Source organism: Bacteroides sp. An19 (assembly GCF_002160215.1).
Lineage (GTDB): Bacteria > Bacteroidota > Bacteroidia > Bacteroidales > Bacteroidaceae > Phocaeicola > Phocaeicola intestinalis.
This window is the reverse complement of the sequence record NZ_NFKD01000025.1, coordinates 1-57,333: the sequence shown is the minus strand read 5'-3', so window position 1 is coordinate 57,333 and position 57,333 is coordinate 1. Positions and strand designations below refer to the sequence as shown.

Below are 57,333 nucleotides of genomic sequence, written 5' to 3'. Positions count from 1 at the left end.
GCAGGCTCAGGGCAAACAACTTTGTAGAAAACATCTTTTCCACATGTATGGCACTGCATAATCTCAGAATTAAAATCAACCCTTGGAACTATCATAACTAATTTACATAAACTCTATTTTATTGTCTCTTGTTTTATACTTTCAAATCCATCCGTTCTTGAATTTCCCCGTTTACAAGTCCCTGTCATGCCCCAACTAAAAAACTTACCAACTAAAAAACTCAAAAACTTACAAACTCATATACATTGGCGGATGAACTCGCGCACCTCCTTGCGACTGATGAAGAGATGATTCTCCACCGTACGCTTCGACAGGTTCAACTCCTCCGCTATATCGTCTGCCGGCTTATCCTGAAAACGGCTCATTATATATACCTTGCGGCGCTGTTCCGGAAGCGCGGACACCCGTCGGCTTTCCAGCCTCCGAAGTTCGTCCGCTACCATCCGGCTTTCAGGCTCCACGGTCGTGACCGGGAGCGTATCATATAAATACCTATCGATTTCCTGCCTTTTATAATAACGACGCAGGTAGTCGTTCAAAAGATTACGCACAATAGTAAAAAGAAAATACTTCAGCGTGTCACGGCGGATCATCATCCGATATTCAAGCAATCGTAGAAAAGCATCCTGAATCAGGTCTTCCGCATCGCTCCTGTTCTCGATGCGCCGGCAAATATAGAAGAAGACGGATTGGCGGTATTCTTCATAATATTCGGTTATCAACCGGTCAGATAGTTTAATACGGTTTTCCATGCCATTAGTGTTTTGGTTTTATGATTACGCTGCAAATGTAAAGAGGAGATAAGAAATACAAAACTTTTTACCAATCAAAGCTATCTCATGCAATGGATACAGACCAATAAGCAAATAACAAACTCATAATCAATATAATATGAAATAACAGTAGAAAGTCTCAAATAATTGTGTGACACTCTAAATCGAAGTTTTTTCCAAAAAAAACCGATTTTCACTAAGTGTTATCCCCTACTTGTCCGTATATATACCCAAAGTCTAACATTTATAAATAACATTCATGATGAAACGAAAACACATTTTTCTGGCAGCACTTGCCTTGTTGTTGGTATCAGGAAATCCAACAATATGCCGGGGACAAGAACTGGTCACCTATCCGGCTCCCGCATCCGAAGAAGTTACAATGAAACAAGACTTCACTGTCCAGGTAAGAACACCGGAAGGCGAATGGAAAAACGTAGATACGTATGCCGTCAAGGTAAAAGCTCCCGACAACGTAGAACTCGCCTCTTTGGCTTATTTCGACTTTTCCGGTACGGTAGAAGTGAAAGTCACGGCAAACGCACCGATTGAACAGGCACGTATCCGCCCCCTCTCTTACAACATCCTGCCTGATGTAGACGGGCGCAGCATCACGTTCCGACTGGACAGGCCGCGCAATCTCTCGGTAGAGGTAAACGGCGATATCTTCCATAATCTGCACCTCTTTGCCAACCCCATCGACACAAACCGTCCGGCAAATCCCCGGACGACGAAAGACTTTATCTACTTTGCACCCGGCGTGCACCAATTGCCGGGCGATACGCTCAACGTCCCATCAGGAACCACTGTTTATGTAGCCGGAGGTGCGGTAGTAAAAGGATGCATTCACGTCAAGGATGCACACGATGTGAAAATAGCAGGCCGAGGCATTGTGCATCCCGACAAAAGAGGAGAAGGAATCAGGGTAAGCTGCTCGCGCAACGTAGAGATAGAGGGACTGATTACCACCCAATGCCCCACCGGTGAGTCGGAACATGTCACCATCCGCAACGTCAAGGCTATCAGCTCATACGGTTGGGGAGACGGCATGAATGTCTTTGCCAGCAGCCATGTCCTGTTCGACGGAGTGTTCTGCCGGAACTCAGACGACTGCACCACCGTCTATGCCACCCGTTTAGGATATAAAGGCGGATGCCGCCACATCACCATGCAAAACTCCACGCTTTGGGCAGACGTATCACATCCCATTTTCATCGGCCTGCATGGCGATTCGGGCAAATTCGAAATCATGGAAGACCTGAACTATGTGAACATAGACATCCTTGACCATCATGAAAAACAAATAGATTACCAAGGCTGCCTGGCAATCAATGCAGGCGACAACAACCTGGTGCGTAACGTACGTTTCGAGAATATCCGCATCGAGGATTTCCGCCGGGGACAACTGGTCAACCTCCGCATCTTCTATAATAAGAAGTATTGTACCGCTCCCGGAAGAGGCATCGAGAACGTCCTGTTCAAGGATATCACTTACAACGGCACACATGCCGAACTGTCGCACATCATCGGCTACGACCGCGACCGCTTGGTAAGAAACATCCGCTTCGAGAACCTCCGCATCAACGGTACGGTTATCTCCGACGACATGCCCGGCAAACCTGCATGGTACAAAACAGGCGATATGGCACGGATTTTCATCGGCGAACATGTAGAAAATGTGACATTCAGCAAATAAGGTGATGCGGATCGGGATTCACCACAGAAGACACAGGTACACAGAATCTTTTAAATTTTTATGAATGTCCGCATCTTGCCAATTAACTTGTAGGGGCAGGGTTTGCCTGCCCGAATACATCCACGCAGGCGAATACGGACGGGCGAACCCCGCCCTTACATTGGCTCATTGCGGAATTCAATAAATAATATCTCTACCGGCCAAAACATTATAAGCTAATTGACTTATAAAACGGGGAAATAAGTGATTTGGCTTATTATGATGCGTTATAAGTCCTTAGTCTTATCTCGTCTAACTATCTATTTTGAAAAGTATCTATCGAAATCAGGAAAAGACACGCAACCAAGAGCCCCCGTAAACGAACATAAGTGATACGCCTGACTCACTTATGTAAATCGCCCGACTTACTTATGTTAAACGGGCAACTCACTTATGTTCGTCAAAACACATGCTTTCCTTTTTCGATTGACCATAAATGCTACGGAAAGTAATATATACTGCATCCGCAGTTTCAGTGCACTGAAACTGCCGGAGAAGATAACTTCATCGGCAGATGCAGTATATATTACTTTTCAAGTGACATAAAAGCACTGCATTACAGGAAAATTTCGTATATTTGTCGAGGAAGAATCTAAAATCCGAAAATATGAAACAGAAGATGATTGCTTTAAGCTTGGCAACCCTTGTCCTATGCGGATGCGGAAGCGCATATCAGACTACTTCCACCCTGGCTGGAGCTTCGATAGGAGGAAACGTAGGAGGAGCCATAGGAGGACTGGTAGGAAGCAACCGGCACTGGGACGGAGGTTATCGGGGTTCGGCTATCGGCACACTGGTAGGCACCTTGGCAGGAGCCGCTATCGGAGGAGCCATCAGCTCGGCACAAGAACGCAAAGCGCAGCAGGGTTACGTGGTAGAAGAGAACCATGACTATGCCCCACACCCGCAAGACGCACCGTCAAGCGTAAGCTATCTGCAAATACGTAACATCCGTTTCATTGATGAAAACCGTGACCACATCATCCAGGCGGAAGAGGGAAGCAAAGTCATCTTCGAAATTATCAATACCAGCCAAGAAACGGTATACAATGCCGTACCGATTGTACAGACCGACAACAAGCGCATATACATATCACCATCGGTCATGATAGAACAGATTGCCCCACACGACGGCATCAAATATACCGCCCACCTGAAAGGAGGGAAACGCTTGAAAGACGGCAAAGTGCTTATTCACATTGCTATAGCCGACTACGAAGGTAATGAATACGACTGGCAGGAATTTTCGCTCCCCACCAGCCGATGAATCAGTTGACGCGGTGACGAGTTAACAAGGTAACAAGGCTCTGAATAGTTTTGCCAACAATATCCGACATTCCACCAATTCGTTAGCTTGTCACCTAAAAACCTTGTCAACTCGTCAACTTGTCAACTCGTTACCTAAATCCTTGTCAACTATTTCAAATTATCGATGAACAGCAGCAAACGGTTGATGATGTTTACATCGCTTACACCACTATCGAAATCGAGCGATAACAGATTCAAATCGGGGAAGAAACGCTTCATCCGTTTTTCGATACCTTTCGATACGATGTGATTGGCAATACAGCCGAAAGGTTGCAGACTGATGACATTGTCCACTCCTCTACGGGCGCACGACATCACTTCGGCTGGAAGCAACCAGCCTTCACCAAACTGCGCACTGAGCGTTATCACCCGGCGTGCCTCTTCCGCCTCGGCAAATATATCTTCGAAAGGTGTATAATAACGGAACTTGGCAGCCGTACGGTTAACCTTTTCTATCTGCTTGCGGATATGTGCATACGCCAGTCCATGTATGAACCGGAACAAAGACTTGCGCGTCAGATGTTCTTCTTCGTCTGACCTGCTGTTGACAAAACTCTGCATAAAGAAATCAAGCAACAGTGGAGGGACAACTTCAATACGGCGTTCGATCAGCCAATCGACAATATGCCTTTGTGCAAAAGGATTAAACTTCAGGAAAATCTCTCCCACCACACCCACTTTCGGGCGTTCTTCATCGCTGCAAATCTGATTGAAATCATTGGCAGCCAACGAAAGATAACACAGCAAATCCTCTGCCTTACCGTCTAAAATGAACTGTGTCCCGGCATTCAAATACAATGTGCGCAGACGTGCAGCTTCGCCCGGCTTCCGCTCACGCACCACCGAAGCATAATAAAACTTGGCAATGCAGTCGGTATAAAGAATAGCATACATTGCCACAGGCAATAACTTGAACCAGTTGATTTTGAATCCGGGCTGACGGTTCTCTATGGCATTGCCAAAAGTGAACGACACCACCGGTACGTCTGTATATCCAGCCTCTACCAATGCTTTCCTGATAAGCCCGACATAATTGCTTGCCCGGCACTGCCCTCCTGTCTGTGTCATGGCAATCGCCGTGTGATGTGGGTCGTATTTTCCACTTTTGAATGCCTTGATTACATCACCTACTATCAGTGTAGCCGGATAACACACCTCATTATTGGCATATTTCAATCCCCATTCGCATGACTCGGTATCGCTCAACGGCAAATTTTCGACATCGTATCCAGCCACCTTCATTACTGCCGGAATCAAGGGAGAAAGGAAAGGCGTAAAGAAAGGAATCAGTATCTTACGTTTCCGGCACTCGTCTGTAAACACAGGAGTCGTTTGAAAAGGTTCTTCCGGAAGTTTCTTTCCGGTCTCATTTCCAGCCAGCTTCAGACTTTCTATCAACGAACGGATGCGCAGCTTCATCGAACCGACATTATTGATATCATCCAGTTTGAGCAATGTCAATACCTTATGATGACGTGCCAACAGGTTTCGCACTTCATCGGTAAGGAAAGCGTCAGGACCACATCCAAATGAAGTGAACTGCACGAATTGTACATCTGTATGTGCAGAAGCCCATTCGGCAGCAGCCAATATCCGGTTGGGGAAAGACCATTGCGCCAAAAAATGTACATCGCAAACCTTTATGTTACTGTGTCTCACTATATCATCGGTAATGACATAGATACCCATGCCGGCAAGCATTCCGGAAACTTTATGTTGTATCAATTCGTCCGTATGATAAGGACGGCCGGCAAGCAGAATGGTCAAAGCATGTTTCTCCTTTGCCTGACGGTAAACCTCCTCATTGTAGGCAACCAACTGACGGATATAGGCATCTTGTGCCTGTACAGCAGCCTCGAAAGCCTGTCTGATAGTACGGTCGTCTACTTGAAGACTACGGAGGTAATTCTGGCACTGTATAAACAACAGCTTCCGGTCCTTGAAACCGATAACGGGAGAATCTACCGGCACAGAAGTATCCTGTACACTATGTATTACTGCCGAATAGCCGGTCACAATCGGGCAATTGTAACTATTTTGCCCATCTTCTTGTCCTTCGTATACCACAAACGGCATGAAAATCCGGTCGACCTGCTTGTCTATCAGGTTCTGGATATGGCTGTGTACCAGTTTGGCAGGAAAACAAATATTATCGGACATCACCATACAGGCACTTGCTTCGTACCGGGAATAATTGGAAACATCGGACAAACAGACCTGCATCCCAAAAACTGCAAACAAAGCATGCCAAAACGGATATTCTTCGTACATGTTCAGGCAGCGGGGAATTCCTATTTTCAGCCTGGGACAAACCACATCGGATGTACGATTGAAAAGCAAAGCACTCTTATACTCGTAAGCATCCATCCCCTTCCCGACCGCATCGGTTCCCTGATTGATAAAAACTTTTTCACACCGGTTTCCAGAATAATACTGTGCCCCATTGTCAAACTGATACCGAATGACCAGACACTGATTGTCGCATCCTTTGCAATGCAACAGACGAGATGTATAGGAAGCCTTCGCAAGCATATCTTCCAACGTAACAGATGATACTGCCGGATGCCGTGAAGCGTACCAGGCACACCCCAAAGCTCCCATCAATTCGGGCATGTCGCAGCGGGTCACCTCGGCATCTGTCAGCAATTCCAGGGCACGCACTATAGCATCATTCCGCATCGTGCCCCCCTGTACCACAATGTGCCCCCCCAATGCTGAAGTATCTTTCAATTTCAGCACTTTATAAAGACAATTCTTCACGACCGAATAGGCAAGACCAGCAGCTATATCACCCACCGTTGCTCCTTCACGGAGTGCCTGTTTCACTTTAGAATTCATAAATACCGTACATCGGGTTCCCAAATCACAAGGAGAACCAGACAGACAAGCAGCATCAGAAAAGTCCTCCAAAGAATATCCCAGTGTACAAGCAAATGTCTCGATAAACGAGCCACACCCCGACGAACAGGCTTCATTGATTTCAATACGGTCAATAACACCATTATTCACAAAGATGGCTTTCATATCCTGTCCGCCTATATCAAGAATAAACGATACATCCGGATTCAGGTAATGTGCTGCCAAATAATGGGCAATGGTCTCCACAATGCCATGCTCCAGGTTAAAGGCAGCTTTGATAAGATCTTCTCCATAGCCTGTAGAACATCCGCCTTTGATATGTAACACGGTATGCCGTTCGGCGCACATACGCTGCAATTCTTTCAATCCGTTTTCTACAGCTTGTATCGGATTGCCTTTATTAGGAGAATAGTAGGAATATAAAACCCGGAAATCCGAATCGGTCACAACAATCTTCGTAGTAGTAGATCCGGAATCAATACCCATAAAAACATCCAAATTTCCTACAGGCAATTCGGAACGCCTCACAGCATGGCTGGAAATACGCGCTTTCCATCGAATATATGCCTCGTTATCGGCAAAAACAGGCACCAGATGCGAATGAGCAGATGCCTCATCCGGCAGTTTTTTGTCCAAGCGGGCTATCAACGAAGATAGCATGTAAAGTGTTTCCTGCTCCCCGCACGCCAATGCAGCCCCCAATGCCGGCAATAGTGTTCCATTTTCGGGCAATATTACATCGCTTTCAGAAAGTGAAAGGTATTCTGTGAAAGCTTTCCGAAGAGCCGGAATAAAGGTAAGCGGTCCTCCACAAAACAAAACCGGAGCAGCAATGGTACATCCATGTGCCAATGTAACGACCGTCTGTACCGCCACCGCATGAAAAATAGATGCAGCTATATCGGCACGATTCACATTCTTAGCTATCAGATTCTGAATATCGGTCTTACAAAACACTCCACAACGTGAGGCTATGGGATAAATACGTACAGCCTGCAAAGCCAGTTCGTTCAACTCATCGATGCTTACTCCCAACAATACAGCCATCTGGTCGATAAAAGCTCCTGTACCTCCGGCACAATTGCCGTTCATACGTAAATCTGCAGCTTTCCCTTCCTTAAAAAACACCACTTTCGCGTCTTCACCTCCTATATCAACCATCGAAGCAGTCTGGGAATAATCGTGGTGAATGGCTTTGGTGGCCGCTACAACTTCCTGAATGAAATCAAAAGCATAGCGTTCTGCAAATCCCATGCCTACCGAACCTGTTATCTTTAGCCTGATTTCCCTATCCCCGACCTTTGCCTGCAATTCCTGCAAAAGGATGATTAAAATTTCTTTTGCACGGGCATGATGTCTTTCATATTTCGAAAACAATATCCGATCCGTTTCATCCAAAGCCACAACTTTGACCGTAGTAGAACCTATATCAATTCCTATTCTAATCATAAACCATCTTCCTTTTTACAATGCAAATATCGCACATTATCCGTTGACAACGCTTATCCTCCACGAATGAAAAATGTTCAATATTTCACATTCAGCCTCCTTACACTTACTTTGGCATACGGCATTTCCTTTCCTCGTGGTCTAATATTCAGAAGCTGTTTTGAATTTATCGTGCGATGATTTGGGATGAGTTTTTGAGGCATTTTCGCTTCTGTGATGAGGAAGATAGCGGGCTATCTGACGAAGAACAGGGGCGAAAAAGACCAAAAAATCGCCCAAAGCACACACGAAAACGGATACATCAAGACAAGAAAAACTTTTTGGAGAAATTCAAAACAGCTTCTCATATAAAAAGGAACCATGACAAATGTTCCGTCATGATTCCTTCCTCATATTTCCGCACATTGTCCGATAACGGACCTACAACTATCAATTAGCCATTTCTGAAATGAACTTGATGCGCACCAACCGGATTTCTTCTTCCGTATAATCACCTCCCAGCTCACTCATGGCATCGTCTATCTTGTCTGTAGTAGACTCTTTGAAATAATCATAAATATCAAGCATGTGGTCTTCATCCATGACTTCTTCCAAAAAGTAATCGATATTCAGTTTTGTGCCAGAATAGACTATAGCCTCGATTTCATCAAGCAATTCATTAAATTCGATTCCTTTTGCTACAGCTATGTCATCAAGCGCTACTTTACGGTCAATACTTTGAATAATAGAGACTTTCAGTTTCGACTTATTGGCAACTGTACGCACACGCAAATCTTCCGGACGGTCGATTTCATTCTCCTCGCAATGCTTCTTGATCAAATCGCAGAACTCCTGTCCGTAACGTTTAGCCTTACCGGCACCCACTCCCGGAATATTCTGCAGTTCCTCCAATGTTATCGGATAGATGGTAGCCATTGCTTCCAACGACGGATCCTGAAATATGACATAAGGCGGTACATCCAGTTTCTTTGACATCTTCTTGCGCAAATCTTTCAGCATAGAGAACAGCACCGGATCAACGGCACACGAAGCACCGCCGCGCATCGGCACGTCTTCGATTTCTTCTTCATCGAAATCTGTATCTTCTACAATCTTGAACGATTTAGGCTTCTTCAAGAACTTGCGTCCCTCAGCCGTCACTTTCAGCAAGCCATAGTTTTCTACATCTTTACTTAAATATCCGGCAATCAGCGCCTGGCGAATCACGGCATTCCACAACCTTTCTTCTTCGCCCATACCCGAACCAAACACTTCCAGTTCTTCGTGTTTGTGCGCCAATACCTCGCTTGTCTCTTTTCCCAAAAGGATATCAACAATATAATCTTGTTTAAAGTTTTCTTTAACTGCAATGATTGTTTCAATCACTGCACACAATGAATCCTGAGCCTCCACTTGTTTCTTCGGATTTAAACAGTTATCACAATTACCACAATTATCTTCTGTATATTCTTCACCGAAGTAATGCAACAACACCTTTCTACGGCACACTGATGATTCGGCATAAGCTGCAGTTTCCAACAGTAATTGCTTTCCAATTTCCTGTTCGGAAACAGGCTTTCCCTGCATAAATTTTTCCAACTTCTGCAAGTCTTTGTTCGAATAGAACGTTATACATTGGCCTTCCCCTCCGTCACGTCCAGCACGCCCAGTTTCCTGATAATACCCTTCCAGGCTTTTCGGCATATCATAATGAATTACAAACCGGACATCCGGCTTGTCTATTCCCATACCGAAAGCAATGGTGGCAACAATCACATCAACGTCTTCTTTCAAAAAAGCATCCTGATTGGCATTCCGTGTAGCCGAATCCATACCGGCATGATAAGGACGCGCCTTAATGCCATTTGCCTGAAGGATTTCGGCAAGCTCCTCCACTTTCTTCCGGCTCAAACAATAAATGATACCTGATTTTTCCGGATTCTGCTTAATGAAACGGATAATATCCTTGTCTATATTATTGGTCTTAGGACGTACCTCATAATACAAGTTCGGACGATTGAAAGAAGACTTGAACTCAGTTGCATCCACCATCCCTAAATTTTTCTGGATATCCATTTTTACTTTAGGTGTAGCCGTTGCCGTCAATGCTATCACCGGAGCTTTTCCGATTTCATTGATAATCGGCCGAATACGGCGGTATTCCGGACGGAAATCATGTCCCCATTCAGAAATGCAGTGCGCCTCATCAATTGCATAAAAAGAGATTTTTACATGCTTCAGGAAATCAACATTTTCTTCTTTCGTCAATGATTCGGGAGCCACATACAACAACTTGGTTTTTCCAGCCAAGATGTCCGACTTCACCTGATCAATCGCTGATTTCGTGAGTGAAGAATTAATGAAATGCGCTACTCCATCTTCTTCGCTGTAGTTGCGCATCGCATCTACCTGATTTTTCATCAGAGCAATGAGCGGAGATATCACGATAGCCGTACCTTCCATCAATAAGGAAGGCAACTGATAACACAAAGATTTCCCTCCACCGGTAGGCATTAACACAAATGTATCTTTGCCTGCCAGCAGGTTACGAATAATAGCTTCCTGGTTTCCCTTAAATGTATCGAAACCGAAATACTTTTTCAATTGTGCTGCTAAATTGATGTTTTCCGCCATTGTCTCTTCATTTTAAGTGATGTTAGTATTCAAGTTTTTCAAGAGAATAATTCCTTTTTCCTCTTAACAAAGTTATAAACAAGTTTTGATATTATGCAAATTTCTTAGGAATAAATTCAAGAAAAAACTACTTTTTTCATCACTTTCCATGTTTTTAAGCCATTTGAAGACGCGAGATGTTCGCTTTTCCCATCTGTTCTTTCGCATAATCGAGCGTCACGACAAAGGTATCCACCTTGTGCGAAGGAACCTCGAACATCGTGTCCATCATAATGGTTTCCACGATGGAGCGCAAGCCGCGGGCTCCCAACTTATACTCGATAGCCTTATCGACAATATATTCGAACACCTCCGGCTCGAACTCCAATTTCACGCCATCCATTTCGAACAATTTGATATATTGCCTGATAATGGAATTCTTGGGTTCGGTCAGAATGTTGCGCAATGCCGTACGGTCCAACGGGTTCAGATAAGTCAGTATCGGCAAACGTCCGATAATTTCAGGAATCAGGCCGAATGACTTCAAGTCTTGAGGTGCAATATACTGCATCAAGTTCTTGCGGTCGATATTCACCGTATTCTTTGCTGCACCATATCCTACCACGTGCGTATTCAGGCGCTGGGCAATCTTACGTTCTATCCCATCGAACGCCCCTCCACAAATAAACAAGATGTTCTTTGTATTCACCGGAATAAGCTTCTGCTCCGGATGCTTACGTCCGCCCTGAGGAGGCACATTGACGATAGACCCTTCCAAGAGCTTCAGCAAACCTTGCTGAACCCCTTCACCACTGACGTCACGGGTAATAGAAGGATTATCCCCCTTACGGGCTATCTTGTCTATTTCATCAATAAACACAATACCTCGTTCTGCCTCGGCAACATTGTAGTCTGCTACCTGCAACAGGCGGGTGAGGATGCTTTCGATATCTTCGCCCACATAACCGGCTTCGGTCAAGACCGTAGCATCGACAATGGTAAAAGGTACGTGCAGCAACTTGGCTATGGTACGCGCCAGCAATGTCTTTCCAGTTCCTGTGCTTCCTACCATTATGATATTCGACTTCTCGATTTCCACATCATCTTTGCTCTCGGGCTGCAACAAACGCTTGTAATGATTGTAAACAGCCACCGAAAGGTAACGCTTGGCACTATCTTGCCCGATAACGTATTGGTCAAGAAACTCCTTGATTTCTTTCGGTTTCGGTAAATCCTGCAAATTCAGATTCAAACCGTTTCCTTTCTGGCGAACAGCTTCCTGTACGATTTCATGCGCCTGTTCGGCACAACTGTCGCAAATACATCCGTTGACCCCCGTTATCAAAAAGCCCACTTCATTTTCCGACCGTCCACAAAAGCTGCAACGCCGTTTGCCTCTTTGATTCGTTTTATCTTCCAATTTTCTTGTTTTTTAGTTGAAAAAGTCAACAAGCTGGCAAGACTTCTTAATTACCATTCAGGTCTTTGCCAACTTGTTATCTGATACTTTGTTTACTCGTTAATACTACAATACCGGTTTACGCGACAACACTTCGTCAATCATACCATATTCCTTGGCCTCTTGTGCTGTCATCCAGTAATCACGGTCCGAGTCTGCCCATACCTTATCGAAATCGGTATGCGAATGTTCGGCGATAATCGTGTACAATTCTTTCTTCAATTTCTGTATTTCACGTGCCGTAATCTCAATGTCGGATGCCTGCCCCTGTGCTCCTCCCATCGGCTGATGAATCATCACCCGTGAATGCGTCAACGCAGACCGCTTGCCTTCCTTGCCAGCCACCAGCAACACCGCAGCCATCGAAGCAGCCATACCGGTACAAATGGTAGCCACATCACTACCGATAAACTGCATTGTGTCATAAATACCCAGACCGGCATATACCGACCCGCCCGGAGAATTGATATAAATAGAAATGTCTTTACCCGAATCTACTGAATCCAGATACAGCAGCTGTGCCTGCAAGGTATTGGCTGTATAATCATCAATCTGGGTTCCGAGGAAAATGATGCGGTCCATCATCAAACGCGAGAACACATCAAGCTGCGTCACATTCAGCTGACGTTCTTCCAAAATATAAGGATTCAAATAACCTGCCTGCGACTTGATTACGTCATCAAGCACCATGCTGTTCATGCCTAAATGCTTGACAGCATATTTTCTAAAATCATCCATTCGTCTATTAAGTTTTTAATTGTGTTTTAATCTGAATAAAAAGAGAAGCTTTTAAACTGGCCTCTTCTTTCCGCTTGGGCAAAAGTACAAAAACTTCCACTCACTTAACGGAATGCCAGATTAAAAGCTCCTCTTTTAGCAAGTTTTAGCAATTCGCCTTCACCACAGGAAGGAAATCACTCAAACATCTTATTGAATTCTTCTGCCGAAACGGCCTTGTGGTTTAATGTAACCTGTGCTTTCAATGCTTCTGCCAGCTTGCTTTCCACAGCACGGTTTACCAAAGCTTCCACACTTTCGCGTTTCTTCAACATTTCCTTCGAATAGTTATCCAGCAGTTCATCCGGAACATTGATCATGCCATACTGGGCAAATTGAGCACGAGTAGCTTCCTTGGCCATTTCGTTAATATCTGCCTGTTCTATTTTAATTCCGTTGGCAGCCACCAGTTTTTCCTTAATCAGGTGCCAAGTCAGTTCTTCCAGGCTCTTCTCATAGTGTTCTGAAACGAACTCTTCGCCTTTATCCTTGTTGTTTTCCAGCATGATGCGCTTCATCAACTCATCAGCGAACTGCAATTTTCCGATTTTTCCGGATACATACGAGCGCACATCAATCAAGAATTTATAATCACTGTCTGCTTCGTATTGCTTGGCAATGGTTTCCTTGATTTGTGCACGGAATTCCTCTTCACTATGCGCCTTGCCTTCACCCAAAACCTGATCGAACAGTTCCTGATTCAAGTCTCCCGGAATCATACGTGTAATCTCTTCTATCTGGAAGCTGAAATTGCCGGTATGTGCACCCACTTCTTCTTTCTTGATTTTCAAAAGTGACGACAATTCGGCTTCATTGTTGTCGAAAGCAACAGACGGGTTGAACACCAACACAGTATTCACTTTCGCACCGTTGAATACAGCCTTCTGGTCATCATTCTTCATATAAGTAGGCATCATTACTGCACCTTCTACCTGAATGCCGCCTTCTTTGGTATTTCCGTTTTCATCCAATTCGGCAAGCAAACCTTTCAACAAATCATTGTCCTGATAGTCTTCCACCTTTTCATATTTGGCCGTACGCTGAGTATACAACTTCACCTGTTGGTCTACCATCTCGTCTGTGACATTGATGTCGTAATAATCAATGGTATCAGCAGCCGACAAATCTACTGTAAATTCGGGAGCCAAGGCAATATCGAAAGAGAATTCAAAGTTTTCGTCATTGGCAAAATCTACATTGCTTTCTTTGGGAAGCGGAGCGCCCAACATATCCACTTTATTTTCACGAATATATTCGTTCACCTTTTCCTGCATCAATTTGTCAACTTCCTCTACCAATACTGACGTACCATACTGCTTCTTGAGCAATGTCATCGGAACCATGCCTTTGCGAAATCCCGGCATATTCACGTTCTGACGAAGCTTTTTCAATGTTTTTTCTACTTTTTCCTGATAGTCAGCTTTTTCAATCTGAACGGTAAGCACCGCGCTCACCTTGTCTACATTTTGCAATGAAATATTCATTTCCGACTTATTGTTTTAATTACTACTATATTTCCTATTCAATTTTTGAGGTTGCAAAAATAGTGTTTAATCTTACAATAACCAAAAAGTCAACGTAAAATTTCACAAAACACCTGGCAGATAATGCTATTCGCGTATATCTCTCATCTGAAAATCTTTCCGGCGGAGCACAAAACTGTTACTCAAATATTTCTCACGCACAATCTTGTTGGCCGCCAGTTCCTCGGGTGTGCCTTGAAACAAGATTTTACCTTCGAACAACAGGTAAGCCCGGTCAGTAATGCTCAATGTTTCCTGCACATTATGGTCGGTAATCAGAATGCCGATGTTCTTATCTTTCAATCTCCATACAATATGCTGGATGTCTTCTACAGCAATAGGGTCGACTCCGGCAAAAGGCTCGTCCAACATGATAAACTTAGGGTCGATGGCTAAGCATCGGGCTATTTCCGTACGCCGACGCTCTCCCCCTGACAACTGGTCCCCCAAGTTCTTCCGGACCTTCTGCAGACGAAATTCGGCTATAAGACTTTCCAGCTTTTCCTTCTGATACTCTTTCGAAGTCTTGGTCAGCTCCAATACTGAAGCGATATTGTCTTCCACGCTCATCTTCCTGAATACGGAAGCTTCCTGCGCCAGATAACCGATACCGTTCTGCGCACGCTTGTACACCGGATAGCTGGTTATATCCTGGTCGTTCAAGTAAATATGTCCCTCATTGGGCACAATCAGTCCCGTCGTCATATAAAAAGAAGTGGTCTTCCCTGCCCCGTTCGGCCCCAGAAGCCCCACGATTTCCCCTTGCTTCACATTAATGGAAACGTGGCTCACCACGGTACGCTTGCCATACTTCTTCACCAAATTCTCAGTACGAAGCACCATACGTCCGTCAGCCGGAAGCTCGAAATTGCCTGTAGCCTGTTGCTGGTTTTCCTGTTCTGCCATATTGCTCTAAAATTCGTTTGCGTGATAAAAATCTTCGGCAAAAGTAGTAAAAAACTTGGGTTATGTGGTCATTCGCCCTAATTTCCTCTTCCCTTTTATTATAATATAGCTAAAAAACCGTACTTTTGCACTAAAATCAGACTTGAATAAGATATGGTAAAGCCAATTTCAAACTTCGGAAAATACATCATGCTTATGGGCAGGGTATTCGCCCGTCCTGAACGGTTCAGGATGTATTTCAAACAATACGTCAACGAAATGGCACAGCTGGGCATCAATTCCATCGGAATCGTCCTGCTGATTTCCTTTTTCATCGGCGCAGTCATCTGCATCCAAATCAAGCTCAATATAGAAAGCCCTTGGATGCCACGTTTCGTGGTCGGCTATACGACCCGTGAAATCTTGTTGCTGGAATTTTCCTCCTCCATCATGTGTTTGATTCTTGCCGGAAAGGTGGGCTCGAACATTGCATCCGAACTGGGAACCATGCGCGTCACCCAACAGATAGATGCACTCGACATCATGGGCGTAAATTCGGCATCGTACCTGATTCTCCCTAAAATAATCGGACTGATGACCATGATTCCCCTTCTGGTGGTATTCAGCATCTTTGCGGGCATTATCGGAGCCTTCTGTACTGCCTGGTTTGCCGGCATCATGAATGCCACCGACCTGGAATATGGTATCCAGTACAGTTTCGTGGAATGGTATGTGTGGTGCAGTTTCATCAAGTCGTTGTTCTTTGCTTTCATCATCGCCAGCGTTTCGGCTTTCTTTGGATATACAGTCGAAGGCGGTTCCATAGCAGTGGGTAAAGCAAGTACCGACGCTGTAGTATCGAGCAGCGTACTGATTCTGTTTTCCGACCTGATTCTAACCCAATTACTCAGCTAAAGCGAAACCAATCATGATAGAAATAAAATCAATATACAAATCTTTCGAAGACAAGAATGTGCTGGAAGACATCAGCTTCACTTTCGAAAACGGGAAAACCAACCTGATTATCGGACAGAGTGGCTCAGGAAAAACCGTGCTGATGAAATGCCTGGTAGGACTGCTCGCTCCCAATAAAGGTGAAGTATTATACGACGGGCGTAACTTTCTCACAATGGACAAGAAAGAAAAAAAATCATTACGCAGAGAAATGGGGATGATTTTCCAAAGTGCAGCTTTGTTCGATTCGCTCACCGTACTGGAAAACGTGATGTTTCCCCTCGACATGTTTTCCAACAAGAATTACAACGAGCGGGTCAAACGTGCCCAGTTTTGTCTGGACCGGGTCAACCTGCTTGATGCCCAAAAGAAATATCCCGGCGAAATAAGTGGAGGTATGCAGAAACGTGTGGCAATCGCCCGTGCCATTGCTCTTCAGCCCCAATACCTGTTTTGTGACGAACCCAACTCCGGACTGGACCCGAAGACATCGCTGGTAATTGACGAGCTGGTACACGACATTACCACAGAATACAATATGACCACCATCATCAACACCCATGACATGAACTCGGTATTAGGTATCGGCGATAGCATCCTTTACATTTACCAAGGGCACAAGGAATGGGAAGGCAACAAAGACCAGGTATTCAGTGCCACAAACGAACGGCTGAACAATTTCATCTTTGCTTCCGACCTGCTTCGGAAAGTGAAGACCGAAGAGGCCTCGAAAGTAAAATAACCTTTGCAAAAGAAATGAACCTATGTTCATCAGCCCACGAACTTATCTTCGCCCGCTGATGAACATAGGTTCATAAGCATACGGACCTATATCCGCCCATATCATCTTTTATACTTCCAGTTGTATTTCATCACCAAGTCAAGGAATGTCAAAGAGGCTTCCTTCATCCGGTTCTCCATTGTTGCAATCCGATTCTGGATGTAAATGTAAAACACATAAAGCACAATGGCCGCAACCAAAGCAAATATCATAGGAAACAGAGCCGTACGTATATTCCCCGCCATATCCGATACCGAAAATCCACCGGTATAGCAAAGAGAATCAAAAGCCATAGCCATACCAATTACTGTGCCCAATACGCCTAACGCCAACGTCGTGACAATAAACATCCTTATCCACAAGCACCTTTTCTTCAGATTACCCGATTGTACTTCCCGATAAGAAACGACCATCCGTTCTACCACATCCGAGTCCTCATCGATTCTCGACAAGCCGTGATAACAAACAGCCGCTACTGGTCCACGCGTGTTATGACAAAGATTCGTAGCTCCTTCCACATCACCTTTTTCCAATGCAGACGCTACTTTTTCCATCAATTTCCGGATATCGATATCCGCCAAGCCCAACGACAGGATACGCTCTACGCAACAAGCCAAGCCTAATACGAAAGCAATGCCGACCAATGACATCAAGCCAGAATCTCCTTCTTTCCATCCTGAGGTCAGAACTCCGGGCACACCTCTTTGCCCAGCGGTCTCAACTGTGTCCTTGTCCATCACCTCATACTCTTCCGCTTGTTCGAATCCCTTGCTAATATCTGCATCTTGAGCCCTTGCAGAATGAACCATTCCCAATGACAGAATACCTGCCACCGCGAAAAATGCAAAAAACTTCTTCATCTTGGATTTGTTTAAAGATTCATATAAGACCTGATAAATCTTACCTTGCTGCGGAGAGAACGGGATTCGAACCCGTGATACGCTTTTGACGTATACACGCTTTCCAGGCGTGCCTCTTCAACCACTCGAGCATCTCTCCTTGACTCTTATGACCGTATCTTAGAAATTCGTGTGCAAAAGTATTCTTTATTTTTGGTTTTGCCTAAGATTTGGCGTACAAAAGTCTTCCAGCAAAGATGAATTTAATATATTTTAAAAACTTTCAGTGCGTTTGCTGATGTCACAGAGGCTATTCCAGCCATCGGGACTCCATAAATCTCAGACAACCTCTCTGCTACTTTCACAATAAATGCACTTTCGTTCCGCTTTCCCCGATAAGGCACCGGAGCCAAATAAGGCGAGTCGGTCTCCAGCACCAAACGCTCTAATGGCACCGACGATGCCAATACAGCCGGTAAGGTACTCTTCTTGAATGTCACAACGCCATTTATCCCCAACATAAAACCGGGATAATCCAACAAGCGGAGCGCCTCTTCCTCTGTACCTGTAAAACTATGGAAAATACCTGTCAGACTCTTTTTGTCATACCGCGAAAGCACTTCCAACAATTCGGAACAGGCGGCACGGCAATGGATGACCAACGGCAAACCATACGTCAATGCCCATTCTATCTGTCTGTGCAACACCTCTACCTGCTCTTTCAGGTAAGTCTTGTCCCAATACAAGTCAAGCCCCACCTCTCCGATACCATAAAACCTCCTGTCTGAATGCAACCACCGTTCTACACGCTCCAGACGGATTTTCCAATCAGCATCTACCGATGTGGGATGCAATCCAATCATCGGATAACATCCTTCATGTTCGTCGCACAAAGCCAGCATCTGCTCTACCGATGCATCATCAATGTTGGGCATAAACAAACGTGTCACTCCTGCTTCACGGGCACGAATCAATGCCAGTTCGCGGTCTCCGTCAAACTCTTCGACAAACAAGTGTGTGTGTGTATCTATCAAATGAGCCATAACCCCTCCTTTCATTTATCCAGTTACAGGTTACGGTGCATCAGACCGACTACAAAATCCAACAGATGCCGCTTGTTCTCCTGCGGAACCTGCACCTGTTCCAATAAACGCATCCCTTGCCCGTAATAATCTTCTATCTTCTTCTGGCACAGTTCTCCGATTTTCTCTTTATTATATATAGCCGTCACAGCAGCTATCTTTTGTTCAGGCATATAATCTCCGGCAGTAATCCAGTGCATCAGTTCGGTACGGGTTCCGGCATCAGCTTGCTCGAAAGCCGTAATCAGCATAAAGGTTTTCTTGTTGCAAAGAATGTCTCCCCCGATATTCTTACCAAAGACTTTCGGATCGCCATACACATCCAAATAGTCATCCTGCAATTGGAAAGCCAAGCCGATCTGGATGCCGAAGTCATACAACTTCCGGGCATCTTCCTCGGATGCACCTCCTAAAATCGCCCCTATCTTCAACGAACCCGCCAACAACACCGAAGTCTTCAAGCGTATCATCTCAATGTATTCATCTACCGACACATCATTACGGTGCTCGAATTCCATATCCCATTGCTGCCCCTCGCAAACTTCCAGCGCCGTTTGCGAAAATACTTCCATTACCGGTTTGACATACTGCGTAGGACAATCTTTCATCAAGAACTGATAAGCCAAAATAATCATGGCATCGCCCGAGAGAATTGCCGTATTTTCATTCCAACGCTTATGTACCGTCGGCTTCCCTCTCCGCTTGTCTGCCTTATCCATCAAATCATCATGCAAAAGAGTAAAATTATGATATGTCTCCAGTGCAGCAGCCTGCGAAAATACAGCCTCCACATCTTCCTTATATAAGTTGTATGCCAATAGCAACAACAATGGACGGATACGTTTTCCGCCAATGGCAAGTACATATTCTATCGGTTCGTACAAACCTTTCGGGTCGCGCATATAAGCCAGTTTTTCCATATACACATGGAAAAGCCCTTGCATTTCTTTCGTGGTCAATTGTTTCATAATTCTTTGGTATAAATAATGCTCCGGAATACTCCGTACTGCAAATATAACAGAAATCTTTAAAGGGTTGTCAAGAAAGAAAAGAAATCTAACAAAAATGTGTATCTTTGAAGCGCAAACCATAAAAACGAAACAACGTATGAAAAAAATAGTCATCGCCATCGACGGTTTTTCGTCGTGCGGAAAAAGCACTATGGCAAAAGACTTGGCAAAAGAAATCGGCTATATCTATATCGACAGCGGTGCCATGTATCGTGCCGTAACCCTATATTGCATCGAACATGACTTATTCGACCCGGACGGAAACATCCGGACCGAAGCCCTCAGACAACACATGGACGAGATACACATTACGTTTCGCATAGACACAGCCACCCAGCGCCTGCACACCTTCTTAAACGGAAAAGATGTAGAAGAACAGATACGTACACTTGAAGTGTCCTCAAAAGTCAGCCCTGTGTCAGCACTTGATTTCGTGCGCCATGCTTTGGTGCGCCAACAGCAAGACATGGGCAAAGACAAAGGCATTGTAATGGACGGACGCGATATCGGCACCGCCGTATTCCCCGATGCCGAACTGAAGATTTTTGTCACAGCTTCACCCCAAATCCGTGCCAAACGCCGCTACGATGAGTTGTGCGCCAAAGGACAGAAAGCTTCATTCGAAGATATCCTGCACAATGTAGAAGAACGCGACCGTATTGACCAGACCCGTACCGTAAGCCCCTTACGAAAAGCTGAAGATGCTATCTTACTGGACAACAGCAATCTGACACTCAGCGAACAGAAAGACTGGTTGTTGGATCAATTCAAACGTGTAGTCTATGAATAACAAGACATCCCCCCAAATAGAAATAGACGAAAGTTCAGGCTTCTGTTTCGGTGTGACTACTGCTATCCAGAAAGCCGAAGAAGAATTGTCTAAAGGTGCTCCTCTGTATTGCCTGGGAGACATCGTCCACAACGGACAAGAATGCGAACGCCTGAAAAGGCTCGGGCTCCTTACCATAGACCATGAGAAATTCGGCACACTGGAAGAAGTAAAAGTATTACTACGGGCACACGGCGAACCTCCCTCTACATACGAACTGGCTCGGCGAAAACACATCGAAATCATCGATGCCACCTGTCCCGTCGTATTACGGCTTCAGAAGCGTATCAAGCAAGAATATGACACCCCTGCCCCTGAAGGACGAAAAAAACAAATAGTCATTTTCGGGAAAAACGGACACGCGGAAGTTTTAGGACTGGTAGGACAAACCAATGGTGAAGCTATCGTAATTGAGAATCTGGAAGAAGCCAAACAACTGGATTTCAACAAAGACATCCGGCTCTATTCACAAACTACAAAATCCCTGGACGAATTCAGAGAAATCGTTGCTTATATCCAAGCACATATTGCCCCTCATGTCACGTTCCAGTTTTACGATACCATCTGCCGGCAAGTAGCAAACCGCATGCCAGAAATACGCCGTTTTGCTGCAGCCCACGACTTGGTATTTTTCGTTTGTGGACATAAAAGCTCGAATGGAAAAATACTTTACCAAGAATGCCGCAAAGTAAACCCCAACTCTTACCAGATAGACCAACCTGAAGAAATAGACCGCAACTTGTTACAACAGGCACGTTCAATCGGCATTTGTGGAGCGACCTCTACCCCTAAATGGCTGATGGAAGCCTGTAAAGAAACCATTTTGTCACTCAACCGACAGCCCGGATAATGTCAAAAAATGGAAATATTTATTTGCTTGTAAACTAGTTTTTTGATACCTTTGCAGTATCACTATATAACGAATAACAATTTTATGGGAACTATTAAATGTATTGGTATTCTGACTTCGGGAGGAGACGCCCCAGGTATGAACGCAGCCATCCGTGCCGTAACACGCTCTGCTATCTATAACGGCTTGAGAGTAAAAGGCATTTACAGAGGATACAAGGGATTGATTACAGGAGAAATTCAAGAATTCAAAACGCAAAACGTAAGCAACATCATCCAACAGGGAGGAACAATCCTGAAAACAGCACGTTGCCAGGAATTCAAGACCCCGGAAGGACGTAAGATTGCATACGAAACGATGCAACGTGAAGAAATCGATGCCTTGATTGTCATCGGAGGGGACGGTTCGCTGACTGGAGCACGCTTGCTGGCCCAAGAATACGACATTCCGTGTATCGGCCTGCCCGGAACCATCGACAATGACCTGTATGGCACAGATACAACCATCGGTTATGACACCGCACTGAACACCATTTTGGATGCAGTGGATAAGATTCGTGATACAGCCACCTCACACGAACGTCTCTTCTTCGTAGAAGTAATGGGACGTGATGCCGGATTCCTTGCCTTGAATGGCGCTATTGCCGCAGGAGCTGAAGCTGCAATCATCCCCGAATTCAATACAGAAGTCGACCAACTGGAGGAATTCATCAAAAACGGATTCCGCAAGTCAAAGAGCAGTTCCATTGTGCTCGTTGCAGAGAGTGAAATCACGGGCGGAGCCATGCATTATGCCGAACGCGTAAAGAACGAATATCCGCAATACGACGTACGTGTCACTATCTTAGGGCACTTGCAACGCGGAGGAAGCCCCACGGCACATGACCGTATCATCGCCAGCCGTATGGGAGTGGCGAGTATCCAAGCGCTCATGGAAGGCCAGCGCAATGTAATGATCGGTATCGAAAACGACCAAATCGTATATGTGCCGTTCAGCAAAGCCATTAAAAACGACAAGCCCATTGACCGTGAATTAGTCAATGTATTGCATGAATTGTCCATCTAAACTTTCATTTACAGAGAACAAAATAGTCTCAAAACAAGGGTGACAAGGATTTAAGAAATCATGCCATTTCATGTTTTGAGACTATTATTCGTCTATGCCTCTTAAATTATATCATACTTTATTCTTGATAATCATGACTTCGATAATAGAGACCGCTGTCTGCACAGGTATCTGCAAAACCTCTGCCAACTGATTAATAATCGCCTTCTCTTCCTCCTCCAAAACACCATCTGCCAAAGCAATATCTACCGCACAAGCAAATGCTGTCAGTTTCAAATCATCAGACAAGCCTTCTGCAGAAGCTTTCACCAATGCAGCCGCACCGTCTTTCTTCAAAATAGTAAAGAGTTTATCAAATAATTTATCAAAAGCCGGACCTGAGAAGTTATCGTATATCCTTAACCGACGGATATAATTAACGATACCATCCCATTCAGAAGTAGCAATATTTCCGTCCGCACCAGCCAAAGCTACAGCTATTCCCGCAAAAGCCTCTTGCTGTGTCAGCTTTGTTTCTTCCGGAGTTGCTTGGAAAATTTTGTCAAACAGTCCCATAATACAAGAATTTAAAAGTTAATAATAAGTTTATTTAGCAAGCTATGCAGCTTTATTCTCAAAGGTAGTAAAAAATTAAAGAAGGTTGTTTTACCTCCTATTATTTAACACATATTTAATGTTTTAGATTTCTTATCACCTTCCTCGCTTCTTTAATCCTGAGGAACAAGACGAATGCCTTCTTTTTCCAAGACAATCAGACGTTTCTTGTATAAATCGCCGACCGCCTTTTTAAATGTTTTCTTACTTACCCCGAATGTATTGTAAATCACAGCGGCATCGGTCTTATCGTTCATCGGTGTAAATCCGCCTTGTGCCTCAATATATTGAAGCAAGGTCTCCGCAAAGTCGTCTATCTTTTCAAATCCTGCTTTCTGCAAAGCCAAATCAATCTTTCCGTCTTCACGTACCTGCCTGATATAAGCCAGGACACGTTTTCCCGGACTCAATGGCTGGAACACCTCGTTGTGATATAACATCCCGCTGAATTTATTATCCACAATGACTTTATAACCTAAATCCGTTCGTTGCCATACCAACGCATCCACTTCTTCACCGGCTTCATATACCGGATGTTCTTTCGACAAGAAATGCTCCACTTTGGCAGAAGCAGCAATACGGTAACTTTCCTCATCTATGTATACATAAACAATATACTTACCACCCTTCACCATCTTTGTCTTCTGTTCCCGATAAGGGACAAACAGGTCTTTCATCAATCCCCAGTCCAAAAAAGCACCAAACTGATTGACCCACGCCACTTCCAGGCAAGCAAACTCTCCTACCTGTACATAAGGTTGGAGTGTGGTAGCTATCAGCCGCTCTTCCATATCCAGATAAATGAAAACATTCAAGACATCACCCGGAACGCAACCTTGTGGAACATAGCGTTTTGGCAACAAGATTTCCCCGTCTTCCCCACCATCCAGATACACACCGAAATCTACCTCCTTCACAACCTCTAACTGATTGTATTTTCCTAACCGTATATGACTCATAAAAATATTTTTGTTACAAAGATAGAAAGTTTTTTCCATATATTTCGTATCTTAGCCGGATATAAGGAACATCCCGTATAAAACCAACCTATCAAACCATTATAAAGATTATGAAAAGACTTTTTTTAGCCATTGCCGTTATCACATCGGCATTTTTCTCCTTACCCTGCCAGGCACAAACGATTACTTGGGCGACATTCAACATCCGGTATGATAACCCTGCCGACCAATCGAACAACTGGCAATTCCGCAAAGACACCGTCACACGGTTCATCCAGGCACAAGACATGGACATCGTAGGCATGCAAGAAGTGCTGCACAACCAATTGGAAGACCTGCTGCAGCGCCTTCCGGGCTATAAATCTATCGGAGTAGGACGCGATGACGGGAAAACCAAAGGCGAATATGCTCCTATATTATATAAGGAAGACAGATTCGAAGTATTAGACAGCAACACATTCTGGCTTTCACAATATCCTGACAGCATAGGGTTTATCGGATGGGACGGAGCCTGCACACGCATTGCAACCTGGGCGAAAATGAAAGACAAGCAAAGCGGAAAAATCTTTATGGCAGTCAACACACATTTTGACCATGTCGGTGTTACTGCCCGACGGGAAGGCGCCTTGCTGATTATCCGGAAAATAAAAGAAATAGTAGGCGACCGCCCCGCGGTACTGACGGGCGACTTCAACGTAAACGACCAATCGGAAGCTTACCGCACCATTACTTCCAACGCATTCGTACTGAAAGATGCGGCTAAGATTGCCGGCAAACAGACGGGAGTGGATTACACTTTCCACAACTTCGGGCAAATTCCTTCGGAGCAATGCGAGAAAATAGACTTTATCTTTGTCACTCCGCAAATAAAAGTACTCGACAGTTTCATTCCGAAAGAAGCGGCACCGGGAAGCAAATTCCTGTCCGACCACAATCCGCAAATCGTACACCTTATATTATAACAATATATACAAAAGACTAAGTGACATGAAACAACAAAATCAAACGGAAGACCCTACCGGCCCGATGAAAATGATATTCAACTACAACAACATTTTCTTCAGCTTCTTCTACGATGATACCAGCGGATGCATTCACCGCTCCCGTGAATTTGCCATGAATTATGTTTATTCGGGGGAAATGTTGCTCGATAACGGCAAAGAACAAATACACGTGGGCAAAGGCGAATGCGTATTTATCCCTCGCGACCATCATATCACAATGTATAAACGGACAGCCAATGGCGAAAAATATTGCGGTATTTTCCTGATGTTTACCCGCAACTTTTTAAAAGAGATGTACACCAAATCCGAACAATACAAAGCACCGGCAAATACTCCTAAATTAGATTCGGGAGTCATCAAACTGCCCAAAACAGCGGAAATCACCAGCCTTTTCGCCTCCATGACTCCTTATTTCGACCCCGATGTAAAACCGCAAGACGACCTTATGCAACTCAAACTGCAGGAAGGATTGCTTGCCTTGCTCCATATCGACAAGCGTTTTGCTCCTACACTTTTCGATTTCAATGAGCCCTGGAAAATAGACATTCTTGATTTCATGAACAAAAACTATATGTACGAGTTCACGATGGAAGAACTGGCACATTATACAGGCAGAAGCCTTGCCACCTTTAAACGTGACTTTAAGAAAGTGAGTAACCTTACTCCGGAGAAATGGCTGATACGGAAACGGCTGGAAGCAGCATATGACTTAATGAAAGAAGGCAGACGAAAAATAGCCGATGTATATACGGAGGTCGGCTTCAAGAACCAGTCTCATTTTTCGTCTGCTTTCAAGAAAATGTATGGCGTATCCCCTACGGCTTTGTAACCGTACGCCCTTTAACGGGGATTCTGCACCATATTCGGATTGGCATCTATTTCGGTTTGCGGGATAGGCAAAGCAATACGAAGGTCATTGGGCTGGATAGTCCATGCATCAGAAGTATCCAACGTCACCAAGTGCCAGCCCTTGTTGCGCACAATAGGCTTGCCGTTGCGCAGGAAATCAAAGAACACTTGCCCTTCACCTACCAGTTCCCGGCGCACTTCTTCCAAGATGCGGTCAATGGTAAAACCTGCAGTCGAGACCTGCATACCGGTATTCGGCGTACGCTGGCTGATTAAATCATTCAGGTAAGTACGCCCCGTTTCTGCATACGAGCCTCCTAAATGGAAGCCAGCCTCTGCAGCATTCAGATAGACTTCGGAAAGACGGATGATACAGATGTCATTGTCTTGCGGATTGCCGGTCTTTCCGGGAAACTTCGTAAGAAACACTTTCCGGTCGCGTGCCGCTTCAGGCAATCCTCCATTGTCAGGCGTAACGGAAGCAACTGTCACGCTATGACGCACATCGTCAGGATCCTGTTCCAGCAAGTCTAAGTAGTCTTCAGTCAATATCAAGTTGTTCCAGTCGAAAGTCGCTTCATTGGCATAAACCATCGGAGCGCCTTCACCTCCTGTTCCTCCTGCAGGTTCGGTCATCGTTATATACAGTTCGAAAAGTGATTCGGACTGGAAATCCTGTCCCCATACAGCAGCATATTCACTCTGCGTATAAAGCTGATAAAGCCCTCCATTATTCTCGATGACATCCGTCGCAGCATCCCATGCCGCCTGATACTCTCCCATATCCAGATAAACACGTGAAAGCAAAGCCTGTGCCGCCCAATAATTGACATATCCGTCCGCTTTCTCACGCGTCAGGTCAGGCAAAGCCTCCGTAAAATCCGCTACAACCTGTCCGTAACATTCAGCAACCGTATTACGGGCAGGAGCCGAAGTCGGATCAGTAGGAGACGTAACAATAGGTACGCCCAGAGACGCACCGTTATCATACATATAAGGCATGCCAAAGAAACGTGTCAAATTGAACAATGCCAACCCGCGCAAAACCAGTGCTTCAGCCTTGATGCTTGCCAAATCTTCATCGGCAGCTCCTTCAATGCCTCCTTCCTCAATACGCTGAAGAATATTGTTCGCCTGACGGATGACAATATAAGGCTGTTGCCAAGGCAGAGTAATGTTCAGGTTATCGGTAGCCTGGACATTGTACTCGTAATAAGGAGACACACGCCGTCCGTCTCCTTTGGTAACCCGCGCCTGTACATCCATGGCACGGCAATCTCCGTAATACCAGTAATTGTCGCCATAATAGCTATGCAAGGAAGTCTCACGATAGACTCCGTTCAAAGCAGTTTCAATATCAGTCAGTGTAGACAAAGCCTGGTCTGTCGTGACCGAAGTAGACGGATTCAAATCAAGCCAACTATCTGAACAAGAAGTTGCCGCCAACGAAGCCGCCATCATTCCTATATATAAAGTAACTCGTTTCATACTGTTGTTTCTATCCATTGAATTAGAAAGTTAATTGTACACCAAAACTGAATGTGCGCATAGTCGGAGCTTCACAGAACACTTCGCCATTCACCGGAGTTTCCGGATCGTAATATTTCCATTTCGCCCATGTCAGCAAATTGCTTCCGGAAAAATAAACACGGGCATTCTGCAGCAATACCTTTTGTGTCCAACGTTCGGGCAAAGTATAACCGAAAGTCAAGCTCTTCAACCGCAAATGGTCGGTACTGTGAATATAACGTGAAGAGTTTTGCGGTCCAGCCGCTTCTCCATAGACAAAACGCGGCACATCGGTCACATCACCGGGCTTCGTCCAACGGTTGAGCGTATAAACGGACAAATTATAACCCGTACTTCCGGTTTCGTTCCCATAAATTCCAGTTGTCCCGTTTTCAATATAAGTTCCGGCTTTATCGAAAGAATATCCTCCCAACGAATAAGTCAAGGTAAAGCTCAAATCAAAGTCCCGATAACGGAATTGGTTGGTCAAACCGCCCGACACCTTCGGCTCCGCTCCCTTATAAGCGATGGCTTGAGCTGCATTTGCATCCGTCGTAAGCGAACGGTTCAGGCTTCCGTCTTCATTGGTGGTATTCAAGTAATATTGCGCCTGTCCGGTCTGCGGATCCACACCGGCGTACTCCTTTACATAAAACGTATGATACGGCAACCCTACCTTATGAATGAACCACGTGCCTTCGATAGACTGCTCCAGCTCGCCGTTCAGCGATACAATCTTATTCCGGTTATGGCTCAAGTTGAAAATCGTAGTCCAGTTAAAACCGTTTGAAGAAAAGTTCAAGGTACGCAATTCCAATTCCACCCCTTTATTGTTCAATTGCCCCACATTGGCAAGGTAACTGGTAAAACCGGTTGTAGAACTGATTGGCAAATTATACAGCAAGTCTTTCGTGTCGCGGTTATAATATTCCAGACTGATAAAGATACGGTTAATGAAAGACAAATCCAATCCGATATTCAAGTTATAGTTCTTTTCCCACTTCAAGTTCGAATTCGGCTGGGACGATTCATACGAGCCCGCATTGCCGATATAGTTCTGCCCATACGAATACAAACCCATATATCCGTATAACGAATTCGGCTGGTTTCCGTTCACACCATAGGATGCACGTATTTTCAAGTCACTCAAAATATGGCGCACAGGCTGCATGAACGATTCGTTGCCGATGTTCCACATGCCCGACACAGACCAGAAATTCCCCCAACGGTTATCCGGCGAAAGGCGCGAGCTTCCGTCCCGGCGGAAACTTCCTGCCACATAGTAGCGGTCATCATAATTATAATTCAGGCGCGACAAATACGAAATCATCCGATAAGCTTGCGTCGATGACATAAAGTCGCTCAATGAGGCGGCATTGTCCGGTTCTGTCAATATTCCGGAAGGCAAACCGAACGCCTCGCCTACGGCATGGTCGGTCTCATAACTTTCTACTTCATAAGCTGCCAGAACATCCAGATTATGCTTGTCTGCAAATGTATGCACATAATTGATAGAGGTAGACGAGTTCAGCCGTCCATATTCGATAAACCCTTTCGCCGTACGGGCATCGCTCCCGCTTTTGGGTCCCGCCGAACTGAGCGGATTGTAATAACGGGCATCCTTCTGGATATTGTAATCGTAACTCAACGTTTCCTTCAGCTTCAGTCCCTTTAGGGGTTCTATCTGGGCATATCCCGTACTGAACATACGAGTCATGCGGGTACGGTTGTAGTCGGTCAAGATATCCCGCAACGGATTCAATGAAGACCCCGGATAAGCTCCCGTATAATTGCCTTCCTCATCGCGTACAGTCATTGAGGGATTCATCGTCACAGCCACATCAAAGAAAGGATTTATGGCAGAAGTACGTTCCTCGTTCAATTCCTGGTTCATTTGCGAGAACATCATGTTAGCTCCCACTTCACCATACCTGCCAACCTTTTGAGTCAGGTTCAGACGGGCAGAATAACGTTCCAGGCTTGAGTTCTTGGCAAGCCCTTCCTGCTTGTCATACCCCAACGAAGCATAATATGTCGTGCGTTCGCTTCCTCCCGAAACCGATGCCTCATAGCGCTGCTGGGAAGCCGTACGAAGCAATTCCTTACGCCAGTCCGTATATCCCATCGAAGGAATGGAAGCATAATTGTCTATCAGCCCGTCGGCATATTCCGTGGGCGATTCCATCCCCTGATCTGTGGCATAATTCACCAAGCCCTCATACAATAATTCACGCCGTTGGTCACCGTTCAGTGTCGGCCGGAAATCGACAGCTGAGTTTGAGAATCCTCCCGACACATTCAGCGTGACTTGCGTCCTGCCTAATTTCCCCCGTTTGGTGGTAATCAAGATAACGCCGTTAGCCGCGCGCGAACCGTAAAGCGAAGCTGCAGCCGCATCTTTAATCACCGTTATGTTTTCAATATCAGAAGGGTTCAGCGTGCTCATGATATTTGTTTTCGAATTATTCATATACGATGCGTCAAAGCCTCCTGTACTTAAATTTCCGGAAGTAACCGGCACGCCGTCAATTACGAACAAGGGTTCTTGCGACGCGTTAAACGATCCCATACCACGGATACGGATGCTTTGATTGGCACCCGGTTGCCCCGAACTTCCGGTAATGTTCACACCGGTAGTCATCCCTTCCAGTTTCTGCTCCACATTCATAACAGGAATGTCTTTCATCATATCCGCCCGCAAGGTATTGGCAGAACCGGTAAATGACGACTTGGTAAAATTACCATATCCCGTCACTACGACTTCCTGCAACATCTGATTATCAGGCTGCAAAATGATATTCAACTTGTCACGCCCATGAGGGATACGGACTTCCTGAGTTTTCATACCTACATACGAAACAATCAAAGCCTGAGTCTCAGAAGGCACATCAAGCGTATAATGCCCGTTGATATCAGTAATCGTACCTTGAGCTTCGTTTCCTTTAATGGCGATGACAGCCCCAATCAAGGGTTCGCCGTCTTCAGCCGAAGTGATAATGCCTTGCAATGTACGGTTTTGAGCGACAACCGTCTGCCCCACTAAAAACAAGGCAATGAAAATAAACAATACTTTCTCTCTTGACATAAGTTATAAATTTTTGCCTATACACTACTTCCCTTGCAAAACAAATACCAAACACCGCCTTTTCACGTCCGATTCATCAAAACACATTAAACAACAACATTTTACCATTGCAAAAAATAAAGAAGGAAATCAAACCGGCAGATATTATTGTAGAAAAAATCCACAATCTGTGCAACATTGCCACACTATAAAAAAATGAATGTCCGCAAAATGTCAATGGTATGAAAGGAGTTAGAAGAAGTTATGCTCGCTTCGCCCACAGGAGTTAAAGGACTACAGTTCTGTTAGGATTTCCATTAGTAAATGCATTGGCTTCTAACTCCCTTTAACTCCCTGAAATAACTTCTTATTAGTGAAATGCGGACAATCATATTATAAAAAGCATATCTTTCATTTTGAACTTTTCAACAATATAAATTGAGCCTTTCAGCAATCAGACTAAATAAGTTCTGCCCTATCTTTGTCTTTGTAATCATAAAAAATGAATTAACATCATGAAACCTTACATCATTTGCCACATGATGGCATCCATAGACGGACGCATTGACTGCGATATGACGGAACGCATTGGCGGAAACGAATATTACGAAGCACTGGAGCAACTGGCTTGCGACTCCGATTTATCAGGACGTATAACGGCGGCCATGCACATTGCCTTACCCGAACCTTTTCACACCGACAATCCGAAACCGGCAAACCAATCTTCGTTTTACAAGGCAACGGAAGCAAAAGGATATTCCATCGTACTCGACTCGAAAGGCAAGCTGAAATGGCCTGGCAACAATATTGACGGAAAACCAATGCTCGTCATCGCAAGTGAACAAGTGGCGCAAACCTATCTTGACACCTTATGCAGCCAAAACATTTCGTGGATAACAACCGGAAAAGAAAAAGTTGACTTGACCCAAGCCGTAATATAGCTGCACCGTTTGTAAGATTAATAATCTTACAGCGTGAAGATTAATAATCTTTCGGCATGAAGATTAATAATCTTACAAACAAGGCAATCATGTGAACACATGAAACGAACACATCAAACCCAAAAAACTATTTGTAGAAATTCAAAACAGTTTCTTCTAAATACCGATGTTCATATAAAATAATGTAAGCAAGACTCTAATAAAAAAAGAAGTTAAATTATTTCCTTTTATTGGTTTATAAAATAAACTATTCTATATTTGCAAAACAAAAGCAAGGGAAAGCGCGCACTCTTGCTTTTATTTAACGTATTTGGTTTATGCTATAAACTTATTTATCAACTTAAAACAATAAATGATTATGAAAACAATCTGCTTTATAATCGCGCTGTTAAGCTTGTCTGTATCTGCTTCAGCCAAAGGATTTTCTATCTCCATCGACAATATCCGCAATGATAACGGGAATATCTTGGTCATGCTTCAAGCGGACGGACAAAACAAACCTGTTTACGGAATGGCAAAAGCACAAAAGGGAGAGGTGACCATCACAATAGAAGAAGTGACTTGGGACCACTTTACCATTTCTGTCTTTCACGATGAAAACGAAAATTGGCAAATAGATACAGACGAACAGGGAAAACCTGTAGAAGGTTTTGCACGGGAAAAGCATCATCCGAAGAAAAAAGAAGATGCATGTAAGTTGAAATTGTTTTATTTCGATAATCCTTTAGAACGATGAAACGCCTGGTCTTTCTCTACCTATTATATACAGGAGGCATTGCACTTCTACATGCGATGCCTATCGCCCCACAGGCATTGACGGACAGCATCCATGCTACATTGAAAACCTACGACCTGCCAGAGATAACGGTGAGAAGCAGTAAAATCAAGCGGAATGCCGACCGGTTTATCATGCAAGTGACACCATCCTCGGGAAAAAACGGAATTGAATTGTTGAAAGAAGCGCCCGGTGTATGGCTTTCCGACAAAGGGATTTCCATCAACGGAGCGTCTGGAGCCAAAGTCTATATCAACGGACAGGAAGTGAGGCTGGAAGGAGAACTTCTGCACTTCCGCCTGCAGTCCTTGCAATCAGCAGACATCCAGCGCATCGAGATACTTCCCTTCTCCGGAGCTGAAAAAGATGCAAACGCTCAAGGCGGTGCTGTCTATATCCTGTTAAGAAAACCCAAGCAGAAAGGTTGGCAAGGGCATTTCTCGCTGATGTCCACAACAGGACATTCCGCCCAGCAATATCAGCCTAACGGAAGTTGGCATGCACATTGGGACAAATGGGACTGGTACGCTTCCGCTTCCATAACCTGGAAACCGGAAGATGCAAGCGATTGGAACGAAGACCGCATCTATCGCCAAACAGGAAAACAGTTTCAAAGCACAGGAGCACGAAAGCAAACATCAGATTATGAGACGTTCCGCTCGGGCATCATCTTCTCGCCCGACACGCTGAATACGTTCGGACTGGAAGTGGAATACTTCCGCCATTCATCCGATAACCCGTCGCATAGCCGTGACGCAATAAGCAACAGACATGAAACGGTCTATAGCCATGGGAATTATCACCAAAAATCTGATTACGACATGACATCCGTTAATTTCAGCTACCAGCACCGCCTGTCACATTCCTGTTCGACATTAAAAATATTGGCAGACTATACCGGCAAACATGCAAAAGGAAAAAACCGCTACAACATCCTGCGCCAAGCCGGGGATTACAAAAAGGATACTTTATACCGGTCGCAAACAAAAGCCGATTACCGGATTATCAACGCAGATGTGTCATGGAATAGCAAATCTTTCCAAACAGGTGCCAAATACACACAAACCTATACCGATAACACTTCGGCATACGAAGGATTCCGTAGCGGAACCACGTGGACGCCCCTGCCCGATTTCGGTTATACACGGGATTACCGGGAACAGATAGCCGCCTGGTATGCACAATACACATTTACCCGAAGGAAATGGACGGTAAAAGCCGGACTCCGGTTGGAATATACCCATACCTCTAACCGGGAAAACAACGTAAACCAACGGTATTTCGACTGGTTTCCGCACATGGATGTCAGCTATGCGTTCGACCCTCTCCAACACTGGATGCTGGCAGGACAATATGGCAAGTACATCGAACGCCCGGCATTCGCGGCACTAAACCCGAACCGGACACAAACCTCCGACTATAGCTACCAGATAGGAAACCCTTGGCTGAAGCCTACTTACATCAACCGCTTCAGCCTGACGCTAATCTACAAATACCGCTACACCTTAACCATAGGAGGCAATCTGCATAAAAACCTGATTCGCGAGTTTACCAAGCAAGACGAAGCAAATCCGGACATCGCATACGTCACTTACGAAAACCACCATCGGGAAAATCATTGGTTCGTTGCAATTTCCGCTCCTTGGCAACCCACAGGCTGGCTAAACCTTACCGCCAACTTTATCGGATCCAGGCAAGACATCTATATGAATCCCGAAGAGGAACGGCAAAGCCATTGGCTTTATTTCATCCGCGCCCAAGCCGAATGCTTCCTGCCTTGGGATCTTTCACTTGAAATGAAATACAGCGGAACTTCACGCTTACATTCGGGGAATAGCGAAATCAATCCCTATCACACGGCAGACATCCGCTTGCAGAAAAAATTCAATCAAGGGAAATGGATACTCACGCTGGGCATAGACAATCTGTTCGACCGTTCTTCCGGCTATGCATGCCATACGGAAGACTACGAGAGAGACATACATATCCACACAGCTTCGCAAGGGAGGACATGGAAAATAGGAATCGCATGGAACTTCGGAAAAGGGAAACAAGCGAAAAAGACGGAAGTGGAAAAAGGCAAATTTTCCCAGCGGAACCGTTTGGCAGATTGATGAAACCGTTTTATATTTGCAAGCAAAAGCAAGTCCTCGTTTTCTTGCTTTTATTTTTCCGCATAAAGTTTATAACATAAACCATTTTATTAAGACTATGGAAGAAAAGACATTAAACGAAAAAGAAAGCCTGGAAATCATCACACGCATGATTCAGGAGACGAAAAACAAATTGGAAGTAGGCGACGGGAATATGTTGTTACTATGGGGATATGTGTCGGTATGCACGGCTATCCTTGTCTATGCCCTGCTTTTATGGGTTCAAACCCCACAAGTCAACTGGCTTTGGTTCCTGATTCCCCTCATCGGGTATGGGGTTACGCAAAAACAAAAAAGGAAAGAAGCCAACGTAAAGCCACATTCGTCCAGCTACGTTGATAAGGTTTCCGCCGGAATCTGGAAGAGCGTAGGCATTATTGCCTGCTTGTTTGCAGCTATTTGCATGGCTTTTATGTTTTGCGGATACAACTGCTGGGTACTGATGTTTGCATACGCTTTCATCATTATCGGATTCGGAAGCATAGCGCAAGGGATTATCATCCGTGAACAAAGTCTGACATTCGGAGGGTTGTTCAGTATAGCCGCGGGAGGAGTCGTGGCAAGCTGCGCCATCTGCGACATACCGATTTATATCACTTGGGCGATACCTTTGTACATCCTTTGTTTTATCTTGATGATGATTATCCCCGGACATATCATTAACCGTAAAGCCAAGAAGCTATGCCGAAAGAACTGAATCCGTTGCTGCATTCCCAGCTAAGACTTGGCGTGATGTCTATCCTGATGGTAAAAGAGGAGGCAGACTTTGTATACCTGAAAGAGAAGACCGAATCCACCGCCGGCAATTTGAGCGTACAGCTCGACAAGCTGGCGGGAGCAGGCTATATCACCATCGAAAAAGGCTTTGAAGGGAAACGCCCACGCACCACATGCCGCATCACCCCCGAAGGAAGGGCTGCGTTTGAGGAGTACGTCAATACACTGAAGGTTTATTTGCACTTAGAATGAACGGCGAAGGCAACTATATGCACAAGTCTGAAAGGGGCATGCCTACGGACATGGCATGTCCCCTTTATCATAGTAGAGACGATTGCACATCATCTCTAATGTTTAGGAAGACTGAAACAGTTTCTATATCTCAGCGGTTCCGGATGCTGTATTTTCTTCCTGCTGCACACTACGTTTTCTTTTTTTCAACCTGCCGCTTTTCCGCAACGCTTCGGTAATAATCCACTGAAGTTGCCCGTTGGTACTACGAAACTCATCGGCTGCCCATTTCTCAACAGCCTCCATTGTATCCGCATCCAATCTCAAGACGAAACTTTTGGTTGCACTCTCTTTCTTTGCCATAGGATTAATGATTCAACGTACCCGTATTCAGAACAGGTTGGGCAGACTCATCGGCACAAAGCACTACCAGCAAATTACTCACCATAGCGGCCTTCTTGTCATCGTCCAGTTCTACTATCTGGTCTTTTTCCAACTTGTCGAGTGCCATATGAACCATTGATACAGCACCTTCTACTATCTTCTCGCGTGCGCTGATAATTGCCGAAGCCTGTTGGCGACGAAGCATTACGGCAGCAATTTCGGGTGCATATGCAAGGTAATTGATACGTGCTTCCACAACCTCCATACCCGCCATTGCAAGCCGTTCGTTCAGTTTCTGTTCCAATTGTTCGTTGATTTCATCTCCTCCCGAACGAAGAGTCAGTTCACCTGTCTCGCCTTCATTGTCATCATAAGCATATTGTCCCGCCACCTGACGCAATGCAGCATCACTCTGTATTTTCACAAAATTCTCAAAAGCATTCATCCGTCCGGCTATGGCATTGCCGGCATTGGCTGCAGCTTCTTTTCCACTTGCCGCCATCGTTTGCGAATCAATTTCAAACATAGCCTTGTACGTATCCTTCAGCTTCCATACCAGCACCAGTCCGATAAGAATGGGATTCCCTATCTTATCATTGACCTTAATGGGTTCCACATCGAGATTACGTGCACGGAGCGAGAGTTTTTTCTTGGCAAGAAACGGATTGACCCAGAAAAATCCGGTTTCTTTAAACGTACCTTTATATTTACCGAAAAACACCATAGCACGTGCTTCATTAGGCTCCAATTGCATATAACCGGCAAACAGTACACACCATACAAGGAAAAGCAATACACCGATAGCATATCCCGCTTCGGATACCTGTACAAAACAGCCTACAATAGCAGCACTTACGATAATCAGATGCACGAATAACATTGCAAATCCATTCAGCCTGAATCCTTTGAAAATCATTTCTTTTGTTTCCATAAACATGACATTAAAGTTGATATTATTTTAATATCACAAATATATATAAATGAATTGATACAAACAAGAGTAAAAGGAATATTTTCAAATTGATTGCAGGGGGCATATCGCATACGCTCTGAAAAAGCTCTACATGGATAAGTTGGTGCATTCGGGCGTATGCGATACGCCCCTACATTGGCTGTTTATGAATCTTCATTTATTTTTATTCGATTCAAGAGTTAGAAGCTGCGTTCCATCAGACACCACGCCAAGAACATTTTTTATGGAAATCCGAAACAGTTTCTTAATGTTCTTGCCTATTTCCCATTCATTATGTATATATTTGTGCCCACATTATCTAAATGAATATCCGCAATACGCTCCTACAGCAAATTGGACTAAATGCGGATATCAAATTATCTAATTACAAAGAAAAATGGAACTGGAAGAATTGTATAGCCTTTTTCTGACATGCAAAGGAATTACGACAGACAGCCGTCATTGCCCACAAGGAAGTATGTTCGTAGCCCTGAAAGGAGAAACATTCAACGGCAATGCCTTTGCAGCGCAGGCATTGGCACAAGGGTGCCGCTATGCCGTAGTAGACGAACCGGAATATGCAGGCGAACATTGTATCCTGGTAGACAATTGCCTGACAACCTTGCAACGCTTGGCTACCTACCACCGCCGTCAACTCAAAACGCCGATACTCGGTATCACCGGAACAAACGGAAAGACCACAACCAAGGAATTGGTATCTGCTGTACTGAGTTGCAAATACAACACCCTGTTCACTCAAGGAAACCTGAACAATCATATCGGAGTTCCGCTGACTTTATTGCGCCTTACTCCCCAACATGAAATGGCAGTAGTAGAGATGGGAGCCAATCATCCGGGAGAAATCAAGACCTTGGTACATATAGCCGAACCCGACTACGGACTGATTACCAATGTAGGCAAGGCACATTTATTGGGGTTTGGCTCATTCGAAGGGGTTATCCGTACAAAAGGAGAATTATACGATTATTTACGCGGGAAAAGCGGGTCGACCATCTTCATCCAAAACGAGAACCCTTATCTGAACAACATTGCCAGCCAACTGCATTGCATACGTTACGGACAGACCCCAGGTCTGTTTGTAAGCGGAAAGACAACAGGGTGTTCTCCGTATCTTTCTTTCTGCTGGACATCGGAAGGTATTTCACACGAAGTACAAACCCATTTAATAGGTAGCTATAACCTGGACAATGCATTGGCAGCAGTAGCAATAGGACGTTATTTCGGAGTTCCCGATACAGATATTTGCAAGGCTATCGCCTCTTATCTTCCCCAAAACAACCGTTCAGAACTGAAAGAAACCGCTTCAAACCGCCTCATCATTGATGCCTATAATGCCAACCCTACCAGCATGCACGCTGCACTGGAAAATTTCCGGCAGATGCAAGTTCCCCACAGGATGGTTATTTTGGGCGATATGAAAGAGTTGGGCAAATCCAGTATTGAGGAACATCAAAAAGTAATAACCTATTTAAAGACATGCCCTTTCGAGCGAATCGTACTGGTGGGTCCTGAATTTGCGGCTATACCTTCCGGATACGAACATTATCAAGATGTATACCAACTTATCGAAACCTTGAAGCAGGAAAAGCCCGAAGGATACACCATTTTAATAAAAGGTTCCAACAGTATGAAATTGAGCCAGATTCCCGATTATTTATAATTGCTCAACCGCCATTAACCTGCAAAACCTGAATCATGTGAATCAGGAGTTATAGGGAGTTAGAGCCAATATTTCTAACTCCCTTTTAACTCATTGATGGCTAAATGCCGGCTTTCTGAAACGGTTTTATCTCTTGTCCTGCTTTAAGTATTCGGTAGGAGTCACTCCATATTCGTCCTTGAAGCATTGACGGAAATAAGCCACACTACTAAATCCGGTCAAATCTGCTATTTCAGCGATGGAATATCCTCCATCACTGATAAGTTCCAGGCTTTTCCGTATCTTGATTTTGCGGACAAATTCATTGGCAGACATTTCGGTCAGACCTTTGATTTTCCGATAAAGAGTAGAATGGCTCATACACATCTTATCCGCAATGAAAGCCAAATCCATTTTTTCCATATTCAAGTGTTCTTCCACGATAGCCGTAACTTTTTGCAGAAACTCTTTATCCAGATTACTCAGCTTTTGTTCCGGTTCTCCAGCATTTTCCGGTTCATCTTCTGTTTTCAATCCAGCAATGATAACCTTTGCCAGTTTCTTACGGTTATCCAGGATATTGTCTATACGGCTGTTGAGCAAACGGGCGCTAAACGGTTTGGTGATAAATGAATCGGCACCGGCTGCATATCCTTCCTCTTTATCCTGAATCGTATCTTTTGCCGTCAGCAAAATAACCGGTATATGGCTGGTACGCATATCTTCTTTCACTGCCTTACAAAGCTCGATGCCATCCATCACCGGCATCATAATGTCAGACACAATGATATTGGGTATCCGGTTCGAAGCAATATCCCATCCCTCTTTTCCATCGTTAGCAACCAACACCTCATATTTCTCACCAAACGAACTGCGGATGTATTCACAGATATCCCGGTTGTCTTCTACCAGCAGAATAATGGGTTTTGTCTCACTCCGTGCATCCGCCAACTCTGTCTGTTCGTTTCTGTTTCGGGTCACGATACTCCGATGACTGGTATTAGGATACGTGTTTTCGGTCAACAGCCTGAGGGTAAACCGGCTTCCTTTATCCACTTCACTTTGTACATCGACAGTTGCCTGATGTAAATCAGCAAGCGACTTGACGAGCGAAAGCCCAATACCCGAGCCGGAAGCCTGGTATTTTCCCTCTCCCTGGTAATAACGTTCGAATATATGATTCAGTGATTCCTTCGAAATGCCATGCCCGGTATCAGCCACCGTAATCTCCGTATAGCGCACACCGTTTTCCTCGCTTGCATCGAGTGACAAAGTAATTTCTCCTTTAGGAGTATATTTCAAAGCGTTCGACATCAAGTTATCTATAATAATTGTGATAATTTCACTATCATAATAAATCACTGTATTGTCAGCCGTAATCCGGATATTGATGCCGACATTCGGATTACGATTCAATTCTTTATACTTGATGCCTATTTCCTGGACCAGTTTGCCCAAATCATCCTGTGCCACTTTCAACTTCCGGTTCTCTGTTTCCGTTTTCCGGAATTCCAGAATCTGATTGATAAGATTCAAAAGACGGTTGGCATTATCGTGAATAATACTGATTTTATTGACAACTCCAGCCGGAAGCGTCTTGTCGGCAAGCAAGTCTTCCAGCGGCCCGAGAATCAGTGTAAGTGGTGTACGCAGCTCATGGGTTATGTTGGTATAAAACCGCAATCGTTCGTTATTCAGCTTCTTGTCATTTTCATGCTGATGATGCTCCAGGCTGAGCTTGCTCTCAAGAGTAAGTTTCCGCTTGTATGAACGCATCAGCCAATAACAGAAACACCCCACAAGAACAACATATAATAACTTGGCATACCAGGTCAGCCAGAACGGAGGAGTTACCACAATCTTCACCGCAGCAAAATCATCTCCAAAAGGTTGATTGGGAAGACGCGCCTTAACTTTAAACACATATTCACCAGGCAAGAGGCTATGGAATGTAATGCTGTTCTGGCTATGTGTCTCAAACCATGTTTTGTTAAGCCCTTCCATCAGGTAAGCATATTCCACCTGCTGGCTTTGGGTAAAGTCCATCACATTAAACGACAGAGTGAGGGTATTGCTGTTATAAGGAATTCTCACTTCATTGTCTTCAATGGGTTCAAAAGTAGCGTTTTGTTCGTTTTGGGCATTGTCGCCATAGCTTCGTACGCCCGTTATCTTGATAGAAGCGATTTGTTCATTGTCTTCAATCAAGGACGGATGGAAATAGCAAATGCCGTTCTGTGAACCAAAATAAAGATTTCCATCCTTATCTTTGCCCACAGCACCATCCATAAAATCACCCTGGGGCACCCCTTGCGTGTAAGTATAGTTACAGAATTGCCCCCTGTCGTTTTTCCACACCGAGATTCCCTTATTCGTACTTAACCAGATTTGTCCTGCATCATCTTCTATGATGCTTCTTACATTGTTGTCCGGCAATCCCTGGGAGGTACCGAATACTTGAAAGCTGTAAGTCTTTGTATCGGTAATATGTACCAATCCGCCACGCGTAGCAGCCCATATATCCCCCTCAGAAGCCTGATAAAGATAATTTATGGCATTAGAAGTCAGTCCGCCGGAGGTATCTATCCGCTTTACCAGTTTATTTTCAGCATTAAATATGAAAAAGCCCTTTCCGAAAGTACCTACCCAAAGTTTTCCTTGCCGGTCTCTTAAAATGCCATGCACCATAGGGTCAACAAGCTGCCCGTTGATACGGTCCTCCCGCCGGATTTTATCATTCTGGCACGAGAACAATCCGTTTTGAGTGCCTATCCAAAGCTTGTCAGCATCTTCGTAAAAAGTACATATCTCGGCATAAGGCTCATTTATCGGTATACGCGTAACCGTACCTGTATTCGGGTCACACCTCAACACTCCGTCACGGTACATGCCGAACCACAACATTCCGCTCCTGTCTTTATAAATAACAGATACATGCGTATAAGGCATGATTCCTTTTTCCAGCGGGATTACTTTCCAAAGGCTGCGATTCTGAAATATAGCCACTTCATTTTCGCCTCCTGCCCAAAGCCTGCCACGATTATCAAAGGCAATTCCCCAGACCTGTTTGCCAACCGCCTTTCCGTCGCGGGAAGTATCAAACGCCAGCATCTGGAAATCGGGACGCTTATAACTCAGGAAATCCAGCCCTCCCCGATAATTTCCAATCCAGATATTCCCGAAGCAGTCTTGCAGGAAACAACTGGCATTGGGTGAAGAAAGTCCATGCAAGTCACCGGTCACACCAATGTTGCAAAATGTCATATTCTCGGGCGAAGTAAAGGTGTTGGCATGCATATTCAGCATGCTGACACCCCCCATATGAGTACAAATCCAGATATTCCCGTCCAAGTCTTCCCCTATGCTATTGATTTGGTTGGATATAAGCGAATGCGGGTCATTCTCATTGTGACGGAACGATATGAAACGTTCCTGTTCTATGTTAAACAAGGCAAGCCCCTGCGTGGTGCCTACCCAAATATTTTTTCCTTTATCAATATAGATACATTTCACCGTATTGCCCGGCAGGCTGTTCGGGTCATCCGGATTGTGACGGTAGTTTTTACAAGTACGTGTTTTCAGGTCAATCACACTCAACCCATCTGCATGTTGTCCTACCAGCAACTGACCTTTCCCATTATCGGCTGCGCACCAGAAATTGCCTTCCAATCCCTTTACATCTTTGGTGCGAAAAGATGTAAAAGACTGTTTCCGATTATCATAATAATCTACTCCCAAATGATAGTGTACAATCCATAATCCTCCATCGGTAGCAGGAACGATATTGGTCACATCATTGGTTATCATGTTATTGGCATCATAGAAATGCGTAAACCGTTGCTGCAGGCAGTCAAATACACACAATCCGTCGCGTTGGGTCCCTACCCAAAGCGTATTATCGTATGCATTGTAGTAAATGGCATTCAGCTCATTACTGGTAATATCCGAATTGGAAGTATTATATTGTGTAAACTGGCTTCCATCGAACCGGCTTAGTCCCGATTCGGAAGCAATCCAGATATTACCTGCTTTGTCTTGCGCCAGATCGACCACATAATTGCTCGATATGCCATTGGCAGCATTCAAGCGTTTGAATGTAAATTCACGCTGAGCCGAAACTGACAACGAACCTATTAGCCCAGACAGTAATATAAGTGCAACGATACGTCTTATCATAATAAACCGATTTCTGTACAAAATGCGTATTATCCAAGTTTGCGGAGTATCCATAAAAAAGCACACCTGAATCGCATGATTATCACAAAGATGCGGGACAACCAACCGATTGAAAAAGACCAGTGATTGCCCCACATTTTACCTACTGAAAACTCGTTGTGATATTGATATTTTGAGAAACTGTTTAATTTGTCGTTTCTTCATCGGCAACCGCCTCTTCCCAGTTGGTAAACATCGGAACCGAATCGTCATAACCATCATAACCGTAATTCTGACGCAACGGAGCGTAAATATTAGCAGTAATAGCCGAGTTCGGGACAGGCCAGAACAGGTTGTGCTTATCTACCTGATAATTCAACGTTACGCTTGAAAAGATCGGGCCATGATTAAATAAACTGTAGCGTGTACAACGTTTAAACCAATAACTTCCACCGTTCAGGTCAGTTCCGCTCTGTTTGTCCCAAGTGTTGAGGTCGTAAGTCTCGCCCCATTCATCCGGTTGTCCGCTGCGGGCAAGGCACCACGAGATACGGGTCAGCTCTGGCTGACGCCATTCTTCCAGATAAAGTTCACGGGCACGTTCATCGGCAATGTCACCAATGGTAACGGTAGTGAACATCTTCTGTGCGTTGGCACGGCGGCGGATGACGTTAACGTCTTCGGCAGCTTCAGCAGCACGTCCCTGATAGAACTTGGCTTCGGCACGAAGCAGGTAGGTTTCCGCCAAGCGGAACAGGTACATATTGCCATTCGAACAAGTTCCCCCCAAACGGGCACCTCTAAAGTCATTCGAACTCATGCTTTCTTCAGCAGCCTGGTCAAGGATATATACTTTATATAAAGGTATCGGATACCAGCTGCGGATGGTGTCCAAGCACAACAATTGACCTTTTGTGATGAGCAACTCGTTAGTTTCAGGGTCACGGTAATCTTCCGGTGCATACAACATCATGTTTTTCCCATAATAGGCTGAATTCGGATTATTGTATTTCAAGTCGGTCATTTCTAACCAGTTTCCTGTCGTGCGGTTGTGGCGCAAGTCTTGCCAGTCGGTTTCACCATCATAATTCCAGATGGTCTGGTTATAATGGTAAGAAGTACGGAAACAACCAATACCACGCCCAATGGCACGTACCCAATCCAAATTACTGTCATATTCAGCCGCTGTACGTGCATAGTTGAAGGTGGGTGCTGTCAGACCATGCGGGTCCATAATCGCACTGTTGCTCCAATGTACACACGTCGTACGCATCACGTCATACAAAATGAAGCCTTGCGAATTATAATTCAGAATCGGCATAATAGTCTCCGTATTTTCTGCTATAGGCATATTTTCTCCACGATGCAAGTCCCAAATCACATTCCGTTCTACTGTCCATGTATCTGAATTTCCTGATTGAACAAAGGTTCCGAACGGTTGAGTCATCAGTCGCAAACCATGGTTGCTAATCAAATCGGTTGCCATCTGTTCTGCTTTTTGGTATTCGCCTACTACCAGATAACACTTGATAAGCAGTTGCATGCAGGCTTCCTGATTGACGGTACCTACATAGCCGATTTCGCTTTGTGGCGGCACATGCTCTACGGCAAACTCCAGGTCGTGTACCAACATTTGGAAAATGGCTTCCTTACTGGTCGATTTGTAGTTTTGTTTAGGCACTTCAATCACTTTTGTAATCAAAGGTATGTCACCAAACAACAATACACCGTGATAGTAAGCATACGCACGATGGAAATAAGCACGCCCTAAATATTCATCGCGCAGGGTCGGATCCAAGCCTTCCACATTATCTACATTTGAAATGATGGTATTGGCAAAAGTCACACTGTTCCACGTACGGTTCCAAATGCGTTGCATGGCATTCGAGTCACCACCATCTGCCATACCTGAAGTCGGAGTGATTTTGTTGGCTACGTCATCCATAATACCGCCTCCTCCGTCTGTTTTCCCGTACAGGCCGATATCACTCATAAAATAGGTAGAGGCGATAGGGAGCATATTTTCGTTGCCGTCAAGCAGCATTTCTTTCAAGCTGTAGTCACACATCGCCATAGCGGCTTGCAAGCCGGCTTCGGTGGTGTAGGTGTTTTCCGGATTGTAGAATGACAAGGGGTCTTGTGCCAAAAAGTCGTCAGAGCATCCGGTGTTCAGCAAGGCGACAGATGCCAGCACCATACATCCCTTTGCAAATATCGAATTTCTTTTTTTCATAACTGTTTTCCATTTAAAGATTAAAGTGTTACATTAATACCAAAGTTAAAGGTACGCGTAGCCAGCCCACCCGTCTCCGGGTCTCCATATTCCCATCCGCTGATTGTACATACATTCTTACAGCTTGCCGTTACACGGATACGGTCTACCATGAACTTGCGGGTCCATTTCTTCGGAATGGTATAACCGATAGTGATGTCATCCAAACGGACAAAGCTACGATTATATACCTTATTTACTCCTCCAGACAATCCGGTGTTAGGTCCTGTAGCTTCCAAACGGCAATAGTCATTGGTCGGATTTTCGGGAGTCCAGTATTCCTTTTCCGGCAAATTGAATGCATTGATGATTTGCGAACCACCGTTATCGATATTCAGCCAATAACCGTTCGAACTCTTGTGTCCCATGTACGAATAGAACGAAATAGAGAGAGTCAAGTCTTTCCACAAGGTAAAGTCGTTGCGGAAATTCCAGTAAATAGGAGGAGTGGTGGTGCCTTGATATACTTTATCGTTATCGTTATACACCGGGATACGGGTACCGTCTTCCGCTATCTGGTCGTCTTCCGTATAGTGGTTGATTACCTTCGGGTCACCAGGCTTCTGACCAACCAAAGCAGCTGCGGCAATGTCTTCGGGCGTATTCTGCCATACACCGTCAGTCTCATAATCCCAGATGGTACCGACAGGTTGTCCGATATACCATTTGTTTGAAGTATCGTCCAGTTCGTTACCGTTTTCGTCATACGTATAATAGATGTGGTTGATCTTGTTCTTGTTGATGGAGAAGCCTACCGAGGTGTTCCAAACGAACTTGTCGTTCTCGATGTTGGTCGAATTGACGGCGATTTCGAAACCTTGGTTCTGCACTTCACCCAAGTTTGCCATAATGTCGCTAAAACCAGAGAAGTTCGGCAGACGCTGGCTCATAATCATGTCTGTAGTCTTCTTGAAATAGTAATCCATGTTAGCAGTCAGCCGACCTCCAAAAAACGAAAGGTCAAGTCCGACGTTCCATGCTTTAGTCTGTTCCCATTGCAGATTAGGAGCGGCAAGGCGGCTCATATAAAGCGGATTGACAATAACAGAATTACCATTTTGATAATACACCATTTCACCACCAGCCAAAGCCAAGTTTGCCAAGGTCCTATACCAACCTTCAGGATGATCATTGTCACTGAAATCACGGTTACCGTTTGTACCCCAAGAAAGACGGAGTTTACCCATGTCCCACCATTCTTTCGTTCCTTCCATGAATTTTTCTTCCGTAAAGATCCAGCTGGTACCTAATGAATAGAAATTACCCCATTTGTTATTTTCACCGAAACCAGAAAAACCGTCGCGGCGGAACGATCCGGTAATCATATAGCGGTCTTTAAATCCATAGAACAAACGTCCTAAATAGGAAGCTGCCGAGTAGTGATAGTCGTTTGTACTAAAATTACTTTGTTCTTTATTGGCACCTGAAGTATAGTGGAAACCAAGTGCATCGGTCGGTGTGATGTTACGGGCTTCGATGCGGTCTTGCCAATATTTGTGATCTTCGGCTTCTTGCACCAACGTCAAAGTGAAATGATGGTCACCGAACGTCTTGTCCCACGTCAAGGTATTGTTCAGGTTCCAGTCGAAATTTTTACTCCATTCACGGTCTACGCCCCGGCTGGAAGCTGAAGCATCGGGCAGGTCTGCCGACATCCAGTAACGGTTATAGAACCATTGGTAGCGAGGTGAAATATTAAACTGGTAAGTAATGCCGAACGGCAAGGTTACTTTGGCATTGAAGATGGTGTTCAATACCGTATAGCCTTTTTCCAAATCATAATATTGGCGATAATGGTAATAGTTGTATCCCCCGTTCATGGCAACTCCCGACATAGGGTATTGCTCGTAACCGCCTTCTTCGTCATACATCGAAGCGTATGGAGAGTTGCGAAGCATGTTGCTATCCCAATAATCGCTGCCTAAAGATACTTGGATATCACCGTCCGAACGGTCTTGGAAATTGACGTTGGCACCGATTTCCAGCCAATCGGTAATCTTGGCGTTTACTTTCATGTTGGCACGGTAGGCATTGTAGTCATTGCCTTGTACGGCACCTTCATTTTTCATATATCCAAGCGACATATAATAATTCACCTTTTCGGTAGCCCCCGAAATGCTGGCATTATAATCCTGGTTCAAACCGGTGCGGAACGTAGCGTCATTCCAGTCGGTTACCCTCCCTGCCAAAAAATTCTGATATGCCAAAGGAGCGATATCCAGACCTAAGCGGCGTGCATACAGGCTCAGAACAGAACCATTGTCTACCTCTGAAAATCCGAATCCGGCTGTTCCCGTATTGCTTGCCCATGCATTTTGGTCTGCTGAACTCAGACCCATCGGATTATCAAAATATCCTGCCGGATAAGCCAGGTTGCCATTTCCGTCTTTAGCTTGGTAATAACCGTATAGTCCGTCTTCACCTTGTCCATAGGTATAATACATCTTATACCAGTCCTCACGGTATTTCATGTAACCGGCAGCGTCGTAATAGTCACGGTAAGCCGATTTGTTATTTACGGCAAGATTGGCACTGACATTGATAACCGGCTTGCCTACTTTACCTTTTTTAGTCGTAATGATAATAACGCCGGCAGCTGCTTTTGCACCGTAGATGGCAGCCGAAGAAGCGTCTTTCAGAACATCAATCTGACCGATATCATCCGGATTGATTTCCGATAGTTCACCGAAGAAAGGCATGCCGTCCAATACAATCATCGGGCTGGCATTCGTTCCCAATGAGTTCTGACCACGCAACTGGATACTTGGGCTGCTCTTGGCAGAAGCATCATAGCCAATTTGCAGACCCGGCGTGCCGCGCAATACATCCTGCACGGTAGAAGGATTCTGGTCGGCAAGCTTGGTCGGATTAATTTGCACCACCGAACCGGTCAAGTCTTTCTTGCGCATCGAACCGTAACCTACTACCACCACTTCTTCCAGCGTTTCAGAGTCTTCCTGCAACGTGATTTGAAGTGTTTTGCCCGGAACAGCCTCTACGGTCTGTGTCTTGTATCCTATAAAAGATATTTCCAATACAGCGCCGCTTTTTACTTTTAAAGTAAACTTTCCGTCCAAATCGGTAATGATACCATTATTTGTACCTTTTTCTACTACACTTGCACCGATGACAGCTTCTCCTGTTGCGTCCCGAACGATACCGCTCACTTCGTTCGTTTGCTGTTGGCTTACGGCAGCAGCCGGTTCAGCCATTGCCGTCAAAGGATGACCAGCAATAAAACCTGCACACACCAGTAAAGCAAACAAGGCTTTTCGATTGTTGATAAACGAATCTCCCATTTGTTTTTCAGATTTAAGTTAAACATATTTATTATATAAATACTTATCCCATCAAGTGTTTTTACTTAATCGAATGGTGCAAATATAATAGTTTAATTTAAAAAATAAAATAGAAAAATTAGTCAAAAAAGAAAGAAATTCATCAATATCGCTTTTTAGAAGCTCACCTGAAAAAACTGCATACAAGTCTTACAAGCAATAATAAGCATAAAAACTAAGCATAAATAGTAAAGAACTAAGCATTCTTGATGGAAAAACTGTAAATGCCGAATTAATGCACTATTCAGCCGATATATATATCTTTGATACATATCCACAGAAAACGAAGATATACTGCATTAGTTTGCGATATATACTTACTTGGTAAGAGTACTATTGCATTTTTTATGCTGCCCTATTGACAAATCATTAGCGATACAGAAATATATCTACAGAAAGGGCTCATGATTATATCTCTACATTTTAATTTTCTTAACTACATTCCACCCATTGAGAAAGAAGTCAATTCTATAATTAGCGAAGCATATTGTTTGCACATATTTATATTTGTATAATTCTTTAGATAGGTTTTTCTTGCGTGATTGCGTTTACTTTTAATAGCTTCTACAGTTATTGGCTTTATAGTATTGGAAACAATAAAGGCGTTATCTGGATGGAACATGTCTCTTACTCCATAAGCAGATGTAGCTATAACAGGTATTCCATGCATCAAAAATTCAATGCCAACGTAACTACATTGCTCATGATAAGAGGGGAATAAACCTAATTGAGTAATAGAGTAAAGTTCTAACATTTCCGAACGTTTTTTAAACCCTAATGGTATAACAGATTTAGTCATCTTTGGAGAAATCCATTGGTATATATCGCTCGAACCAGCATATATTAGTTTATAATTGAGTGAAGGGGCTATTTGATCTAATAGTTTTTCAATTTTATTTGCTCCTTTTGAATACGTTAGGCGACCTACAAGTAGTATGAGCAATTCAGTTTTAGGCAAACCGTATTTTTTTCGTATAGCATAACTTTTTTTTTCTTGATATTGCATCGAATAATCTTTCATGCCATTAGCAATTAATCTCACTTTTTTTGAAGGAATTTCATAAAAGTCAGTTATTAATTGATAAGTTGATTGACAGAGGCTTATTATCATATCTATTTCTCTGAAAGAAGTAATAATATCATAAGTACAATATCTTACAAATTTGTCTTCTTGTGGAGATAATATTTCATTTTCATCGCTTTGAATATAATTCATATAAGCAGTTTCATTTCCATTGAAGATTGTTAGCCAAGGCAAATCATGTACGATGTGCATTATTTTAGCTTTGGGGAATAACTTGCGAATTGTTTTTACGTTAAAAATAGCAGGGAAAGAATTGGATATGAATATCATGTTGTTAGTTGGCTTTATACATTCTTTCATATAATGCTCTAAAATAGAAAACCTTTTTTCTCTGATTCGAGGAAAATAAATATATGTAATATTCTCTTCTTTCTTTTTTACTAATTGTTGTTCCGGAGAATCTTCTACGATAACATGGAGATTAAGAAAATTCCATTGTTTCATTCCGTCTAAAAATTCTTTTCGGAATGTGTCATATCCAGAATAAGAAGTGTTATGCGCTTCTAATAAATATACATCAATACCATTTTTGTTATTGGCTATAAAATGCTTTGATAATGTTTTCATAAATTCAAAAATTTGATAATAAGCATAATTATTTTCTCATTTTCATTCAAAGGGTTTGGCAAATAAAATAAAGTAAGTGCCAAAGCTATTGTAATTATTAGCATAATAATAACTCCACTTATAAATAATTTATTGGGAATGGGACCAATAATCCGTCGGGTATTCTTGCTTTTTAATTCTATTTTATTCATTTAATTGAAGCTGTTTTTTTACTAAGGAATAATATGGGCCTTGCATTTTTATTAAATTTTCATGTGTTCCTGACTCTATAATACGTCCATGTCCTATAACGAGAATGTTATCAGCGTCCATAACTGTACTTAAGCGATGGGCTATAATAACTACAGTCTTGTCTTTAAAAAAGGTTTTAAGATTCTCTACTATCTTGTGTTCATTTACTGTATCCAAAGAATTTGTAGCTTCATCTAAAAAAATATAGTCAGGATTACGATAAATGGCACGTGCAATTAATATGCGTTGCTTCTGACCTTGGCTGATACCAATTCCGTTGCGTCCTATCACTGTTTCAAATTTTAGTGGCAATGATTGAATAAAATCATATATACAAGCCATTTTGGCAGCCTTCACCAGTTGTTGGGTATCAATCTCTCCATCGTTTACTGCTATATTGCGAGCTATTGATTCAGAAAATATAACCCCATCTTGCATTACAATCCCACATCGTTTGCGCCAGTATTTTAAATTCACTTTTTTTAACTCGCTTCCTTCTATATAAATTTGTCCTTCATAATGCAGATAATAACCTAACATTAATTTTAGTAAAGTCGTTTTTCCGCTACCGGACAAGCCTACTATAGCCGTAACCTTTTGAGCTGGAAATATTGCATTTATGTTATCTAATGTTTTTGTGCTGGCACATTTGTCATATTTGAAATTTAATTGAGAAAGTACGATACCTTGTTTGAAAAAGGTTCCATCTAAAATTACTTTAGAAACATTATCTTCGTCAGGTTTTTCTTGAATTTCATTTATTCGTTCTAAAGATAATTTTAAATCTTGAAAAGAATAGATGAAACCAATAAATTGAATCACAGGTGAATTTAACTGACCGATAATATATTGAATAGCTAACATCGATCCTAATGATAGCTTCCCTTCTATGACTGCATTGGCTGACATAATTGTTATAAAAATGTTTGTCAGTTCATTTAGAAAAATACTTCCTGCTTCTTGCGTTTGTTGTAATTTGAGTGATTTTAATTGAAGTTCAAATAATTCCGTCTGAATATCTTCCCATAGCCAGCATCTGCGTTGGCAGCAATCTTGTAATTTAGTTTCTTGTAGAGTGTTTAGAAATTCAAACGTATTATTCTGTTTTTCAACTTGTTTTTCAAATAATGCAATGTCTAACATTTTCCTTCTTTTTAGAAATAGCATAATCCATCCGGCATAAAATGATGTACTGATTATAAAAATGAGGAATATTAATTTATTATAGACTAAAAGAACGAAGCCAAATACCAAGAAACTGAGAATCGTAAATAAAATGCTTAATACTTTTTCTGTTAAAAATGTTTGGATGCGTGAATTATCAGACATGCGTTGTACTAAGTCACCGATATGCTTCACCTCAAAAAAGGCCATAGGCAAACGTAATAGTTTAATAAAAAAATCGCTGATTAAGGATATATTTACTCGAATAGAAATGTGGGTCAACAACCAACGCCGTATAAAATCTGTTGCCGTCTTCCCTATAACAATAGCTAATTCTCCTAATAAGACAAGCCAAATAAAATGAAGGTTATGGTTTTTTATGCCGACATCAACAATACATTGGGTAAGGAATGGCATAAGAAGCTGCAATATACAGCCTAAAAACAAACCGGCTACAATTAACCCCAAATGCTTTTTGTAACGGGACAAGTATCCTGTAATCACCTTAAACGGATTTTTGTTCTCATCCTTTCTTATTCGGGATGTCTTAACAAATTTTTGAGTCGGTTGAAATGTTAAAGCTATACCTTGTTCAAAGCCATTTTTTACGGATGAAATCCAGTGCTCTTTAAATGTTTCAGTATTATATACTAACAGTCCTTTCCCGGGATCTGCGACATAAAACCGATTCCGTTTCGTTTTATATAAAACAACGAAATGGTTTTGATTCCAATATAAAATACAAGGAGATCCTATCTCACAAATCTGGTTAACTGTAAACCGTGCCGCACGGGTATGGAAACCTAAATCTTGCCCTCCCTCGGAAATGCCTAATAAAGAAACGCCACGTTTGCTTATTGGACAAAATGCTTCAGTTTCTTCCAACGACAACACTTTTCCATAATAACAGCAAATCATGGCAAGGCATGCAGCCCCGCATTGCATAGAATCGTGTTGCCGTATAAGATGAAACTTCTGAAACATGACCTGTCTTTTCCTTTATTTTTTTCCTTTCGGCTGGCTATTGAACCGCCATTGCGCATGGAACATCACGTAACGGGGCAATACCGTACGGTAGGTCTCTGTCCTTGCCTGTGCATTGATGGTATAGGACACGTTGCTTAAGTCGTGCAAGATGTCATAACCGTCCAACATCAGCAGCAGCTTGCCTTTCAAGGCACGGTAAGTCAGGCGGGCGTTCCATACGAAGTTGTCGGTATTGAGCCGTGCGTCGGTATACCCTCTCCGGTTGTAAACCGTAAAATCCGTAGCTAATTGGAAGTTGGCTGGAAGTTCGAATACGGCATTCAGTCCCGACTGTACCGTCCAAGTGTTCTGTTGCGAGAAGTCTGTCCGGTTGGAGGTGAAACGGTCGTGCTGGGCAGTTACGTTCAATCCTATTTGATGTTTGCCGAAACGGTATTCCGCCCTGAACTCATCGGAAAAGTTCCAATTGTAGATTTTGCTTCGCGTTAGCTGGGGAGAGTCTTGCCCTACCAGGTCAACATTGGTGGTGTGCAAGGCAGCAAACAGGTTGCTTATAAGCCCCCCCCCTATGGGTTGTCCATAGGCGATTCTGCCTCCCGCACTCCAGTTTCCGTTCACATTGTAATAGCTTGCTTCGCGGATACCCGTGCGGGTGTCGTATGTATAACCTTGCGACAAGGCGTTGGACAATACCGAGTAGCGTCCTTCTATCGCCATACGGCTTCTTGTTTCCCTGTTTGTCAATCGGTATTGGAGGCGGGTGTTGAACTGCAGTGCGTTCTTCAGGTCCGGATTCCCTTTCGTGATGTAGAGCGGGTCTGTATCATCCGTAAAGTTGACCATCGTCACCAAGTCCGGCGTTTGGCTTTTCAGTCCCCATGACCAAATAAGCCTGTGGTTGCCCTTACGCCAGTCGAATAATGCTTCTCCGATATCGAATACGACTGATTTGCGGGTGAAAGCCGTATCCGTCCTTCCTCGTTCGTAATCTAATTGTTGTTGTTTGAGCGTGACAGGCAAATTATATTGGATATGGAGGTTTTGCGTAGCATAGCTGTATCCTACGGTTATCCGGTGGTTGTTGTCCGTTTCCCGGCGCAGGTAGCTGTTGTTCCGGTCCAAGGAAGCTTCGTAATCGAATACGGAGGGCATTTTCCCGAACAGGAAGTCGTCTGCCGATTCAAGCGATTCCAATAAGAAGAGGTCGGAAGCCGCCTTTTGATAGAGATGGTCGTAGCGGTACGAAAGGGTCAATACCATGCTTCTTGCCAATGTCCGCGAATAGCTGACTTCCGCCGCTAAGTTGGAATTGAAATCGGGATTGTTCTTGAAGTACCGGTTGACAGTTTGCGCAGGAACGGCATCTTGTCCGTAATTGATTTCATACCGGTTGAAACGCTCGTCATGACGGTTATTATATTTCCCTATCAAATTTACCACCAGCAAGTCATTAGTTCCGGGCATCCGGATGCCTTGCCAAAGATTCATTCCTGTGGATAAAGCATGCCCGTCCTGCCTATTCAACGTCAGGTTACGGTTTATCAAGCTTTTTAATGCACCGTTACTGTTTCCATCGTAGATGTGCCGGACGAAATCGGTTGTTACGTTATTAAACGATTCGTTGAAAGTGGCGTTGATGTCTTCGCTGTAATTGTCCCAGTTCCGGTAGTTGAAGAACGGTTCGGCGGCAATACCGTATCCCTTGGGTGTTTTATAATAGATTTTGTGTTTGGTGTTCAGTGACCACGATTTGTTCCGCGAGCGGTTGAACTGGTAATCATACGTAGAGCCTGTCACCAGGTAGTTGTTGCGTACCACGTCTGTACCGTCTGTTTCGCGGGCTGTCTCACCATTGATGTTTCCGTTCAGCTCCCAACGGTTGTCTAACGTCTTTACATTGTAATCAAAGCCCCCTGATATGGTTTTTCTTACTCCGGTAGGCATTTTCTCGGGAGTCCAAGAAGTTTGTTGTCCGGGTTTGCGGCTATCGTTCAGGTTATTGATATTGAAATAAGCTGCATACTGCCCTTTGGGTGTGAACATCATGGCGAAAAGTCTGCCCAAATAACGGTCTTCACTTCCATAACCTCCTTCTATGTTTATCGAACTCCCTGCCATGAATTCCTTTTTCAGCTTCACGTCCATCACATATTGGCTGTCTCCTAAATCCGCTCCAGCCAATTCGCTTGCCATGCCCCGTTTGTTGTACACTTCAATGTTCTTTACAGTGTAAGCGGCTAAGTTCTGGAGCATCAGTTGCTTGTTGTTATCAAAGAACCGTCTGCCGTTCAGCAGCAGTTCGTCTACGTATTTGCCGCCCACGTAAATGCCTCCGTCATCTTTCAGTTCCACACCGGGCATTTGTTGAATCAGTGCATCGAGCATGCTGCCTTCCGCTAACTTGAAGGCATCGGCATTATATACCAAGGTGTCTCCTTTGTTATAGAATTTCACTTTCGAGGCTTTCACCGTCACTTCATCCAATTGTTTGGAAGCCGTAGCAAGGTAAATTGTTCCCAATTGGAACAGGTATTCACGTTTGCCGAGCTGGGTCAGATCCACATTCATGAAGGCAGGTTCGTACCCGATGGAGCTGACGGCAAAAATGTATTTCCCTTCTTCCCTCGGCAAATCGATGCTGAACTCTCCCGTATATCTTTTTTGATTGTCGGATCCGGTAATGTATTCATCGTATATATATTTGTCGGCACTCGCTAGGGCGACAATCGTGCTGTCGGCAACTTCTAAAACCCTGATTGTAGCAAAAGGAACAGGATTATGAAAGCCTTGGCTTTCCAATACTTTCCCTGTAACCGTTATATTGTCTTTAGCAAAGACCAACGAGGGAAGAAGAAAAAACAAAATGCATAGCTTCCACTTCATTAGAAAATGATATTCGACAACATGCTTCATGGCAAATAAATACTTAAAAACATTTCTATTGTTGAGCTTTTATTGCATAGTGCATCATTAAAAAATCCTCTATGTGTTCTTTAAACAAGGAACATGTATCTTGCTGACGGTCTTCTTTCTCATTCTGTATCCGTCTGTTTGGGCAGCCGCCATCGCATACTGGAAAAAACGTACACGCATTGCATTGAGGGGAGTTTAAATAATCCGCCTCAACCAAGTATTCATACAGCACGGTTTCATGGGTCATCCGTCCGTCAATATAGCCATAACTGCGATTGAAATCACCCACATCATTCCAGCATTTGTAAAGTTCACCTAAGGGACCGATAACAATGGCATTCAGATTTCTGACGGCACATGTATGTGTAAAATTGGAAGGATAAAAAAGATGGCTGCAATAACCGTGGTCTTGATAGGCTGTTTTTAGAAAAGCAGCCATGGCATCGCTGTCATATACGCAATGGTTTCTATCTTCTTTCGAAGGGACTTCGTTTACAAATCCCGGATATACGGAGACATTCGGATAATTCTTAGTACGGAAATAAGCAAGGACATCGAAAAATTCGTTGCTATTTGTACGGTCAATGTTGACCCGGATGCTGATAGCTGTTTGAGGCGAGCGCTTTTGAGCCTCTTCTATGTTTTTGAGGATAGTTTGATAAGTAGGACCTCCGTCTTTCCTGCATCGACGGGCATTATGGGTCTGTTCTGTTCCATCAATGGTTATTTGAATAGATTTGATTTTAAGCTTTTCCAATAAACTTATTTTTTCTGGCGTCAATAAATATCCATTGGTAATCATGCCTGCGCTATATTTTATGCCTAAATTCAGAATCCGTTGAGAAAGTGATTTTATTCTGTCGAATGCTAAGAGCGGTTCACCGCCGAACCATGTAACGTGCAGTTGGGTTACAGATTTGTGTGTTTGAATAAATGTAAGAATGGCGTCTTCCACTTGGTCATTCATGAATATGTTTGAGTGTGTTGCCTCAAAGCAATAGGGACAAGCAAAATTGCAGGCTAAAGTCGGATTTATGGTTAATAGTAGTTTATGAGGATTATACCTTTGTAATAATCGGTTCGATTTGATTTTGTTGATTTCTAACCGGTCATCCACATCAATTACTTTCATTTTACGCAATTGATTGCTGATTTCTTCATCTAAAGTCATTAGAAACCCATTACCTCTTTGGGCGGAGAGAAGTACTTCATATACGCTCTTGTCTAATTCTGCAAAACTATTGGATAACGGAGCATAAAGGAAGTAATTCCCTTCTTTTTCAAAGAGGTAATGGTATTTGGATAATTTCAAAGGCATTGGCAGATAGATTGTTGGTTAAAAAGTGTATAAGCCACAAAAATTTACGTTTCTGCCATCCTGACATATACCATTATGGAATGAAGTGCATGTGTCACTCCACCATCCATCTTCATAAGTCCCGCAATTCCATCCTCCTAATGCTTCTTCTAGTTCCGCACGTAAAAGTTCCTCACTCTTAGGTTCTTCAATCAGTTGAATTTTCTTTAATTTTTTCTTTTCCATGGCTATATAGTTAAAGTTATATTGCAAAAATAGTTTTTTATTTATAACTTGTCATTGCAAATGTATACTTTTATTGATTGTTAACAGTTTGAGCTTATGAACAGATGGTTACATATACAAAGAATCTAAATAGACATTATAGGAAATGAATGTCCGCATTCATCCAATACATACCCCTAAAAAATGAATATGAATGTCCGCATTTCAACAATAAGGAGTTATTTCAGGGAGTTAAAGGGAGTTAGAAGCCAATACTTTTACTAATGGAAACCATAGCAGGACTATTGGCGTTTAACTCCTGTGAGCGAAGCGGGCATAACTCCTTTTAACTCCTTTCCATCCATTGGGATGTTTGCGGATATTCAAAAAATGAATATATACTGCATCCGCAGTTGAATATATACTGCATTCGCGGTTGAATATATACTGCATCCGCCTACGAATATATACTGCATCGGCAAACGCAGTACTACTGCATTTTCAACTCAGTCGAATTGGCTAATTGCGGACATTCATT

The 57,333-nt window shown here is 43.7% G+C and carries 41 protein-coding genes and 1 tRNA gene; 16 read left to right on the top strand and 26 right to left on the bottom strand.

The window, feature by feature from the left end:
* Window positions 1–236: 236 nt before the first annotated feature.
* Window positions 237–752, bottom strand: coding sequence for a sigma-70 family RNA polymerase sigma factor (locus B5F25_RS10900; protein WP_087249554.1), 516 nt, complete (start codon window positions 750–752; stop codon window positions 237–239).
* A 283-nt stretch (window positions 753–1,035) separates the two neighbouring features.
* Between B5F25_RS10900 and B5F25_RS10895 the strand changes: the two genes are divergently transcribed.
* Both B5F25_RS10895 and B5F25_RS10890 read left to right on the top strand, forming a co-directional pair.
* Entirely contained in the window at window positions 1,036–2,469 is a 1,434-nt protein-coding gene (locus B5F25_RS10895) for a glycosyl hydrolase family 28 protein (protein WP_087249558.1), read from the top strand.
* 646 nt (window positions 2,470–3,115) lie between these two features.
* Window positions 3,116–3,775 (top strand): hypothetical protein, encoded by a 660-nt coding sequence (locus tag B5F25_RS10890; RefSeq protein WP_022040074.1) that lies wholly within the window; start codon window positions 3,116–3,118, stop codon window positions 3,773–3,775.
* A gap of 149 nt (window positions 3,776–3,924) precedes the next feature.
* On the opposite strand, the gene B5F25_RS10885 is transcribed toward B5F25_RS10890, so the two are convergent.
* Window positions 3,925–8,124, bottom strand: coding sequence for an acyl-CoA dehydratase activase (locus tag B5F25_RS10885; RefSeq protein ID WP_087249552.1), 4,200 nt, complete (start codon window positions 8,122–8,124; stop codon window positions 3,925–3,927).
* Window positions 8,125–8,300: 176 nt separating this feature from the next.
* Between B5F25_RS10885 and B5F25_RS21740 the strand changes: the two genes are divergently transcribed.
* Window positions 8,301–8,561, top strand: coding sequence for a hypothetical protein (locus B5F25_RS21740; RefSeq protein ID WP_158098046.1), 261 nt, complete (start codon window positions 8,301–8,303; stop codon window positions 8,559–8,561).
* Here the strand turns inward: B5F25_RS21740 and recQ are convergent.
* The 5 genes from recQ to lptB form a co-directional block, all read right to left on the bottom strand.
* Window positions 8,554–10,737: a DNA helicase RecQ gene (recQ, locus tag B5F25_RS10880; protein WP_087208545.1), complete on the bottom strand. Its 2,184-nt coding sequence runs from the start codon at window positions 10,735–10,737 to the stop codon at window positions 8,554–8,556. The two genes, B5F25_RS21740 and recQ, sit on opposite strands and share 8 nt — an antisense overlap.
* Window positions 10,738–10,891: 154 nt before the next feature.
* On the bottom strand, window positions 10,892–12,136 hold the full coding sequence (gene clpX / locus B5F25_RS10875; protein ID WP_022040077.1) for an ATP-dependent Clp protease ATP-binding subunit ClpX: 1,245 nt from the start codon (window positions 12,134–12,136) through the stop codon (window positions 10,892–10,894).
* Between the two features lie 105 nt (window positions 12,137–12,241).
* Window positions 12,242–12,913 carry an ATP-dependent Clp endopeptidase proteolytic subunit ClpP gene (gene clpP / locus B5F25_RS10870; protein WP_022040078.1) on the bottom strand — a complete coding sequence of 224 codons (672 nt, stop codon included), beginning with the start codon at window positions 12,911–12,913 and terminating at the stop codon, window positions 12,242–12,244.
* Window positions 12,914–13,089: 176 nt separating this feature from the next.
* Entirely contained in the window at window positions 13,090–14,436 is a 1,347-nt protein-coding gene (gene tig / locus B5F25_RS10865) for a trigger factor (RefSeq protein ID WP_022040079.1), read from the bottom strand.
* A 126-nt stretch (window positions 14,437–14,562) separates the two neighbouring features.
* Complete coding sequence (gene lptB, locus B5F25_RS10860; RefSeq protein ID WP_022040080.1) at window positions 14,563–15,381, bottom strand: LPS export ABC transporter ATP-binding protein; 819 nt, start codon at window positions 15,379–15,381, stop codon at window positions 14,563–14,565.
* A 153-nt stretch (window positions 15,382–15,534) separates the two neighbouring features.
* Between lptB and B5F25_RS10855 the strand changes: the two genes are divergently transcribed.
* Window positions 15,535–16,275 carry an ABC transporter permease gene (locus B5F25_RS10855; RefSeq protein WP_022040081.1) on the top strand — a complete coding sequence of 247 codons (741 nt, stop codon included), beginning with the start codon at window positions 15,535–15,537 and terminating at the stop codon, window positions 16,273–16,275.
* Between the two features lie 13 nt (window positions 16,276–16,288).
* Window positions 16,289–17,056 carry an ABC transporter ATP-binding protein gene (locus B5F25_RS10850; protein WP_022040082.1) on the top strand — a complete coding sequence of 256 codons (768 nt, stop codon included), beginning with the start codon at window positions 16,289–16,291 and terminating at the stop codon, window positions 17,054–17,056.
* Between the two features lie 101 nt (window positions 17,057–17,157).
* On the opposite strand, the gene B5F25_RS10845 is transcribed toward B5F25_RS10850, so the two are convergent.
* From B5F25_RS10845 to B5F25_RS10830, 4 genes are all read right to left on the bottom strand, one after another.
* On the bottom strand, window positions 17,158–17,955 hold the full coding sequence (locus tag B5F25_RS10845; RefSeq protein ID WP_022040083.1) for a MotA/TolQ/ExbB proton channel family protein: 798 nt from the start codon (window positions 17,953–17,955) through the stop codon (window positions 17,158–17,160).
* Between the two features lie 51 nt (window positions 17,956–18,006).
* Window positions 18,007–18,094: transfer RNA gene (locus B5F25_RS10840), tRNA-Ser, on the bottom strand.
* A 103-nt stretch (window positions 18,095–18,197) separates the two neighbouring features.
* Entirely contained in the window at window positions 18,198–18,977 is a 780-nt protein-coding gene (locus tag B5F25_RS10835; RefSeq protein WP_087249550.1) for a TatD family hydrolase, read from the bottom strand.
* A gap of 23 nt (window positions 18,978–19,000) precedes the next feature.
* Window positions 19,001–19,984 carry a polyprenyl synthetase family protein gene (locus tag B5F25_RS10830; RefSeq protein ID WP_022040085.1) on the bottom strand — a complete coding sequence of 328 codons (984 nt, stop codon included), beginning with the start codon at window positions 19,982–19,984 and terminating at the stop codon, window positions 19,001–19,003.
* A 139-nt stretch (window positions 19,985–20,123) separates the two neighbouring features.
* Between B5F25_RS10830 and cmk the strand changes: the two genes are divergently transcribed.
* The 3 genes from cmk (at window position 20,124) to pfkA (ending at window position 22,770) form a co-directional block, all read left to right on the top strand.
* Window positions 20,124–20,816: a (d)CMP kinase gene (gene cmk, locus B5F25_RS10825; protein ID WP_022040086.1), complete on the top strand. Its 693-nt coding sequence runs from the start codon at window positions 20,124–20,126 to the stop codon at window positions 20,814–20,816.
* Window positions 20,809–21,705: a 4-hydroxy-3-methylbut-2-enyl diphosphate reductase gene (locus tag B5F25_RS10820; protein ID WP_087208537.1), complete on the top strand. Its 897-nt coding sequence runs from the start codon at window positions 20,809–20,811 to the stop codon at window positions 21,703–21,705. The genes cmk and B5F25_RS10820 overlap by 8 nt, the downstream gene beginning before the upstream one ends.
* 84 nt (window positions 21,706–21,789) lie before the next feature.
* Window positions 21,790–22,770, top strand: coding sequence for a 6-phosphofructokinase (gene pfkA, locus B5F25_RS10815; protein WP_013619221.1), 981 nt, complete (start codon window positions 21,790–21,792; stop codon window positions 22,768–22,770).
* A 111-nt stretch (window positions 22,771–22,881) separates the two neighbouring features.
* On the opposite strand, the gene B5F25_RS10810 is transcribed toward pfkA, so the two are convergent.
* The gene (locus tag B5F25_RS10810; RefSeq protein WP_087249548.1) at window positions 22,882–23,325 is read right to left on the bottom strand and encodes a tellurite resistance TerB family protein; all 444 of its coding nucleotides are present in this window, start codon (window positions 23,323–23,325) and stop codon (window positions 22,882–22,884) included.
* A gap of 152 nt (window positions 23,326–23,477) precedes the next feature.
* Window positions 23,478–24,323: a S1-like domain-containing RNA-binding protein gene (locus tag B5F25_RS10805; protein ID WP_087249546.1), complete on the bottom strand. Its 846-nt coding sequence runs from the start codon at window positions 24,321–24,323 to the stop codon at window positions 23,478–23,480.
* A gap of 110 nt (window positions 24,324–24,433) precedes the next feature.
* Between B5F25_RS10805 and B5F25_RS10800 the strand changes: the two genes are divergently transcribed.
* Together B5F25_RS10800 and B5F25_RS10795 are read left to right on the top strand one after the other, a co-directional pair.
* Window positions 24,434–25,285: an endonuclease/exonuclease/phosphatase family protein gene (locus B5F25_RS10800; RefSeq protein WP_140400064.1), complete on the top strand. Its 852-nt coding sequence runs from the start codon at window positions 24,434–24,436 to the stop codon at window positions 25,283–25,285.
* A 64-nt stretch (window positions 25,286–25,349) separates the two neighbouring features.
* Window positions 25,350–26,156, top strand: coding sequence for an AraC family transcriptional regulator (locus tag B5F25_RS10795; protein WP_087249556.1), 807 nt, complete (start codon window positions 25,350–25,352; stop codon window positions 26,154–26,156).
* A gap of 11 nt (window positions 26,157–26,167) precedes the next feature.
* Here the strand turns inward: B5F25_RS10795 and B5F25_RS10790 are convergent, their stop codons facing one another.
* Together B5F25_RS10790 and B5F25_RS10785 are read right to left on the bottom strand one after the other, a co-directional pair.
* Entirely contained in the window at window positions 26,168–27,664 is a 1,497-nt protein-coding gene (locus tag B5F25_RS10790) for a RagB/SusD family nutrient uptake outer membrane protein (protein WP_087249544.1), read from the bottom strand.
* Window positions 27,665–27,686: 22 nt separating this feature from the next.
* Window positions 27,687–30,770: a TonB-dependent receptor gene (locus tag B5F25_RS10785; protein WP_087249542.1), complete on the bottom strand. Its 3,084-nt coding sequence runs from the start codon at window positions 30,768–30,770 to the stop codon at window positions 27,687–27,689.
* Between the two features lie 494 nt (window positions 30,771–31,264).
* Here B5F25_RS10785 and B5F25_RS10780 point away from each other — a divergent pair, with 494 nt between their 5' ends.
* The 5 genes from B5F25_RS10780 (at window position 31,265) to B5F25_RS10760 (ending at window position 35,587) form a co-directional block, all read left to right on the top strand.
* Window positions 31,265–31,690, top strand: a complete 426-nt coding sequence (locus B5F25_RS10780; protein WP_087249539.1) for a dihydrofolate reductase family protein — start codon at window positions 31,265–31,267, stop codon at window positions 31,688–31,690.
* A 358-nt stretch (window positions 31,691–32,048) separates the two neighbouring features.
* The gene (locus tag B5F25_RS10775; protein ID WP_239473398.1) at window positions 32,049–32,426 is read left to right on the top strand and encodes a DUF2141 domain-containing protein; all 378 of its coding nucleotides are present in this window, start codon (window positions 32,049–32,051) and stop codon (window positions 32,424–32,426) included.
* Window positions 32,423–34,579: an outer membrane beta-barrel family protein gene (locus B5F25_RS10770; protein ID WP_087249535.1), complete on the top strand. Its 2,157-nt coding sequence runs from the start codon at window positions 32,423–32,425 to the stop codon at window positions 34,577–34,579. Before B5F25_RS10775 ends, B5F25_RS10770 begins: the two co-directional genes overlap by 4 nt.
* A 97-nt stretch (window positions 34,580–34,676) precedes the next feature.
* Window positions 34,677–35,315 carry a hypothetical protein gene (locus B5F25_RS10765; protein WP_022039110.1) on the top strand — a complete coding sequence of 213 codons (639 nt, stop codon included), beginning with the start codon at window positions 34,677–34,679 and terminating at the stop codon, window positions 35,313–35,315.
* Entirely contained in the window at window positions 35,300–35,587 is a 288-nt protein-coding gene (locus B5F25_RS10760; RefSeq protein WP_087249533.1) for a transcriptional regulator, read from the top strand. The genes B5F25_RS10765 and B5F25_RS10760 overlap by 16 nt, the downstream gene beginning before the upstream one ends.
* Window positions 35,588–35,710: 123 nt before the next feature.
* Here B5F25_RS10760 and B5F25_RS10755 read toward each other — a convergent pair whose 3' ends face one another.
* Window positions 35,711–35,929: an Arc family DNA-binding protein gene (locus tag B5F25_RS10755; RefSeq protein WP_022039108.1), complete on the bottom strand. Its 219-nt coding sequence runs from the start codon at window positions 35,927–35,929 to the stop codon at window positions 35,711–35,713.
* Window positions 35,930–35,933: 4 nt separating this feature from the next.
* On the bottom strand, window positions 35,934–36,881 hold the full coding sequence (locus tag B5F25_RS10750) for an SPFH domain-containing protein (RefSeq protein WP_087208547.1): 948 nt from the start codon (window positions 36,879–36,881) through the stop codon (window positions 35,934–35,936).
* Between the two features lie 418 nt (window positions 36,882–37,299).
* Between B5F25_RS10750 and murF the strand changes: the two genes are divergently transcribed.
* Window positions 37,300–38,583: a UDP-N-acetylmuramoyl-tripeptide--D-alanyl-D-alanine ligase gene (gene murF, locus B5F25_RS10745; protein WP_087249531.1), complete on the top strand. Its 1,284-nt coding sequence runs from the start codon at window positions 37,300–37,302 to the stop codon at window positions 38,581–38,583.
* Between the two features lie 126 nt (window positions 38,584–38,709).
* On the opposite strand, the gene B5F25_RS10740 is transcribed toward murF, so the two are convergent.
* From B5F25_RS10740 to B5F25_RS10700, 9 genes are all read right to left on the bottom strand, one after another.
* A complete protein-coding gene (locus tag B5F25_RS10740; RefSeq protein WP_087249529.1) occupies window positions 38,710–42,738 on the bottom strand; it encodes a hybrid sensor histidine kinase/response regulator transcription factor in 4,029 nt (1,342 codons plus the stop codon).
* Between the two features lie 184 nt (window positions 42,739–42,922).
* Window positions 42,923–44,950 (bottom strand): RagB/SusD family nutrient uptake outer membrane protein, encoded by a 2,028-nt coding sequence (locus B5F25_RS10735; RefSeq protein ID WP_087249527.1) that lies wholly within the window; start codon window positions 44,948–44,950, stop codon window positions 42,923–42,925.
* A gap of 20 nt (window positions 44,951–44,970) precedes the next feature.
* On the bottom strand, window positions 44,971–48,288 hold the full coding sequence (locus B5F25_RS10730) for a TonB-dependent receptor (RefSeq protein ID WP_087249525.1): 3,318 nt from the start codon (window positions 48,286–48,288) through the stop codon (window positions 44,971–44,973).
* Between the two features lie 475 nt (window positions 48,289–48,763).
* Entirely contained in the window at window positions 48,764–49,978 is a 1,215-nt protein-coding gene (locus B5F25_RS10725) for a glycosyltransferase (protein ID WP_087249523.1), read from the bottom strand.
* Window positions 49,975–50,169 carry a hypothetical protein gene (locus B5F25_RS10720; RefSeq protein WP_087249521.1) on the bottom strand — a complete coding sequence of 65 codons (195 nt, stop codon included), beginning with the start codon at window positions 50,167–50,169 and terminating at the stop codon, window positions 49,975–49,977. Before B5F25_RS10720 ends, B5F25_RS10725 begins: the two co-directional genes overlap by 4 nt.
* Window positions 50,162–52,357, bottom strand: a complete 2,196-nt coding sequence (locus tag B5F25_RS10715; protein WP_087249519.1) for a peptidase domain-containing ABC transporter — start codon at window positions 52,355–52,357, stop codon at window positions 50,162–50,164. The genes B5F25_RS10720 and B5F25_RS10715 overlap by 8 nt, the downstream gene beginning before the upstream one ends.
* Before the next feature lie 15 nt (window positions 52,358–52,372).
* Window positions 52,373–55,243 carry a hypothetical protein gene (locus B5F25_RS10710; RefSeq protein ID WP_087249517.1) on the bottom strand — a complete coding sequence of 957 codons (2,871 nt, stop codon included), beginning with the start codon at window positions 55,241–55,243 and terminating at the stop codon, window positions 52,373–52,375.
* Between the two features lie 55 nt (window positions 55,244–55,298).
* Window positions 55,299–56,591 carry a radical SAM protein gene (locus tag B5F25_RS10705; protein ID WP_087249516.1) on the bottom strand — a complete coding sequence of 431 codons (1,293 nt, stop codon included), beginning with the start codon at window positions 56,589–56,591 and terminating at the stop codon, window positions 55,299–55,301.
* Between the two features lie 18 nt (window positions 56,592–56,609).
* Entirely contained in the window at window positions 56,610–56,816 is a 207-nt protein-coding gene (locus B5F25_RS10700; protein WP_087249514.1) for a hypothetical protein, read from the bottom strand.
* Between the last annotated feature and the right edge of the window lie 517 nt (window positions 56,817–57,333).

Excerpts from the sequence above, each read along its gene's own strand:
- B5F25_RS10900 (WP_087249554.1), bottom strand. The coding sequence starts at position 752 with ATGGAAAACCGTATTAAACTATCTGACCGGTTGATAACCGAATATTAT.
- B5F25_RS10895 (WP_087249558.1), top strand. The coding sequence starts at position 1,036 with ATGAAACGAAAACACATTTTTCTGGCAGCACTTGCCTTGTTGTTGGTA.
- B5F25_RS10890 (WP_022040074.1), top strand. The coding sequence starts at position 3,116 with ATGAAACAGAAGATGATTGCTTTAAGCTTGGCAACCCTTGTCCTATGC.
- B5F25_RS10885 (WP_087249552.1), bottom strand. The coding sequence starts at position 8,124 with ATGATTAGAATAGGAATTGATATAGGTTCTACTACGGTCAAAGTTGTG.
- B5F25_RS21740 (WP_158098046.1), top strand. The coding sequence starts at position 8,301 with ATGATTTGGGATGAGTTTTTGAGGCATTTTCGCTTCTGTGATGAGGAA.
- recQ (WP_087208545.1), bottom strand. The coding sequence starts at position 10,737 with ATGGCGGAAAACATCAATTTAGCAGCACAATTGAAAAAGTATTTCGGT.
- clpP (WP_022040078.1), bottom strand. The coding sequence starts at position 12,913 with ATGGATGATTTTAGAAAATATGCTGTCAAGCATTTAGGCATGAACAGC.
- tig (WP_022040079.1), bottom strand. The coding sequence starts at position 14,436 with ATGAATATTTCATTGCAAAATGTAGACAAGGTGAGCGCGGTGCTTACC.
- lptB (WP_022040080.1), bottom strand. The coding sequence starts at position 15,381 with ATGGCAGAACAGGAAAACCAGCAACAGGCTACAGGCAATTTCGAGCTT.
- B5F25_RS10855 (WP_022040081.1), top strand. The coding sequence starts at position 15,535 with ATGGTAAAGCCAATTTCAAACTTCGGAAAATACATCATGCTTATGGGC.
- B5F25_RS10850 (WP_022040082.1), top strand. The coding sequence starts at position 16,289 with ATGATAGAAATAAAATCAATATACAAATCTTTCGAAGACAAGAATGTG.
- B5F25_RS10845 (WP_022040083.1), bottom strand. The coding sequence starts at position 17,955 with ATGAAGAAGTTTTTTGCATTTTTCGCGGTGGCAGGTATTCTGTCATTG.
- B5F25_RS10835 (WP_087249550.1), bottom strand. The coding sequence starts at position 18,977 with ATGGCTCATTTGATAGATACACACACACACTTGTTTGTCGAAGAGTTT.
- B5F25_RS10830 (WP_022040085.1), bottom strand. The coding sequence starts at position 19,984 with ATGAAACAATTGACCACGAAAGAAATGCAAGGGCTTTTCCATGTGTAT.
- cmk (WP_022040086.1), top strand. The coding sequence starts at position 20,124 with ATGAAAAAAATAGTCATCGCCATCGACGGTTTTTCGTCGTGCGGAAAA.
- B5F25_RS10820 (WP_087208537.1), top strand. The coding sequence starts at position 20,809 with ATGAATAACAAGACATCCCCCCAAATAGAAATAGACGAAAGTTCAGGC.
- pfkA (WP_013619221.1), top strand. The coding sequence starts at position 21,790 with ATGGGAACTATTAAATGTATTGGTATTCTGACTTCGGGAGGAGACGCC.
- B5F25_RS10810 (WP_087249548.1), bottom strand. The coding sequence starts at position 23,325 with ATGGGACTGTTTGACAAAATTTTCCAAGCAACTCCGGAAGAAACAAAG.
- B5F25_RS10805 (WP_087249546.1), bottom strand. The coding sequence starts at position 24,323 with ATGAGTCATATACGGTTAGGAAAATACAATCAGTTAGAGGTTGTGAAG.
- B5F25_RS10800 (WP_140400064.1), top strand. The coding sequence starts at position 24,434 with ATGAAAAGACTTTTTTTAGCCATTGCCGTTATCACATCGGCATTTTTC.
- B5F25_RS10795 (WP_087249556.1), top strand. The coding sequence starts at position 25,350 with ATGAAAATGATATTCAACTACAACAACATTTTCTTCAGCTTCTTCTAC.
- B5F25_RS10790 (WP_087249544.1), bottom strand. The coding sequence starts at position 27,664 with ATGAAACGAGTTACTTTATATATAGGAATGATGGCGGCTTCGTTGGCG.
- B5F25_RS10785 (WP_087249542.1), bottom strand. The coding sequence starts at position 30,770 with ATGTCAAGAGAGAAAGTATTGTTTATTTTCATTGCCTTGTTTTTAGTG.
- B5F25_RS10780 (WP_087249539.1), top strand. The coding sequence starts at position 31,265 with ATGAAACCTTACATCATTTGCCACATGATGGCATCCATAGACGGACGC.
- B5F25_RS10775 (WP_239473398.1), top strand. The coding sequence starts at position 32,049 with ATGAAAACAATCTGCTTTATAATCGCGCTGTTAAGCTTGTCTGTATCT.
- B5F25_RS10770 (WP_087249535.1), top strand. The coding sequence starts at position 32,423 with ATGAAACGCCTGGTCTTTCTCTACCTATTATATACAGGAGGCATTGCA.
- B5F25_RS10765 (WP_022039110.1), top strand. The coding sequence starts at position 34,677 with ATGGAAGAAAAGACATTAAACGAAAAAGAAAGCCTGGAAATCATCACA.
- B5F25_RS10760 (WP_087249533.1), top strand. The coding sequence starts at position 35,300 with ATGCCGAAAGAACTGAATCCGTTGCTGCATTCCCAGCTAAGACTTGGC.
- B5F25_RS10755 (WP_022039108.1), bottom strand. The coding sequence starts at position 35,929 with ATGGCAAAGAAAGAGAGTGCAACCAAAAGTTTCGTCTTGAGATTGGAT.
- B5F25_RS10750 (WP_087208547.1), bottom strand. The coding sequence starts at position 36,881 with ATGGAAACAAAAGAAATGATTTTCAAAGGATTCAGGCTGAATGGATTT.
- murF (WP_087249531.1), top strand. The coding sequence starts at position 37,300 with ATGGAACTGGAAGAATTGTATAGCCTTTTTCTGACATGCAAAGGAATT.
- B5F25_RS10740 (WP_087249529.1), bottom strand. The coding sequence starts at position 42,738 with ATGATAAGACGTATCGTTGCACTTATATTACTGTCTGGGCTAATAGGT.
- B5F25_RS10735 (WP_087249527.1), bottom strand. The coding sequence starts at position 44,950 with ATGAAAAAAAGAAATTCGATATTTGCAAAGGGATGTATGGTGCTGGCA.
- B5F25_RS10730 (WP_087249525.1), bottom strand. The coding sequence starts at position 48,288 with ATGGGAGATTCGTTTATCAACAATCGAAAAGCCTTGTTTGCTTTACTG.
- B5F25_RS10725 (WP_087249523.1), bottom strand. The coding sequence starts at position 49,978 with ATGAAAACATTATCAAAGCATTTTATAGCCAATAACAAAAATGGTATT.
- B5F25_RS10720 (WP_087249521.1), bottom strand. The coding sequence starts at position 50,169 with ATGAATAAAATAGAATTAAAAAGCAAGAATACCCGACGGATTATTGGT.
- B5F25_RS10715 (WP_087249519.1), bottom strand. The coding sequence starts at position 52,357 with ATGTTTCAGAAGTTTCATCTTATACGGCAACACGATTCTATGCAATGC.
- B5F25_RS10710 (WP_087249517.1), bottom strand. The coding sequence starts at position 55,243 with ATGAAGTGGAAGCTATGCATTTTGTTTTTTCTTCTTCCCTCGTTGGTC.
- B5F25_RS10705 (WP_087249516.1), bottom strand. The coding sequence starts at position 56,591 with ATGCCTTTGAAATTATCCAAATACCATTACCTCTTTGAAAAAGAAGGG.
- B5F25_RS10700 (WP_087249514.1), bottom strand. The coding sequence starts at position 56,816 with ATGGAAAAGAAAAAATTAAAGAAAATTCAACTGATTGAAGAACCTAAG.